This is a genomic window from Escherichia sp. E10V5 (assembly GCF_004212315.1).
Classification (GTDB): Bacteria; Pseudomonadota; Gammaproteobacteria; order Enterobacterales; family Enterobacteriaceae; genus Escherichia.
Genome location: NZ_RHJM01000003.1, coordinates 461,372 through 519,042, shown reverse-complemented (window position 1 = coordinate 519,042; position 57,671 = coordinate 461,372). Strand labels below are relative to the sequence as shown.

Below are 57,671 nucleotides of genomic sequence, written 5' to 3'. Positions count from 1 at the left end.
ATAACCGTGCAGTTTCTGACGCTGTGCGTGCAGATAGGTATGCTCTTCAGAACCTTCCGGGAAGGTGATGTACGGCAGTTTTTCGATATCTGCATCAGACACCGGCACATTGAAACGGTCGCGGATGTGACGCACGCCGTCCATGTTCATTTTCTTAACCTGGTGCGCGATGTTTTTACCTTCAGCCGCGTCGCCCATGCCGTAACCTTTAATGGTATGAGCAAGGATTACTGTCGCTTTGCCTTTGGTTTCCTGCGCTTTCTTGAATGCAGCGTAGATTTTCTTCGGATCGTGACCACCACGGTTCAGCGCCCAGATCTGCTCGTCAGTCCAGTCTGCAACCAGGGCTGCGGTTTCAGGATATTTACCGAAGAAGTGTTCACGAACGTACGCGCCATCTTTCGATTTGAAGGTCTGGTAGTCGCCGTCAACGGTTTCGTTCATCAGCTGGATCAGTTTACCGCTGGTATCTTTACGCAGCAGTTCATCCCAACGGCTACCCCACATCACTTTGATCACGTTCCAGCCAGCACCTTCGAAGATGCCTTCCAGTTCGTTGATGATTTTGCCGTTACCGGTGACCGGGCCGTCAAGACGCTGCAGGTTACAGTTGATAACGAAGACCAGGTTATCCAGTTTTTCACGGGTAGCGATGGTGATCGCACCTTTGGATTCCGGTTCGTCCATTTCACCGTCGCCGAGGAACGCGTAAACGGTCTGTTTAGAGGTATCTTTCAGGCCACGGTGTTCCAGATATTTCAGGAATTTAGCCTGGTAAATAGCACCAATCGGACCCAGACCCATAGATACGGTCGGGAACTGCCAGAATTCCGGCATCAGTTTCGGGTGCGGATAGGAAGAGAGGCCATTGCCGTGAACTTCCTGACGGAAGTTATCCAGCTGCTCTTGAGTCAGACGACCTTCCAGGAAAGCACGTGCGTAAACGCCCGGGGAGATGTGGCCCTGGAAGTAAACCAGGTCGCCGCCATCCTGCTCGTTACGTGCACGGAAGAAGTGGTTAAAGCACACATCATAAATGGTTGCGGAAGACTGGAAGGACGCCATGTGGCCGCCCAGTTCGAGGTCTTTTTTCGACGCACGCAGAACCGTCATGATGGCGTTCCAGCGGATAGCTGAACGAATACGGCGTTCCAGTTCCAGATTACCCGGATACTCCGGTTGTTCTTCAACGGGGATGGTGTTGATGTAGTTGCTGATACCGGTGCCTGCGGCTACGTTGACTCCGCCTTTGCGGGCTTCAGCAAGCAGTTGGTCGATCAGATACTGAGCACGCTCAACACCTTCTTCACGGATGACCGATTCGATCGCCTGGAGCCAGTCGCGAGTTTCGATCGGATCCACGTCATTTGGGAAACGTTCTGACATGGGTTATTCCTTATCTATCTAATAACGTTGAGTTTTCTGGAACCTGTCCCATTGAACTCTCGCCGGAAAGCCCAATAAGACAGGTTCTACGTTTAGTTGCCGCGCTTTTATATGCGCTTGATTTACAACATCTTCTGGATAATTTTTACCAGAAAAATCACTAATTCTTTCGTTGCTCCAAACGACGCAGAGAACGCTCACGGCGACTCTCTTCACGGCTTCTGTCGAGCAAAATTTCTTCGATAAAGGCCAGATGGCGATGCGATGCTTCGCGCGCTTCTTCCGGCTTACCGGCCATAATCGCTTCGAATATGCGGGTGCGGTGACTACTCACCAGCGGCAGCATCTCGCGACGCGCATAGAGCAATTCGAAGTTCTGACGGACATTCTGGGCCAACATCGGCTCCATACACCTTAGCAGATGAAGCAAAACCACATTGTGGGCCGCTTCGGTGACGGCAATCTGATACTGGAGTACGGCGTTTGATTCCGCGTCCAGATCGCCAGACTGCTGCGCCAGTTCTATGGCGTGGTGGAGTTCACGGATGCGTTCCTTGTCTTCATCGGTACTACGCAGCGCGGCGTAATAAGCGGCGATACCTTCCAGGGCGTGTCGTGTTTCGAGCAAGTCATACTGTGATTCAGGATGGTCGGAGAGCAGCTCCACCAGCGGATCGCTGAAGCTTTGCCAGAGGCTGCTCTGAACAAACGTGCCGCCACCCTGGCGACGAAGCAACAAGCCCTTCGCTTCGAGACGTTGAATCGCCTCACGCAATGAGGGACGGGATACATCGAACTGTTTTGCCAGTTCGCGTTCCGGTGGGAGTTTTTCACCCGGGCGGAGAGTGCCTTCGAGGATCAAAAACTCCAGTTGCTGCTCAATCACATCGGAGAGTTTTGGTTGGCGGATTTTGCTGTAGGCCATGAGTTCCTGTCTTAAGCCACTTGCCGAAGTCAATTGGTCTTACCAATTTCATGTCTGTGACGCTAAAGTAACAAAGTATTCACCTTATGTCCATACAGGTTTTGATTGAAATCATGAAACTGCGCACATTTTAACAATTTGACATATATAACGTTTCAAAGTTGTAACTATGCACAAATGTAGACTTTACGTAGGAAAGTGATTTTTTAACGATTATTAAACTATAAAAATCCGAATTGAACCGATTCACTTACCAATTTTTCGATTTTTAATTCAATTAAAATGAATTTATATTCATTTTATATATTGAGCGGATTTGAGGCTGATCTTTACAAACGGTTCCTTTTTAAGCAACTCATCTTCAACCATGCATAAAGCGGGTGCATTCGCTGCCGCATACCATTATTCTTGATCTGACGGAAGTCTTTTTGTAACAATTCAAACGCCCTTAATGTAAACAAATTAATACAACAAACGGAATTGCAAACTTACACACGCATCATTGCGTAGATCAAAAAAACAATCACCGCACGAGGTTTCATGATGGAAGGTCAACAGCACGGCGAGCAGCTAAAGCGCGGCCTTAAAAACCGCCATATTCAGCTTATCGCGCTGGGTGGCGCAATAGGAACCGGGCTATTCCTGGGAAGCGCCTCCGTAATACAGTCCGCAGGGCCAGGGATTATCCTGGGTTATGCCATTGCAGGTTTTATCGCCTTTCTGATCATGCGTCAGCTAGGTGAAATGGTGGTCGAAGAACCTGTCGCAGGCTCCTTCAGCCACTTTGCTTATAAATACTGGGGCAGCTTTGCCGGATTCGCTTCTGGCTGGAACTATTGGGTACTGTACGTTTTAGTTGCCATGGCAGAACTTACGGCTGTCGGCAAATACATTCAGTTCTGGTATCCGGAAATCCCCACCTGGGCTTCTGCCGCCGTGTTCTTTGTGGTGATCAACGCCATCAACCTGACCAACGTAAAAGTGTTTGGCGAGATGGAGTTCTGGTTTGCCATTATCAAAGTTATCGCGGTGGTAGCGATGATCATCTTCGGCGGCTGGCTGCTGTTCAGCGGCAACGGCGGCCCGCAGGCGACCGTTAGCAACCTGTGGGCTCAAGGTGGCTTCCTGCCGCACGGCTTCACCGGGCTGGTGATGATGATGGCGATTATCATGTTCTCGTTCGGTGGTCTGGAACTGGTGGGGATCACCGCTGCAGAAGCTGATAACCCGGAGCAAAGCATCCCGAAAGCAACTAATCAGGTTATCTACCGCATCCTGATTTTCTACATTGGTTCGTTAGCCGTTCTGCTCTCACTGATGCCGTGGACACGCGTTACCGCTGACACCAGCCCGTTTGTGCTGATCTTCCACGAGTTAGGCGATACCTTTGTGGCAAATGCGCTGAACATCGTGGTACTGACGGCTGCGCTCTCCGTGTACAACAGCTGCGTATATTGCAACAGCCGTATGCTGTTCGGTCTGGCACAACAGGGTAACGCACCGAAAATGCTCGCTTCCGTCGATAAACGCGGCGTACCAGTAAATACCATTCTGGTATCTGCGCTGGTTACGGCATTGTGCGTACTGATTAACTACCTTGCCCCAGAGTCCGCTTTCGGACTGTTAATGGCGCTGGTGGTTTCTGCACTGGTTATTAACTGGGCGATGATTAGCCTGGCACATATGAAGTTCCGTCGCGCTAAGCAAGAACAAGGTGTGGTAACTCGTTTCCCTGCCCTGCTCTATCCGCTGGGTAACTGGATCTGCCTGCTGTTTATGGCGGCGGTACTGGTGATAATGCTGATGACGCCGGGGATGGCGATTTCGGTTTACCTGATCCCGGTATGGCTGGTTGTGTTAGGTATCGGTTATCTGTTCAAAGAGAAAACCGCAAAAGCCGTAAAAGCACATTAATCTCTCTACGCCCTCACCCGTTCTGGGTGAGGGCAGCAATATTTACACCAATGTCCCGTAAATCGTCAGTAGCGCAATCACCACCACAACCACGAACGAGGTTTTCTTCGCCATTGAAACCGCTGCTTTCGGTGTCTCAACCTTATCGACATGCGGTTCACGCGCCAGAGAGAACTGTGCCAGACGCGTTAACACCTGGTATTGCGATGTATGGAAATCGGTCAGTGAAGCAAACCAGGCTGGTAACGCTTTCTCACCGTGACCAATCAAGGCATAAACTACGCCCGCAAGGCGAACTGGCACCCAATCCACTACATGAAGCACGGCATCAACCCCCGACTGTAAGCGATGATGCGGCGTCTGGTAGCGCGCCAGCCAGTATTGCCATGCACGCAAGAATGCATAGCCCATCAGGGTAACGGGTCCCCAGATACCGCCTACAATTAGCCAGAACAGTGGCGCAAGGTAAAAACGAAAGTTAATCCACAACAGGGCATTTTGCAGTTCACGCAAAAACTCACGCTCATCGCAGCCTGCGGGGACGCCATGAATCATGGTTAACTCGCCAGCCATCGTGGAACGGGCATGGCTGTCGTTACGAGAAGCTGCGGTCAGATAAGCATGATAATGGAGACGAACTTTTCCTGCGCCAATACACAACAAACCAATCAACAGCCACACCACCAGCGTCGGGACGTTGAACAATAACCCATGCAACGCGCGCAACAGTAAAAAGGTCGCCCCCATCGCGATAATGGTCATCCCTAATGTGCGCCCCAGCGAAAAATGTTTCACCCGACGGAAAAACGCCTCGAGGCGGTGATCAAGCTGCCAGTGCTCGCCCAACTTAAACAGGCGCTCGAAAATTAACACCAGTAAGGTTGTAAACAGCGTCATGTTGTCTCCTTGCTGACCAGGGCGCGAAACCGTGCCCAATCAAAGGCAGGGCCGGGATCGGTTTTACGCTCCGGCGCAATATCACAATGGCCCGTCATGTTATTAACGATATCGGGATAGCGATCAATCAGTGCCCGCGTGACCGCCGCCAGTTGCTGATACTGCGCATCGGTATAAGCCAGCGTATCAGTGCCTTCCAGCTCAATCCCAATAGAGAAATCATTACAGCGTTCGCGCCCCTGATACACGGAAACACCCGCATGCCAGGCGCGTTTATCGAAAGGAACATACTGGACAATTTCACCATCACGGCGAATCAAACAGTGAGCGGAGACGCGTAAATGGGCAATCTCTGCAAAGAAGGGATGAGCCTGCGGATCAATAGTTCCGGTGAATAATGCATCAATCCACGGACCGCCAAACTCGCCTGGCGGCAGGCTAATATTGTGCACCACCAGCAAGGTGGGAGTTTCGTCATCCGGGCGACAATCGTAATGTGGTGAGGGAACGCGGCGCGCGCCGACCAGCCACCCCTGTTCTAACAACATGCAGGATCTCCTTATATGTGGTGCTAATACCCGGTTCAGAGTAGCATGTTTCTACCTTATGATTCGTTAGCTATCTGGAGTTTTAACATGCCGCCTCGCCGCTATAACCCTGACACCCGACGTGACGAGCTGCTGGAACGCATTAATCTCGATATCCCCGGCGCGGTGGCTCAGGCGCTGCGAGAAGATTTAGGCGGAACAGTCGATGCCAACAACGACATTACGGCAAAACTTTTACCGGAAAATTCACGCTCTCATGCCACGGTGATCACCCGCGAAGAAGGCGTATTTTGTGGTAAACGCTGGGTTGAAGAAGTGTTTATTCAACTGGCAGGCGACGATGTCACCATTACCTGGCATGTGGATGACGGTGATGTCATTAACGCCAATCAACTCCTTTTCGAACTCGAAGGCCCATCTCGCGTGCTGTTAACCGGCGAACGTACTGCGCTTAATTTTGTACAAACTCTTTCTGGCGTAGCCAGTAAGGTTCGCCACTATGTTGAGTTACTGGAAGGCACCGATACGCAGTTGCTGGATACGCGAAAAACCTTACCCGGCCTGCGTTCTGCCCTGAAATACGCGGTACTTTGCGGCGGCGGGGCTAACCATCGTCTGGGGCTTTCTGACGCCTTCCTGATCAAAGAAAACCATATTATTGCCTCCGGCTCAGTGCGCCAGGCGGTCGAAAAAGCGTCCTGGCTGCACCCGGATGCGCCAGTAGAAGTTGAAGTCGAGAATCTGGAAGAACTTGATGAAGCACTGAAAGCAGGTGCCGATATCATCATGCTGGATAACTTCGACACAGAACAGATGCGCAAAGCCGTTAAACGCACCAACGGCAAGGCGCTGCTGGAAGTGTCTGGCAACGTCACCGACAAAACGCTACGCGAGTTTGCTGAAACGGGCGTGGACTTTATCTCCGTCGGAGCGCTAACTAAACACGTACAGGCACTCGATCTTTCAATGCGTTTTCGCTAATTGCTGACAGATTTATCCGCTCCATCGCGGGCGGATAATCTCCCCTTCCCCAACTTTCTTCGTAACGCCTCGCAAATTTTCTGTCTTTCGCTGCAACGTAATAAAAAACCTCGGAAGCCGCCTTCCCGTTTCGTTTTTTGCCCCTCGCCTGTGCTGATGGCGTTTGCCAAAGTAGCGCCAACCAAATCAAGGAGCGAGACAGATGGACAAGCAACGCGGTTTTACACTTATCGAACTGATGGTGGTTATTGGCATCATTGCCATTTTAAGCGCCATTGGTATTCCCGCTTATCAAAACTACCTGCGCAAAGCCGCACTTACCGACATGCTACAAACCTTTGTGCCTTACCGTACCGCCGTAGAATTGTGCGCGCTGGAACATGGCGGACTGGACACCTGCGACGGCGGCAGCAATGGCATCCCCTCGCCTACCACCACCCGCTATGTTTCAGCCATGAGTGTGGCAAAGGGCGTGGTGTCGCTGACCGGGCAAGAGAGTCTCAATGGGCTAAGCATCGTTATGACACCCGGTTGGGATAACGCTAACGGTGTCACCGGCTGGACGCGCAACTGCAATATTCAAAGTGACAGCGCATTGCAGCAAGCCTGCGAAGATGTCTTCCGCTTTGATGACGCCAACTAAGGAGCGGCGATGAATATTTCACAGCTCACCGCCCTGTGTTTGCGTTACCAGGGGGTCTTACTGGATGCCAGCGAAGAAGTGGTTCATGTTGCGGTGGTCGATGCCCCCTCACATGAGTTGCTGGACGCATTGCATTTCGCTACCACCAAACGTATTGAGATCACCTGCTGGACGCGCCAACAGATGGAAGGTCACGCCAGTCGCAAACAACAGACATTGCCCGTAGCCGTTCAGGAGAAACATCAGCCTAAAGCAGAATTGCTGGCTCATACGTTGCAATCTGCACTGGAACAACGCGCGTCAGATATTCATATCGAACCAGCGGACAATAGCTATCGTATCCGCTTACGTATCGACGGCGTGCTGCATCCTTTACCTGATGTTTCACTGGATGCCGGAGTCGCTTTAACCGCCAGGTTAAAAGTGCTTGGAAGCCTGGATATTGCGGAACATCGCCTGCCGCAGGACGGGCAATTCACTGTCGAACTGGCCGGGAACGCCGTCTCATTTCGTATTGCTACCTTGCCATGTCGCGGCGGTGAAAAGGTGGTATTACGGTTGTTACAGCAGGTGGACCAGGCGCTGGATGTCAACACGCTGGGAATGCAACCATCACAACTGACGGACTTTACCCACGCGTTGCAGCAACCACAGGGACTGGTGCTGGTAACTGGCCCTACCGGCAGCGGCAAAACAGTCACGCTGTATAGCGCACTGCAAACGCTGAATACCGACGATATTAATATTTGCAGCGTGGAAGATCCGGTTGAGATCCCCATCGCCGGGCTAAACCAGACACAAATCCATCCGCGTGCCGGACTCACCTTTCAGGGCGTTTTGCGTGCGTTATTGCGCCAGGATCCTGACGTCATCATGATCGGAGAGATCCGCGATGGCGAAACGGCAGAAATTGCCATTAAAGCCGCGCAAACGGGTCATCTGGTATTGTCCACGCTACACACCAACTCCACCTGCGAAACGCTGGTGCGTTTACAGCAAATGGGCGTTGCTCGCTGGATGCTCTCGTCGGCCCTCACTCTGGTAATAGCCCAGCGCCTGGTACGTAAACTTTGTCCGCATTGCCGCCAGCAGCAAGGGGAACCGATCCGCCTTCCGGACAATGTATGGTCATCTCCGCTGTCCCGCTGGCAGGCACTGGGTTGTGAACATTGCTACCACGGTTTTTATGGTCGTACCGCCTTGTTTGAAGTCCTGCCCATTACACCAGCCATACGCCAGCTTATTTCCTCTAATACTGAAGTTGAATCGCTGGAAACGCACGCCAGGCGGACAGGTATGCGCACACTTTTTGAAAACGGCTGCCTGGCCGTGGAACAAGGCTTAACCACCTTTGAAGAGTTAATCCGCGTGCTGGGGATGCCACATGGCGAATAAGCAACTCTGGCGATGGCATGGCATAACCGGCGACGGCAATGCGCAAGATGGGATGCAATGGTCAGAGAGCCGTGCTTTGCTGCTTTTGGCTCTACAGCAGCAAAGGGTTACCCCACTAAGCCTGAAGCGAATCGCCATCAATTCTGCGCATTGGCGAGGAGATAAAAGCGCGGAAGTCATTCATCAACTGGCGACGCTACTTAAAGCCGGGTTAACGCTTTCTGAAGGGCTGGCACTGCTGGCTGAACAGCATCCAAGTAAGCAATGGCAGGCATTGTTGCAATCGCTGGCGCACGATCTCGAACAGGGCATTGCCTTTTCCAGTGCCTTATTACCCTGGTCAGAGGTATTTCCGCCGCTCTATCAGGCGATGATCCGCACGGGGGAAGTGACCGGTAAGCTGGATGAATGCTGTTTTGAACTGGCGCGTCAACAAAAAGCCCAGCGCCAGTTGGCCGACAAAGTGAAATCAGCGTTGCGTTATCCCATCATCATTTTAGCGATGGCAATCATGGTGGTTGTGGCAATGCTGCATTTTGTTCTGCCGGAGTTTGCCGCTATCTATAAAACCTTTAACACCCCACTACCGGTACTAACGCAGGGGATCATGACGCTGGCAGACTTTAGTGGCAAATGGGGCTGGCTGCTGATAGTGCTCGGCTTTCTGCTGGCGATAGCCAACAAACTGCTGATGCGTCGCCCTACCTGGCTTATTGCGCGGCAGAAATGGTTATTACGCATCCCAATAATGGGAGCCCTGATGCGGGGACAAAAACTCACGCAGATCTTTACGATTCTGGCGCTGACACAAAGTGCAGGGATTACTTTTTTGCAGGGAGTGGAGAGCGTCAGGGAGACGATGCGCTGCCAGTACTGGGCGCAACTTCTGACACAAATTCAGCATGATATCAGTAACGGTCACCCCATCTGGCTGGCGCTAAAAAATACGGGGGAGTTTAGCCCGCTCTGTTTGCAGTTAGTGAGGACAGGAGAGACATCCGGGTCGCTGGATCTCATGCTGGAGAATCTTGCCCATCATCATCGGGATAACACGCTGGCGCTGGCAGATAACCTTGCCGCCTTACTGGAACCGGCGTTGCTGGTCATTACTGGAGGAATTATCGGTACGTTGGTGGTGGCAATGTATCTGCCAATTTTCCATCTGGGCGATGCGATGAGTGGGGTGGGATAATGCTGGCGTGTTGCTCCACGCCAGCATTGGGAGATTACAGATTATTGAAGATGCGGTTTTCTTGTTCCAGTACACGGATAAACGTGGTGCGTTTAGTCAGCTCTTTCAGGCGTGAAGCCCCAACGTAAGTGCAGGCTGAACGCAGACCGCCTAAAATATCACGCGCGGTATTTTCAACCGGACCGCGCAGAGGAAGCTTAACGGTTTTACCTTCTGCAGCGCGATATTCCGCAACGCCGCCAACGTGACGTTTCATCGCAGACTCGGAGCTCATACCGTAGAACAGCATAAATTTCTCACCGTTCTCTTCAACAATACGGCCGCCGCTCTCTTCGTGACCAGCCAGCATTCCGCCAAGCATTACGAAATCGGCACCGCCACCAAAAGCTTTAGCCACATCGCCCGGTGTGGTACAGCCGCCATCGCTGACGATCATCCCGCCCAGACCGTGCGCGGCATCGGCGCATTCGATCACCGCAGAAAGCTGCGGATAACCGACGCCCGTTTTCACGCGAGTTGTACAAACAGAGCCAGGACCAATGCCAACTTTAACGATATCGGCACCGGAGAGGATAAGCTCCTCACACATTTCGCCAGTTACCACATTGCCTGCACAAATAGTTTTGGTCGGCCACGCTTCACGCGCCTTCGCCACAAACTGCACGAAGTGCTCAGAATATCCATTCGCAACATCAATACAAACGAAGTTTAATGCCGGGTTCAGGTCAAGAATTTGTTTAGTTTTTTCGAAATCGGCATCCGACGTGCCGGTAGAAACCATCACATGTTTCAGCACATCAGCAGAAGAATTGTTGATAAACGCTTGCCACTCTTCAACAGAGTAATGTTTATGTACAGCGGTCAAAATATCGAAAGAAGCCAGTGCCGTAGCCATACTAAAAGTGCCTACGGTGTCCATATTTGCGGCGATAATCGGCACGCCGGACCAGCTTTGACCTGAATGTTTGAAGGTGAATTGACGTTCCAGTTCAACATCGGAACGGCTTTTAAGGGTAGAGCGTTTAGGGCGGATGAGGACGTCTTTAAAACCTAACTTCAGATCTTCTTCGATACGCATGTGCAGATTCCTGGGGTTAATGGCTGTAAGGGTAAGAGCGCAACTCCAGTGACGTTATCATACGCACTAATCGATATGGCGCAAGACTGCGAAATTGTCTTTTTTTACGCTACAATCCCATAAATTTACCTGGTAAATAGTGGGCGAACGTTTCATCAATTTCGCTTTCGCGCGCTCTTTATTAACATTTTGATAATCATGATGAATTCCCAGGAATATATATTATGAGGTATACAGTTGCCTTAACAGGCGGCATTGGCAGTGGCAAGAGTACCGTTGCAAATGCATTTGCTGACCTCGGAATTAATGTCATTGATGCCGATATTATTGCACGTCAGGTGGTTGAACCGGGTACACCTGCACTGCGTGCCATTGCTGAACACTTTGGCGCGGATATGATTGCTGCTGATGGAACATTGCAACGTCGCGCCTTGCGCGAGCGGATCTTTGCCTATCCGGAAGAGAAAAACTGGCTTAATGCCCTGCTGCATCCTCTGATTCAGCAGGAGACGCAACGCCAGATCCAGCAAGCAACGTCACCTTATGTGTTATGGGTTGTGCCATTGCTGGTAGAAAACTCACTGTATAAAAAAGCGAATCGAGTGCTGGTGGTGGATGTCAGCCCAGAAACGCAGCTTAAGCGCACCATGCAGCGCGATGATGTTACTCGCGAGCATGTCGAACAAATTCTTGCTGCCCAGGCAACGCGCGAAGCCCGTCTTGCGGTGGCAGATGACGTCATTGATAATAACGGCACACCAGATGCTATTGCATCAGATGTTGCCCGCCTGCACGCACACTATTTGCAGCTCGCGTCGCAGTTTGTCTCACAGGAAAAAACTTAATGCAGACCCAGGTCCTTTTTGAACATCCACTAAATGAAAAAATGCGTACATGGCTGCGCATTGAGTTTTTAATTCAACAACTCACCGTAAATTTGCCTATTGCTGACTACGCTGGTGCTCTGCATTTCTTCCGTAATGTTAGTGAATTGCTGGATGTGTTCGAGCGTGGAGAAGTTCGTACCGAACTACTGAAAGAGCTGGAACGTCAACAGCGTAAACTCCAGACCTGGATTGGTGTGCCTGGCGTGGACCAGACCCGTATTGAAGCATTAATTCAGCAGTTGAAGGCCGCAGGTAGCGTACTGATTTCCGCGCCGCGTATCGGGCAATTTCTGCGTGAAGACAGGATGATTGCCCTGGTGCGCCAGCGTCTGAGCATTCCCGGCGGTTGTTGCAGCTTTGATTTACCTACGTTGCATATCTGGTTGCATTTACCCCAGTCGCAGCGCGACAGTCAGGTCGAAACCTGGATTGCCAGCCTGAGCCCGCTGACACAGGCACTTACAATGGTGTTGGATTTGATTCGTCAGTCGGCACCGTTCCGCAAACTGACCAGTCTGAACGGTTTTTATCAGGATAACGGCGAAGACGCCGATTTGTTACGCCTGAATCTGGCACTCGATTCACAGCTTTACCCGCAAATATCCGGTCATAAGAGCCGTTTTGCCATTCGCTTTATGCCGCTGGACAGTGAAAATGGACAAGTACCGGAACGTCTGGATTTCGAACTGGCTTGTTGCTAAGGAGTAAAAATGTCAGAAACTATTACGGTGAATTGCCCCACCTGCGGGAAAACGGTGGTGTGGGGTGAAGTCAGCCCATTTCGGCCATTTTGTTCCAAACGCTGCCAGTTGATCGACCTCGGAGAATGGGCTGCTGAAGAAAAACGAATCCCCAGCAGTGGCGATCTTTCTGAGAGCGATGACTGGAGCGAAGAGCCAAAGCAGTGACATTTGTCCGATGCCGCACGTAGGCCTGATAAGACGCGCCAGCGTCGCATCAGGCATCTTGTGCAAATGTCGGATGCGGCGCAAACGCCTTATCCGACCTACAAAACCTGATTTATCAACGAGTTAATAAACCTCATAGGCCTGATAAGACGCGCCAGCGTCGCATCAGGCATCGTGTGTAAATGTCGGATGCGGCGCAAACGCCTTATCCGACCTACAAAATCTGATTTATCAACGAGTTAATAAACCACGTAGGCCTGATAAGACGCGCCAGCGTCGCATCAGGCATCGTGTGTAAATGTCGGATGCGGCGCAAACGCCTTATCCGACCTACAAAATCTGATTTATCAACGAGTTAATAAACCATGTAGGCCTGATAAGACGCGCCAGCGTCGCATCAGGCATCTTGTGTAAATGTCGGATGCGGCGTAAACGCCTTATCCGACCTCCAGACACTTAAGCTTCGCAATTACCGGTTCATTGGCTGGCGGAAAATCTTCTGCATCGAGGCTGGCCAGCGCCATCCACTCACCGGGCTGTCCCTCTTTCCCCCACGGTTCTCCTTCCCAGCTTTCGACCAACCAGAACCACAGTGTGATATGCCTGTCAGAGAACTGATATTCCAGCTTTTCAAACAGCGAAAAACGTTGCGGGGTAACCCCGACTTCTTCCTGAAGCTCCCGTACCATCGCTTGTTCTGCCGTTTCTCCCGTTTCTATTTTACCGCCCGGAAACTCCAGCTTATTTGCCATGTGCGCATCTGCGGCGCGACGGGTTATAAAGATTTCGTTGTTTTCGTTGCGAATAATACCTACCGCGATTTGCAGTTTTTTCATTGTCTTAAGCCTATAAAAAAGGCGCAGAATCCTGCGCCTTTTATTTCAACACTTAGCTTTTATTGCAGGCGACCATGGCACTGCTTGTATTTTTTACCAGAACCGCATGGGCAAGGATCGTTACGTCCAACTTTACGATCGCCGGTTTGCGCTGCCAGCGCAGCCGCAGCTGCAGAGTCGTCATCCTGATGGCTAAGCTGCTGCATTTGCGCTAAACGCTCAGCTTCCATACGACGCTGCTGCTCCAGCTCTTCAACTTCTTCCGGCATGCGTACTTGTACTTTGCTTAACGTGCTGATGACTTCATATTTCAACGATTCCAGCATCGCCGCAAACATGGAGAACGATTCACGTTTGTATTCCTGCTTCGGATCTTTCTGTGCATAGCCACGCAGGTGGATACCCTGACGCAGATAGTCCATCGCCGCCAGGTGCTCTTTCCACAGGGAGTCCAGCGTTTGCAGCATCACCCCTTTCTCGAAGTGACGCATCATCTCAGCGCCAACCACTTCTTCTTTACGGTGATACACTTCGATGGACTGCTCCAGGATACGCTCACGCAGCGTCTCTTCATGCAGTTCTGGCTCTTTGTCCAGCCACTCGGCAATCGGCAAATCAAGGTCGAAGTCGTTTTTCAGACGTTCTTGCAAACCTGGAATGTCCCACATTTCTTCCAGTGACTGTGGCGGAATGTAGGCATTGATGGTTGCTTTGAACACATCTTCACGAATGCTGTTGATGGTTTCGCTCACATCGCTGACATCCAGCAGTTCGTTACGCTGGGAGTAAATGGCACGACGCTGATCGTTAGCTACGTCATCGTATTCCAGCAGCTGTTTACGAATGTCAAAGTTACGGCTTTCAACTTTACGCTGGGCGTTGGCAATCGCTTTGGTCACCCACGGATGCTCAATGGCTTCGCCGGGTTTCATACCCAGTTTACGCATCATGCCTGATACGCGGTCAGAGGCAAAAATACGCATCAGCGCATCTTCCATCGACAGGTAGAAACGGGAAGAACCGGCATCACCCTGACGACCAGAACGGCCACGCAGCTGGTTATCGATACGACGAGATTCGTGACGCTCGGTACCGATGATATGCAGGCCACCTGCTTCCAGTACCGCGTCGTGACGCACCTGCCAGTCGGCTTTAATTTTTTCAATTTGCTCAGCGGTCGGGTTTTCCAGCGCGGCAACTTCTGCCTGCCAGCTACCACCAAGCACGATGTCAGTACCACGACCCGCCATGTTGGTCGCGATGGTCACCGCAGCCGGATAGCCCGCCTGAGCAACGATTGCCGCTTCGTTGGCGTGGAATTTAGCGTTCAGAACGTTGTGTTTGATACCGGCTTTGGTCAGCTCGTTTGATACCAGTTCCGATTTCTCGATTGAAATAGTACCCACCAGCACTGGCTGGCCTTTCGCAGTACGTTCTTTGATATCTTCAATGATCGCCTGAATTTTTTCCGCTTCGGTCATGTAGACCAGATCCGGCAGATCTTTACGAATCATCGGGCGGTTGGTCGGAACGACTACAGTATCCAGTTTGTAGATGGAACTGAATTCGAAGGCTTCGGTATCAGCCGTACCGGTCATCCCCGCCAGTTTTTCATATAGACGGAAGTAGTTCTGGAAGGTGATCGAAGCCAGTGTCTGGTTTTCGTTCTGAATCTGTACACCCTCTTTTGCTTCCACAGCCTGGTGCAGACCATCAGACCAGCGACGACCCTGCATGGTACGACCGGTATGTTCGTCAACGATGATAACTTCACCATCTTTAACGATGTAATCGACATCGCGAGTAAACAGCGCGTGAGCACGCAGCGCCGCCGTTACGTGGTGCATCAGCATAATATTGGCCGGAGAGTACAGCGACTCACCTTCATCCATAATGCCTTCTTTCACCAGCAGCTCTTCAATAAGCACCAGACCACGTTCGGTCAGGTTCACCTGGCGAGATTTTTCATCCACCGAGAAGTGGCCTTCGCCCTGGAAGGTTTCGGAGTCTTCTTTTTCCTGACGGATCAGGTACGGAATAATTTTGTTTACACGCTTATACATTTCCGAACTGTCTTCCGCCGGGCCGGAAATGATCAGCGGTGTACGCGCTTCATCGATCAGGATGGAGTCCACTTCGTCCACCAGCGCATAGTGCAGTTTACGCTGTACACGTTCTTCAGGGCTGAACGCCATGTTGTCGCGCAGGTAGTCAAAGCCGTATTCGTTGTTAGTACCGTAAGTAATGTCAGCCGCGTAAGCTTCACGCTTTGCCGGTGCTGGCATGCCCGGCAGGTTGATGCCGACGGTCAAGCCGAGGAATTCAAACAGCGGACGGTTGTTTTCGGCGTCACGTTGCGCCAGGTAATCGTTGACGGTAACAACGTGCACGCCTTTACCGGTTAATGCGTTCAGGTAAGCAGGCAGCGTTGCGGTCAGGGTTTTACCTTCACCTGTACGCATTTCCGCGATGCAACGTTCATTAAGAACCATACCGCCGAGCAGCTGTACGTCGAAGTGGCGCATGCCAAAAACACGCTTACTGGCTTCACGCACGACAGCGAAGGCTTCCGGAATCAAGTTTTCCAGCACTTCGCCTTTTTCCAGACGCGCGCGGAACTCTGCCGTTTTTCCTTTCAGTTCTTCGTCGGAGAGTTTTTCAATCTCCGGTTCCATGGCATTGATAATGTTGACGACTTTGCGCATCCGGCGCAGGGTACGATCGTTACGACTACCGAAAACTTTAGTTAATAATTTGATTAGCATAATAAAATCTCAAACACCCCGCATTGCGGAGTAAATAAAATGAAGTAAAGGTTTCTCGTTGTTAGCTGAGGCGTTGAGGGCCAGCACGGATGCCCTGCGCCTGGCTTATCCAGACGGGCGTGCTGAAGTTTGCTTGAGGGGTAAAATGCGCATAATCAATGCGATAACCATTTTCAGACCGCGTGCCTTCCTGGGTCAGCAGCGCGCTGAGCGTATCCAGTAAAGCAAGATGTTGCGCCTGAAGCGGTAAAGATTCCTCGGCAACGGGCAGCGTTTGCGGCGCCATTGCAAAGGAGAGATGGCGGATTACCGTGCGAATAGCATGTTGATGCCAGTAATCAACGGAATAGTTCGAGTTCGGGCGGCGTGTGTTTGCTTCCAGCAAGGCCAACTGACTAAAGTTAACTTTGGCGGAAGGCTCGTGATTGCGCGTTGTCGCTTTTGCGGGCGCGTTTGGCTCGGCGGCGTTGCTGAGCGCAGGCAAACCTAAACTCGCCGCGACCATCCCTAATAAGAGATGCGGCCAGAAGTAGCGTCTACCTAACTGTCGCCAGCGCGTCAGTATTCCACTCACGTTATTGCCATCCCGATCGTATTCAACGTTTTTAGCGCACAAATCTTATCATTAAAGCCAGAAGTCCACAGCAGTATTCAAGATAAGTAACACGTAAAAGTGCTTAAGAAAACAGCGTTCGCACCGATTTCTTACGACGCTGTAAAAACTCAAAAAAAAACGACTGGGTCACCTGGCCGGAGAGAGTGCCAGATTTGCCAGTCGAATTTTATACGACAGTATAGATGTCGTTATGCCAGTACGGCTGAAGGCGCTTTGAAGGCCAACGGCAGTTCTGCGTCGTCCTGGAAGGTCACATATTCCCAGGCTTCCTGTTTCGCCAGTACAGCCTGCAACAGTTTGTTATTCAGTGCATGACCGGATTTATAAGCGGTAAATGCACCGATAATGTTGTGACCACACATGAACAAATCACCGATCGCGTCGAGCATTTTGTGACGCACAAACTCGTCTTCAAAACGCAGGCCGTCTTCGTTCAGTACGCGATAATCGTCAACAACGATGGCACAATCGAAGCTGCCGCCCAGGCACAGGCCACGGGACTGCAGATATTCGATATCACGCATGAAACCAAACGTACGCGCACGGCTGATCTGGCGCATAAACGCATCAGCAGAGAAGTTCATCGCATAGCGTTGATTGCTGGAATCGATTGCCGGATGGTTGAAATCGATGGTGAAGTCCAGCGAAAAACCATTGTACGGCTTAAATTCAGCCCACTTATCGCCATCTTCGACGCGAACAGTCTCTTTGATACGAACAAATTTCTTGGCGCAGTTCAGCTCGTCGATACCAGCATCAAGCAGCAGGTAAACAAACGGAGCGGCACTGCCGTCCATGATTGGGATTTCCGGCGCGTTAACTTCGATAACAATGTTATCGATGCCTAAGCCCGCGAGCGCTGCATTCAGGTGCTCAACGGTTGAAATCCGTACATCATGCTCGTTGACCAGACACGTACAGAGCATGGTATCACGCACAGATTTGGCATCGGCCGGGAAATCTACCGGTGGATTCAAGTCGGTGCGACGATAGATGACCCCGGTGTTGGCCGGCGCAGGGCGTAAGGTCAGGGTGACTTTCTTGCCGGTATGTAAACCGACACCCGTCGCCTGAACGATACGTTTAAGTGTCCTTTGTTTGATCATCGTATTATCTCGCCAAATTATCTATCCAACCGAAGTGTACTATACATTCGGCAGGCCAGTTTAGCACAAAGAGCCTCGCAACCCAAATTCCAGCTAATTCTTAGTCAGCTTGCTTACGCAGGAATGCCGGGATATCCAGATAATCCGGCTCTTTCACGGTTTGTGGCGTATTGTCGTTCACCACTTTAGCCACGGGCTTCTGCTCTTGCGTCAGCGGCGCCATACCATGCTGTTGGTAGCGATCCATCACTGGCTGTTGAACTTGCTTATTGGTCACGAGAGTGATTTCAGGACGTTTGTCCATACCGATACCTGTAGCAACCACGGTTACGCGCAGTTCATCGTTCATATCCGGGTCAAGAGAAGTACCGATAACCACGGTCGCGTTGTCCGAAGCAAATGCACGGATGGTGTTACCTACGGTTTCGAATTCATCCAGACGCAGGTCGAAGCCCGCAGTGATGTTAACCAGCACGCCGCGCGCGCCAGACAGGTCGATATCTTCCAGCAGCGGAGAAGAGATAGCCATTTCAGCCGCTTCTTCCGCACGGTCTTCACCGCTCGCCACGCCAGAACCCATCATTGCGTAGCCCATTTCAGACATCACAGTACGTACGTCTGCAAAGTCCACGTTCATCAGACCCGGACGAGTAATCAGTTCGGCGATACCCTGAACAGCGCCTTTCAGCACATCGTTAGCTGCGCCAAACGCGTCCAGCAGGGAGATACCGCGGCCAAGAACTTTCAGCAGTTTGTCGTTCGGGATTGTGATCAGTGAGTCTACATGTTTGGATAATTCAGTGATCCCCTGCTCCGCAAATGCCATACGCTTCTTGCCTTCAAAGTTGAAAGGCTTGGTCACGACAGCAACGGTCAGAATACCTAAATCTTTAGCCACTTCAGCAACAACCGGCGCAGCACCTGTACCGGTACCACCGCCCATGCCCGCTGCAATAAAGACCATGTCTGCACCTTCCAGCGCCGCACGCAGTGCATCACGATCCTCATCAGCCGCATTACGGCCAACTTCTGGATTAGCGCCAGCTCCCAGTCCTTTGGTGATACCACTACCGATCTGAATCGTCTGCCCAACCGCTGTTTTACGCAGCGCCTGTGCATCGGTATTTACCGCGAAAAATTCAACACCTTCAATGCGCTCACGCACCATGTGTTCAACAGCATTACCGCCGCCGCCGCCGACGCCGATGACTTTAATCACCGCGTCGTTGGTAAGTTCCATTGGTTCAAACATAGTTTCTCTCCGATATGTGCCTGTCGCCTGAGGCCGTAATCACCGCCGGCCTCATAAAAATTAAAATTCTTTTCGCAGCCAACTATTGAGTCGCTTGATCCACGAGCCAACAGATGCTGTAACACGTTTTTCAACTTCTGCTTCACCGTTAAGATGTGACTCTTTCCCGTAATGAAGCAATCCCACTGCCGTTGAATAATACGGCTCCTGAGCGTAATCCGTTAAACCGGTGATATTCAGCGGCGCGCCGATACGCACCTGCGTATGAAACACGCGTTGAGCGCAGGCGGCAAGACCTTCGATCTGCGCCGCGCCACCGGTTAATACAATGCCCGCAGCCAGGTGATGCTTTACGCCTTGTTGGCGAAGCTTTTCCTGCAGCTGCAATATCTCTTCGTTGACCAGGTTGAGCAGCTCGGTATATCGCGGCTCAATCACCTCCGCCAGCGTCTGACGTTGCAGACTACGCGGCGGACGACCACCTACACTCGGCACTTCCACGCTCTCGTCTTTACCGACGATGGAACCCAGCGCGCAGCCATGACGAACTTTAATCGCTTCGGCGTCGCTTGGCGGTGTGCCAAAGGCATAAGCGATATCACTGGTCACGACATTGCCAGCATAAGGAATTACCTTGGTGTGACGCAATGCCCCGCCAGTATAAACGGCGATATCCATTGTACCACCACCGATATCGACGACGCAGACGCCCAGTTCTCGTTCGTCTTCCGTCAATACCGAATAACTTGATGCCAGTCCGGCAAATATCAGTTGGTCAACTTTCAGGCCACAACGTTCAACGGCTTTCACAATGTTTTTTGCCATATCGTTGTGACATGTGATCAGGTGCACTTTTGCCTGCATACGCACGCCAGAAAGTCCTACCGGATTTTTGATCCCTTCCTGATAGTCAATCGCATACTCTTGCGGGATCACATGCAGCACACGATGTTCATCACGCACGCGCACCGATTTCGCGGTATGGACGACATTTTCTACATCTTCTTGTGTCACTTCTTCTTCAGAAATAGGCACCATACCAATTTCATTCTGGCAGCTGATGTGCTTACCAGAAAGCGCCAGATATACCGAAGAGATCTGACAATCTGCCATCAATTCTGCCTGGTCAATGGCGCGCTGTACGCACTTGACCACGGATTCGAGGTCGTTCACCCCGCCTTTATCCATACCACGTGACGGGCAGCTGCCCACACCTATGATATTGACCATACCGTCGGGCAGAACTTCCCCTACTAAAGCGGCAACCTTCGCGGTACCAATCTCCAGTCCTACTACCAGTTTTCTGTCCGTCGCCTTGATCATTGTTGTTCTGCCTGTGCCTGATTTTGTTGCTGAGTAGATTCCTCTGGCGGCAAGGGCGCCCAGCCGACTGCCGCACCAGAGTCATAACGCAAATCAACGTAGCTAATCCGTTTGCCATCGGTTTGCGCCTGCTGCTGTAAAACCGGATAAAGTTCTACAAAGCGAGCCAAACGTTTCATCGTATCGCCCCGGCCAAGATTGAGCTTAATATCGTTATTCAGCGTCAACTGCCAGGAGCGCCGCGCGGTCATCGCCGCTTCCTTCAGAGTAAATCTGTCCTTTGCCAGCATCTGCCCCATTTCGCGATAGCCCTGCAACACTTCATTTGCGCTGCCTTCCGGACCATACAACATTGGGAGCACCTGCTTGCTGGTGCGATCTGGCGGAACGCTGAAGGTGTTTCCTTCAGCGTCAACCATATGCTGATCATTCCAACGCGCAATCGGCACATATTCAACCAGATGAATCTTCAATTCATCAGGCCACTGCTTTCTGACGCTCACCTGCTTAATCCACGGCAGGCGTTGTTCAATTTGCGTCTGGATGATATTTACATCCTGGGTCATAAAGGTACCTGGCTCACCCAATGCCAGGATCGACTGCCGGATATCGTCATTACGCGTGTAATGGCGTTCACCGGTCAACACCAGCTTTGAGAGCGGCAGGCGTTGCGCATCTTCCATCCAGCCCAACACGACCCAGCCGCTCACCAACACTGTCGTTAAAACGGTCAGCAGGAAAAGGATCCCCGCCAGACGCGTTCCATTATTGCGGTGAGAAGAAATCTCTTCTTCACTGTTTCGCGTGTTCAGAGCAGCCTGCGACATATTAGTCCGCCAGTTCCAGAATTCGTACTACCAACTGCGAGAAGCTCATACCCGCCTGACGTGCCGCCATCGGCACCAGACTGTGACTGGTCATACCCGGTGAGGTATTAGCTTCCAGCAGATAAAACTGTCCATCGCTGTCCAGCATGACGTCTATACGTCCCCATCCTTTACATCCTAAAGTCGTCCATGCTTTCAGCACTAATGCCTGCAAATTTGCCTCTTGAGCCACTTCTAAACCTGCCGGGCAGAAATACTGTGTCTCATCAGAGAGATACTTCGCCTCATAATCATAGAAGGTTCCAGCGGGTTGAATACGTATTGACGGTAAAATTTCTTCACCGAGTATCGCAACCGTGAACTCCGGCCCACTTAGCCATTTTTCAATCAATACTTCTTCATCGTGCTGAAATGCCAATCTTAATGCATCTTGCAGAGCATTTTCTGCTACTACTTTTGACATTCCCACACTGGAACCTTCGCGGCTCGGCTTGACGATAAGCGGCAAACCTAAGGCAGAAATTTCTGCTAACTGCTTATCACTAATGCCTTTTTCAAACTCTGCGCGGGTTAATGCTACCCACGGCGCTACCGGTAAACCAGCCCCCTGCCAAAGCAGTTTGCTGCGTAGTTTATCCATTGAAAGCGCAGATGCCATCACTCCACTGCCGGTATAAGGCAAGCCCATCAGCTCAAGCATACCCTGCAGCGTGCCATCTTCACCACCGCGACCGTGCAGAGCGATAAACACTTTCTGAAAGCCCATCGACTTCAGTTGCGTTACGTCGATTTCTTTCGGGTCGACAGGATACGCGTCAATACCGCCTTCACGCAGCCCAGCTAACACTGCCGCGCCAGAATTCAGAGAAACTTCCCGCTCTGCGGAGGTCCCGCCCAACAGGACCGCGATTTTATCAGTCATGTCGCTCTTCCTCTGTAGTTTGCGGCTTCAGTTTGATTTCAGCTAAAGATCGGGCAATTTTTCCGATATTTCCTGCCCCCTGAACGAGGATCAGGTCGTTACCAGTTAATACTGGTGCTAACATCTCGGCCACCTGCGCCGGGTCCGGCACCAGAATCGGATCAATTTTCCCACGGCCACGGATTGTACGACACAACGAACGACTGTCCGCTCCCGGAATAGGCGCTTCGCCTGCCGGATACACTTCCAGCATCAGCAGGGTATCCACCTGAGTCAGCACATTGGCAAAATCATCATACAGGTCGCGCGTGCGGGTGAAACGGTGCGGCTGAAACAGCATCACCAGGTTTTTATCCGGCCAACCTGCTCGCGCCGCTTTAATAGTGGCGTCCACCTCGGTCGGGTGGTGACCATAGTCATCAACCAGCATTGCCGTACCGCTTTTACCATTCACAGGTTCCAATGGAAATTCACCAAGGAAATCAAAGCGGCGTCCGGTTCCCTGGAAACTCTCCAGCGCACGCAAAATAGCCTCGTCTTCAATCCCCTCTTCCGTGGCGACCGCAACGGCAGCGGCAGCATTCAGGGCATTGTGACGACCTGGCGCATTCAGTGTAACGCGCATTGGCTCTTTGTCCTGACGCAGCAGCGTAAAGTGCCCCTGAGGGCCAATCTGCTGATAATCTTCCACACGCACGTCAGCATCTTCGCTGAAGCCATAAGTGGTGGTTTGACGGCCTACACGCGGTAACAATTCGCGAATTACCGGATCGTCAACACACATCACCGCACGACCGTAAAACGGCAGGTTGTGCAGAAAATTAATAAAAGTCTGTTTTAAATTCTCAAAGTCGCCCTGGTAGGTATCCATATGGTCGGCTTCGATATTAGTGACAATCGCTACCATCGGTTGCAGATGCAGGAACGACGCATCGCTTTCATCAGCTTCAGCAATCAGGTAACGACCGTGGCCTAAACGTGCATGAACACCCGCCGCTTTTACCAGCCCACCGTTCACGAAGGTCGGGTCGAGGCCCGCTTCTGCGTAGATGCTGGAAACCATCGCGGTGGTTGTGGTTTTGCCATGCGTCCCGGCAATGGCGATGCCATGACGAAAACGCATTAACTCAGCCAGCATTTCAGCACGACGAATAACCGGAATACGTGCCTCATGAGCGGCAACAATTTCCGGGTTATCGGCGGAAATCGCGCTGGAAACTACGACCACACTGGCATCACGCACGTTTTCCGGGCGATGGTTGAAGTAAATCGTCGCTCCCAGGTTCGTTAGCTGTTGCGTGACTGGGTTTGGCGCTAAATCGGAACCACTGATCTGATACCCTTCATTGGCCAGAACTTCGGCAATACCGCCCATACCGGCACCACCGATGCCGACAAAGTGTATGTGCCGAACGCGACGCATTTCAGGCACGATGGAACGCAGTTTTGCCAATTGTTGTGTATTCATTCTTTACGCCATTAACTTCTCAAATTCACACGATGCAAAAGGCATCGCTACGATTACGCCCGGGCAGCCCGGCTCACTTCATTTGCCACTCGCTCGGTGGCATCCGGAATGGATGCAGCTCGGGCGCGTTCTGCCATGGTTAATAAGGTTTCTCGCGGCCACCCGGCCAGGGTGTTGGCGATGGCATCCACAGTAAGCTGCGGCTGCTCGATAATTTTGGCTGCGCCCGCTTTTTCCAGCGGCAGCGCATTCCAGTACTGTTGGCGGTCTTTATGTTGAAACGGCACAAACAACGCAGGTAGCCCTGCCGCAGCGATTTCACTCACCGTCAACGCGCCAGAACGGCAAACGACGACATCCGCCCACGCATAGGCCGCCGCCATATCATCAATAAATTCCGTCACTTTATGCTGCGGTTGCCCCGCTTCGGCATAAGCCTGTTCAACGGTTTGTTGCGAACCTTTGCCGCTCTGATGCCAGATAGTGACTGAATCACCCAGCTTTGCTGCAACCTGCGGCATTGTCTGGTTAAGGATGCGCGCTCCCTGGGAACCACCCACAACCAGAACACGAACCGGACCTTCACGACCAGCCATACGCTGCTGTGGCAACGGCAGCGCCAGCACATCAGTACGCACCGGGTTACCAACAACTTCGGCATCAGGGAAAGCCCCCGGAAACGCCTGCATCACTTTGGTAGCAATTTTCGCCAGCCATTTATTGGTCAAGCCAGCAATGCCGTTTTGTTCGTGAAGTACGACCGGAATGCCTAACGACCATGCTGCCAGACCACCAGGCCCGGAAACATAGCCGCCCATACCGAGCACCACATCGGGCTTGTAAGCTTTCATAATCGCCCGCGCCTGACGCCAGGCGTTAAAGATCCGCAGCGGAGCCGCGAGCAACGCTTTAATACCCTTGCCGCGCAGACCAGAAATACGAATAAAGTCGATCTCGATACCGTGCTTCGGCACTAAGTCCGCTTCCATACGATCGGCAGTACCCAGCCAGCGAACTTGCCACCCCTGGGCCATTAAATGGTGCGCAACAGCCAGTCCCGGGAACACGTGCCCGCCAGTACCGCCTGCCATCACCATTAATCGCTTCCCTTTACCACTCATCGAGAACCTCGTACAAACGCCTGCGCTTTCTCCAGACGTGTTTCATAATCAATACGTAACAGCATCATGATGGCTGTCGACATAATCAGTAAGCTCGAACCACCGTAACTGATAAGCGGCAATGTCAGACCTTTAGTTGGCAACATCCCCGCTGCCGCGCCTACGTTAACCAGCGCCTGGAAGCTAAACCAGATACCAATTGAACAGGCGAGAAAACCGGAAAAACGGTGGTCAATTTCTAACGCTTTACGGCCAATCGACATCGCGCGAAAAGCGACGAAGAATACCATTAAAAGCGCCAGCACCACACCGATATACCCCAGTTCTTCGCCGATAATGGCGAAAATGAAGTCAGTGTGAGCTTCTGGCAGATACTCCAGTTTTTGTACCGAATTGCCTAAACCTTGCCCCCACAATTCGCCACGACCAAAGGCCATCAGGGATTGCGTTAACTGATAGCCGCTACCGAAGGGATCTTCCCACGGGTTCCAGAACGCAGTAACACGGCGGATACGGTACGGTTCGGCGAGGATCAGCAGCACGACCGCTGAAATCCCCATGCCGATAATGGCAATGAACTGCCACAATTTTGCCCCCGCCAGGAACAGCATCGCCAGTGTGGTGACGAACAATACGACTACTGTACCAAGGTCTGGCTGTGCCAGCAGTAACACTGCCAGCACCAGAATTACGCCCATCGGTTTCAGGAAGCCGCGCAGGTTGTTACGTACTTCGTCGCCTTTGCGCACCAGATAGTTGGCGATGTAACAAAACAGCGACAGCTTGGTCAACTCCGCAGGCTGAATACGCAGCAGGCCGAGATCGATCCAACGTGATGCCCCTTTAACTGAGCTACCTACCACCAGCACGATCATCAGCAGGATGATTGATCCAAGCAGCATCGTGGCGCTGTAACGTTGCCAGAACTCCATCGGCAGACGCAGCGTAATGATCGCCAGAATGAATGCCAGGATCAGATAGACGCCATCACGCTTCGCGAAGAAAAACGGATCGTTGGTTAAGCGCTGCCCAATGGGCATTGACGCCGAAGTCACCATGATAAAGCCGATCGCCGCGAGGCCGAAGGTCAGCCACAGCAAGGTGCGATCGTACATGATCAGGCTGTCGGTATCTTTTTCCCGCGAGCCCATCACCCAGCCTTTAAGCGCCGTGGAGATCCAGACCAGGATACTGAGTCCTGGCAGGCGCGGCATTTTCAGGCGAGGGAGAGATAAACGCATTAACCTAACTCCTTCGCCAGACGGGCGAACTCATTGCCCCGTTGTTCAAAGTTCTTGAACTGATCGAGGCTGGCACAGGCTGGTGACAACAGCACCATATCCCCTGGCTGCACGCGTGGCGCCAGCAAGAGCATCGCCTGCTCCATGGTTTCGGTTTGCTCTGCCACTTCCGGGCGCAGCGCCGCTAACTGGGCGCCATCACGACCAAAACAGTACAAACGCACGTTGTCGCCATTCAGATAGCGCGCCAGTGGACTGAAATCCGCCGATTTGCCATCACCGCCCAGCAATAAATGCAGCGTACCGTCTACCTGCAAGCCGTTCAGCGCCGCCTCTGTACTCCCGACGTTGGTGGCTTTCGAATCGTTAATCCAGCGTACGCCGTTATGCTCCAGCACCACTTCAAAACGATGCGGCAGACCAGTGAACGTGGTTAACGCTTTCAGGCTGCTGGCGCGCGGTAACCCTGCGGCATCAGCCAGCGCCAGCGCTGCCAGCGCATTGGTATAGTTGTGTTGCCCGGAAAGTTTCATCTCTTTCACGTTCAACACTTTCTCGCCTTTCACCCGCAGCCAGGTTTCGCCCTGCTGATGATTCAGGTGATAGTCACCCATGTTGACGCCAAAGCTGACGCAGCGTTCATCCGCACCGCGAACCGGCATCGTTAAGGCATCATCGGCATTGACGACACAAACTTTCGCATTTTCGTAAATGCGCAGTTTTGCCGCACGATATTGCTGCAATCCAAACGGATAGCGATCCATATGATCTTCAGTCACGTTCAGAATGGTCGCCGCCACCGCCTGTAAGCTGGAGGTGGTTTCCAGCTGGAAGCTCGATAGTTCCAGCACGTACAGTTCGCACTCGGCATCCAGCAACATCAACGCAGGCAGGCCAATGTTCCCCCCCACGCCGACGTTAACACCTGCCGCTTTCGCCATTTCGCCCACTAAAGTGGTGACAGTGCTTTTGCCGTTAGAACCGGTGATCGCCACAATCGGTGCCTGCGCTTCGCGGCAGAACAGTTCGATATCGCCAACAATTTCAATTCCGGCATCGGCAGCGGCGCTTAAAGATGGATGCGCCAGCGCAATACCGGGGCTGGCGACGATCAGATCGGCTGTCATCAGCCACTCGTCATTAAGACCGCCAGTGTGACGTTCCACCGCTTCGGGTAATTTATCCAGGCCAGGCGGTGTCATACGTGTATCCATAACGCGCGGCGTCACGCCACGAGCAAGGAAAAAGTCCACGCAGGAAAGCCCGGTGAGGCCCAGGCCGATAATAACGACATTTTTACCCTGGTAATCAGCCATGATTAACGTACCTTCAGCGTTGCCAGACCAATCAGGACCAGCATCAGCGAAATAATCCAGAAGCGCACAATGACGCGCGGTTCCGGCCAACCTTTCAGTTCATAGTGGTGATGAATCGGCGCCATGCGGAAAATACGTTGCCCGCGCAGTTTAAAGGAGCCGACCTGCAAAATAACCGACAGGGTTTCAACCACAAACACACCGCCCATAATCACCAGCAGGAATTCCTGACGCAGCAGCACAGCGATAATGCCCAGCGCGCCGCCTAATGCCAGCGAACCGACATCGCCCATAAAGACCTGCGCCGGATAGGTGTTAAACCACAAGAAGCCCAGCCCTGCCCCGACTATCGCGGTGCAGACAATAACCAGTTCCCCGGCGTGCCGCAGATACGGTATATGCAAGTAGCTGGCAAAGTTCATATTGCCGGTTGCCCACGCCACCAGCGCAAAACCACCGGCGACAAATACGGTCGGCATAATCGCCAGCCCGTCGAGGCCATCGGTCAGGTTTACCGCATTACCGGTACCAACAATGACGAAGTAAGCCAGCAGGATGTAGAACAGCCCCAGCTGCGGCATCACATCTTTAAAGAACGGCACCACCAGCTGCGTTGCTGGCGTGTCTTTCCCGGCAAGATACAGCGCAAAGGCGACGCCCAGCGCGATCACCGACATCCAGAAATACTTCCAGCGCGCAATCAGGCCCTTGGTGTCTTTACGCACCACTTTGCGATAGTCGTCGACAAAACCAATGATGCCGTAACCCACCAGCACCACAAGTACGCACCAGACATATGGGTTAGCGGGATAAGCCCACAGCAGTACGGAGATCACAATCGCTGTCAGGATCATAATCCCGCCCATGGTCGGCGTACCGCGCTTACTAAAGTGCGATTCCGGGCCATCGTTACGAACGACCTGACCAAAGGAGAGTTTTTGCAAATGGGCAATCATACGCGGGCCCATCCACAATGAGATAAACAGCGCGGTCAGCAGGCTGACGATGGCGCGAAACGTCAGATAGGAAAAGACGTTAAAGCCGGAATAATATTTGACCAAATGTTCGGCCAGCCAAACTAGCATGTCCCATTCTCCTGTAAAGCGCGTACCACCTCTTCCATGGCGGCACTACGTGAACCCTTAACTAAAATCGTAATCACCTGTTGCTCTGCAATCAGTGATTTAAGACGCGCAATTAACGCGGATTTATCAGCAAAATGTTCGCCAACGCCGCTGGCGGTGCTGATAACATGGCTTTGTTTACCCACGCTTAACACGCGGTCAATACCAGCCGCCTTCGCCGCTTCGCCCACCTGTACATGGCAGGCTTCGCTTTCAGCGCCCAGTTCCGCCATATCGCCCACCACCAGCACGCGGTAGCCAGGCATTTCAGCCAGTACCTGGACTGCTGCGGTCATTGAACCGACATTGGCGTTGTAGGAGTCGTCGAGCAACAACTGGTTTTCCGCCAGTTGAATCGGGAACAGACGCCCGGGAACGGCTTTCAGATTCGCCAGCCCCGCTTTGATAGCATCACGCGTTGCGCCCACGGACATGGAGAGCGCGGCGGCTGCCAGCGCATTCGCAATATTGTGACGCCCCGGCAACGGCAGCAGAACATCGACGCTACCCGTTGGGGTTTGTAGCGTAAATTCCGTACCGTGCGAAGTCACATGGATATTGGTGGCGGTGAAATCGCTGTTGGCGGCATTCGGTGAGAAACGCCACACTTTGCGTGAGCCAATTACGCTCTGCCAGTTCAGCCAGTCGTTGTTGTCGGCATTCATAATGGCGATACCGTTTTCCGGCAGGCCGGTAAAGATTTCGCCTTTCGCTTTCGCGACACCAGCAAGCGAGCCGAAACCTTCCAGATGCGCCGCTGCCAGGTTGTTGACCAGCGCCGCTTCTGGGCGAGTCAGACTCACAGTCCAGGCAATTTCGCCCTGATGGTTCGCGCCAAGTTCAATAACTGCGTAATCGTATTCCGGCGTTAAGCGCAGCAGCGTCATTGGCACGCCGATGTCGTTGTTGAGATTGCCCGCGGTATAAAGCGTATTGCCGCACTGGCTTAAAATCGCCGCAGTCATCTCTTTAACGGAGGTTTTACCGGAGGAACCGGTCAGAGCAACCACGCGCGCCGGAACTTGCTGGCGAACCCATGCAGCCAGTTCACCAAATGCCAGACGCGTGTCTTTAACGATTAACTGCGGCAGGTCGATATCCAGTGGACGGCTGACCAGGAGCGCGCCTGCGCCCCCAGCTTTCGCCTGGTTGGCAAAATCGTGGGCATCGAAACGTTCGCCTTTCAGGGCAACAAACAGACAGCCTGGCGTCAGTTTCCGCGTGTCAGTCGTTACGGCATCCAGGGTGATATCCGCCCCTTTTAGTTCACCGTTGAGAATATCGGTAAGTTGGCTAAGGGTTACGCTAATCATGCGATCACCCCCAGCAAACGCTCCACCGTGACGCGATCGGAGTAGTCCAGGCGCTGATTGCCAACAATCTGGTAATCTTCATGGCCTTTGCCCGCGACCAGCACCACATCGTTCTCTTTAGCCTGCATAACGGCGCAAGTCACCGCTTCGGCACGGCCTTCCATCACTTTGGCATGTCCGGCATCTAACATTCCCGCCAGAATATCATTGATGATGGCGCGCGGTTCTTCGGTACGCGGGTTATCGTCAGTTACTACCGCCACGTCGGCAAACTCTTCAGCAATCGCCCCCATCAGTGGACGCTTGCCTTTATCACGATCGCCGCCACAGCCGAAGACGCACCACAGCTTGCCTGCACAGTGAAGTCGTGCAGCCTGCAAGGCTTTTTCCAGTGCATCCGGGGTGTGAGCATAATCCACAACCACCGTCGGTTTGCCCGGTGCAGTAAACACTTCCATACGTCCGCAAACCGGCTGCAGACGCGCGGCGGTTTTAAGCAGGTCAGCCAGCGGATACCCCAGTGCCAGCAGCGTCGCCAGCGCGAGCAGCAAGTTGCTGACGTTAAAAGCGCCCATCAGGCGACTTTCAATTTCCCCATCGCCCCAGCTTGAGCTAAAGCGAATGGTTGCGCCGCTGTCGTGATAGTTCACGTCGATCGCTTTCAACCAGCGGCCATGACAGTTCAGATTGATATGGTCTTCCATCGACACCGCAACTGCATCCGGCAGTTTTGCCAGCCAGCGACGGCCTACTTCGTCATCGGCGTTGACTATCGCCTGACCGCAATGATGTTCAGAATAAAGCAGCCATTTTGCGGCTTCGTAATGTTCCATATCACCGTGATAATCAAGGTGATCGCGGCTTAAGTTGGTAAAGACCGACGCCGCAAATTTCAATGCCGCCACACGGTGCTGTACTAGCCCGTGGGAGGAAACTTCCATTGCGCAAAAAGTCGCGCCCTGATCCACCAGCCCCGCCAGCTCATGCTGAACGTCGACTGCCGAACCGGTCGTGTTTTCCGTCGGAATAACTTTACCCAGCAGGCCTTTACCTACGGTCCCCATCACCGCGCTGGTTTCACCAAGCAACTGACTCCACTGCGCCAGAAGCTGGGTAGTGGTGGTTTTGCCGTTGGTACCCGTTACGCCCACGAGACGTAAATTGTCAGAGGGTTCATGGTAAAAGCGGCCCGCCAGCGCTGATAAACGCTCATTGAGCTGGCAGAGATAGATGACCGGTACGCCGTGCATTTCACGGATTTCACCATCGGTCGCCTCATCTTTTGCCTCTGCAATAATGGCAGCCACACCTTGCGCTATCGCCTGCGGGATATATCGACGCCCGTCCGCCTGATGACCTACTACAGCTACAAAAAGATCGCCCGACGCAGCCACACGGCTGTCGAGTGTCATCTCTCGCAGTGCTCGCGAAGGTGCGTTTGGCACCCACGGAGCAAGAAGGTCGCGCAAATTACGATCTGCCACCTGTCCCCTCGCCTTGATTAATCACAAATTCGTTTTTATCACCCGTTGTCAGCGCATCCGGTTCGATGTTCATGGTGCGCAATACGCCGCCCATGATGGCACCAAAGACCGGCGCGGAAACGGCGCCGCCGTAGTATTTACCCGCCTGCGGATCGTTGATAACAACAACCAGCGCGAAGCGCGGCTGACTCGCAGGCGCAACGCCTGCGGTATAAGCAATATATTTATTGATGTAGCGACCATCCGGCCCGACCTTTTTCGCGGTACCGGTTTTAATGGCGATACGATAGCCTTTAATCGCCGCCTTCACGCCACCGCCGCCCGGTAGCGCCACGCTTTCCATCATATGCACCACAGTGCGGACAATGGATTCCGGGAAGACACGTTCACCAGGAACCGGGGGATCAACCTTGGTAATCGACAGCGGGCGATAGATGCCATAGCTGCCAATGGTTGCGTAGACTCGCGCTAACTGTAACGGTGTTACCATTAGCCCGTAGCCGAAAGAGAAGGTGGCCCTCTCTATGTCAGACCACCGTTGTTTTTGAGGATATAAGCCACTGCGTTCTCCGACCAACCCCAAATTGGTCGCTTTTCCCAACCCAAAACGTGAGTAAGTATCTACTAACGCTGAGGACGGCATCGCTAACGCCAGCTTGGAAACACCGACGTTACTCGACTTCTGTAATACCCCGGTCAGGGTTAATTCGCTATAGCGCGCCACGTCTTTAATTTCGTGGCCGTTAATTCGATAAGGCACGGTATTAAGCACCGAGTTTTCCCGCACCACGCCACGTTGCAACGCGGTCATCACCACCATCGGTTTGACCGTAGAGCCCGGTTCAAACACGTCGGTAATGGTACGGTTACGCATCGCCTCTTTTGGCGTGCCACTCAGATTGTTGGGGTTGTAAGACGGACTGTTGGCCATCGCCAGCACTTCGCCGGTGTTGACATCCACCAGCACGGCGCTGCCGGATTCAGCCTTGTTAAAGGCCACGGCGTTGTTCAGTTCGCGATAAACCAGCGCCTGCAGGCGTTCATCAATACTCAGCGCCAGGTTGTGCGCCGCCTGACTGTCGGTGGAAGAGATATCTTCAATTACGCGACCATAGCGGTCTTTACGCACAATGCGCTCACCCGGCTGCCCGGTAAGCCATTTATCGAAACTCTTCTCGACGCCCTCAATCCCCTGACTATCGACGTTAGTAAAGCCGATGAGGTGAGCGGTCACTTCGCCAGACGGGTAGTAACGGCGAGATTCTTCGCGCAGATGAATCCCCGGCAGCTTCAGTTTTTTGATGTATTCAGCCATGTCAGGGTTAACCTGACGCGCCAGATAGATAAAGCGCCCTTTCGGGTTGGCATTAATGCGGGCGGAAAGTTGATCCAGCGGAATATTGAGCGCGTTAGCCAGCGCCTTCCAGCGGTCACCGACGCTGATGCCACCAGCTTCATGCACTTCTTTCGGGTCGGCCCAGATCGCTTTTACTGGCACACTCACTGCTAACGGGCGACCAGAACGGTCGGTAATCATGCCGCGGGAGGTGGAGACTTGCTGAACGCGAAGAGAGCGCATGTCGCCCTCTTTCACCAGCATATCCGGGGAGATTACCTGCAACCAGGCAACGCGCCCCAGCAGGAAAGCCAGTGCCAATAAAATACAGCCGCATAACAACGCAAAACGCCAACTGATAAAGTTGGCATGTTCTTCCTGACGTTTTGGTTTCTGCGTTTTCGCCGCTGCTTTCATGCGTCGCGTTTATCCTTATTTTTGCACTACGATATTTTCTTGTGATGGATCAACATGCTGCATTTGCAGCTTCTCCGTGGCGATCCGTTCCACCCGGCTATGGTCGCCGAGCGCATTCTCTTCAAGAATGAGGTTGCGCCATTCAATGTCTAAAGCGTCTCGCTCCAGCACCAGTTGTTCGCGCTGAGCGGTGAGCAAACGGGTATGGTGCGCCGTGGTCACCACAGTCACCGCCGTCAAAATAATGCAAATGAACAGGCAGAGCGGCAGCTTCCCAAACCGCAAAAGATCGTCACCGATAACGCCAGGCAAGGCATGGCGCTCGTGGCTTCCCATCGATCCTTTAACTTTGCTGAGGGCTTCTGTCACTCTGCTGATCATGCGTTCGTCCTCTCTGCAATACGCAGAACTGAACTACGGGCACGAGGGTTCTCAGCCACCTCTTCTTCGCCCGGCATCAACTTACCTAGTGCCCGCAACTGACGGCCACCCAGTTTTTTGAGCTGCTCTTCAGTCATCGGTAACCCTGCCGGAACTTGTGGACCGCGACTGTTTTCACGCATAAAGCGTTTCACAATACGATCTTCCAGCGAATGAAAACTGATGATCGAAAGCCGCCCGCCTGGGGCCAGCACGTTAAGCGAGCTTTTTAGCGCCTGCTCTATCTCCTCCAGTTCACTGTTCACCCAAATGCGCACCGCCTGGAAGGTACGGGTCGCGGGATGTTTGAATTTGTCTTTCACCGGCGTTGCGGCAGCAACGACTTCTGCCAGTTCTTTAGTGCGGGTCATCGGCTGTTCGCGGTTACGCTCGACAATGGCGCGTGCAATACGTTTAGCAAAACGCTCTTCGCCATAGGTTTTTAATACCCAGGCAATATCGGATTCTTCTGCGGTTTGTAGCCATTCGGCGGCAGACTGACCGCGTGTCGGGTCCATACGCATGTCCAACGGGCCATCGCGCATAAAGGAAAAACCGCGTTCAGCATCATCGAGTTGCGGTGAAGAGACGCCAAGATCGAGCAGAATGCCGTCGATCTTGCCGATAAGATCGCGCTCGGCGACATATTCGCCCAGCGCAGAGAAAGGTCCATGAATGATGGAGAAGCGCGGATCATTAATAGTCTTCGCGACGGCAATAGCCTGCGGGTCGCGATCGATTGCCAACAAGCGTCCCGTTTCGCCAAGTTGCGAAAGAATCAGACGTGAGTGACCACCGCGACCAAAAGTTCCATCAATGTAGATACCGTCAGGACGGATATTGAGGCCATTTACGGCTTCGTCCAGCAGTACCGTGGTATGTTTATAGTTTTCCATCATTTTATAGAGACAAGTCCTGCAGTCGCTCCGACAAGTTTTCGGTAACAGACTGTTCAGCGTCGATATCTTCCCTGACCTGTTGATGCCAGGTCGTTTCATCCCACAGTTCGAACTTATTGAACTGCCCGACCAGCATCACTTCTTTCGTCAGCCCGGCATGCTGCCGCAACACAGGCGCGATTAATAATCGACCTGCGCTATCCAGCTGACACTCACTGGCATGCCCTAACAGAAGGCGTTGAACACGACGTTCAACAGGGTTCATGCTCGAAAGACGCGATAATTTGTGCTCGATAATTTCCCATTCAGGAAGGGGGTAAAGCAGCAGGCACGGGTGATGAATGTCAATGGTACACACCATTTGACCGGCAGCGCTCCCGAGCAGTTCTTCCCGATAACGGGTAGGCACCGATAAGCGCCCTTTACTGTCGAGATTGACTAACGTTGCTCCCCGGAACATGCCAGTCTCCCCCCGATTACCACTTTATCCCACAAATTCCCACTAAAAGGAGTTTACGGAGCGGAGGAAAAGCTTGTCAAGCCAGGAACATTCCTTACCGAAGCAAAAAACCCAATGTTTACGGCTAATATCTGCATTGTTTAAAAATCGCCCAACAAACGAAGCAAATTAACGTCATGAATAGTTGTAAGAAAAAATCCCATTCATCATTACCGTTTTAAAAACGACTCAATTTTCCTTAATGGAAATATAAAGTGTCAGTTTGCGACGCGAGCGGCATTTTAGGACATATCTCCCCCGGATAACAGTCCCTGTTGCACGTGCGCCATGCCTGATGCCAGCGACTTTGAACAAAAGTTTAGAAAAGTGTTTGTTTAATCGGCAATTGCCGATTTGCTTGTAACAAAATAATGCAATTGCAATCTACCGTTACGAGTTAATTATCATTCAACGCAGCGAATGGAGTTAATTGGCAGGATATTCAGGAGGGCTTATGGATAATTGTCCAGAATAGTCTTATTTACATTATGGATATCGATGTCCAATTACGTACTCAATGCGCCAGAGGTAAAATCCACTGGCGCATCTTTTCGTAATGTTTATCTACGGCTTAGTACACCACGACGATAGAGATTACGTTTAATGCGTGTTAAGCCTGGTTTTGGTTTGCGCGGTTCGTCCAGACTGGCGAGCACAATCTCCAGTACGCGTTCCGCAACATCGCGATGACGCTGGGCTACCGCCAGTACCGGACACTGTAAGAAGTCGAGCAATTCGTTGTCACCAAAGGTCGCAATTGCCAAATCAGAAGGCAGTTTGCCATCGCGGCGCAGCGTGACATCCATAACGCCTTGCAACAACGCAAATGAGGTGGTGAACAGCGCCTGCGGCATCGGATGCGTTTCCAGCCATTTTTCGAACAACTGGGCAGCGGTTTCCCGCTCATAACTGTTGGCATAAAGGAAATGCACTTCGCGTGGATCATCTTTCCAGGCGGTACGGAAACCCTGCTCGCGCAGGAAGCTGACAGAAAGCTCCGGCAACGCGCCAAGATAAAGCACCGTCTCAGCAGGAAACTTACGTAACTCTTCGGCCAGCATTTCTGCATCATCCTGGTCGGCACCCACAACGCTGGTGAAGTGTTCACGATCGAGGGCGCGGTCCAGCGCGACAATCGGGAACGGGTCGTTAGCCCAGCGTTGATAAAAAGGATGCTCCGGCGGCAGCGACGTCGAAACAATGATGGCATCGACCTGGCGCTGCAAAAGATGCTCAATACAGCGCATTTCGTTGTCTGGCTGATCTTCGGAACAAGCAATCAGTAGTTGATAACCCCGTTGCCGCGCCTGACGTTCAAGATAATTAGCGATACGGGTGTAACTTGTGTTCTCCAGATCGGGGATCACAAGACCAATCGAACGTGTGCGTCCAGCACGAAGCCCAGCAGCCACGGCATTTGGGTGGTAATTGTGCTCACGCACCACTGCCATGACTTTTTCAACGGTTTTGTCGCTCACACGGTATTGCTTCGCTTTGCCGTTAATAACATAGCTTGCAGTGGTCCGCGACACTCCCGCCAGCCGAGCGATTTCATCCAGTTTCACAATTGCCCCTTGAGTAAAATGTAAAAACCATACCCATTGTACTGGCATGGGTTAAATTCATTAACATCTAAGCGCAGAAAATTAACTGCGGCAACTGCTTTTATTCCAGGTTCCCACTGAATTCGCAAAAAAAGCCCAACGTGACATGTTGGGCTGTAAATTGCGCATTGAGATCATTCTCAACGCATTATTTTATCGCCGCGCGAAAGTCCTACTACGCCGGAACGAGCGACCTCCACAATTTTCGCCACATCGCGAATCGATGCTAAAAATGCATCAAGCTTATCGCTGGTTCCCGCCAATTGAACGGTATAAAGCGATGGCGTGACATCAATGATTTGCCCACGGAATATTTCCGTATTTCGCTTCACTTCGTCACGTCCGTAGCCACTGGCCTGAATTTTCACCAGCATGATTTCCCGCTCAACATGCGCCCCCTGCCCCAGTTCGCTAACACGCAGCACATCGACCAGCTTGTGTAATTGCTTTTCAATCTGCTCCAACACTTTTTCATCGCCCACGGTCTGGATAGTCATACGCGATAATGTCGGATCGTCGGTTGGCGCAACGGTCAGGCTTTCAATGTTATAGCCCCGTTGGGAAAAGAGGCCGATCACGCGGGATAACGCGCCTGATTCATTTTCGAGTAATACGGATAATATCCGGCGCATAATCAGGTTCTCTCCGTTTTGCTTAACCACATTTCATCCATTCCGCCGCCACGAATCTGCATCGGGTAGACGTGCTCGCTGCCATCAACAGTGACATCAACAAACACCAGGCGATTATTGCGGACCTGTTCCAGTGCCTCGCTAAGTTTGTTTTCCAGCTCTTGCGGATGAGAGATCTGGATCCCAACATGGCCATAGGCTTCCGCCAGACGAACGAAATCCGGTAGCGACTGCATATAAGATTGTGAATGGCGGCCGGAATAGATCATGTCCTGCCACTGCTTCACCATCCCCAGATAGCGGTTATTGAGATTCACCACCAGCACCGGCAGTTCATATTGCAAAGCGGTAGACAGTTCCTGAATGTTCATCTGAATGCTGCCGTCGCCAGTGACACAGACCACGGTTTCTTCTGGCAATGCCATTTTGACACCCAGCGCCGCAGGCAAACCAAAGCCCATAGTGCCGAGGCCACCGGAATTGATCCAGCGGCGCGGTTTATCGAAAGGATAATAAAGCGCGGCGAACATCTGGTGCTGCCCGACGTCGGACGTGACATATGCATCACCTTTCGTTAGCCGCCAGAGTGTCTCGATCACCGCTTGCGGTTTAATCTTTTCGCTCTGAGTGTCGTATTTAAGGCACTGGCGAGCGCGCCACTGTTCAATCTGTTGCCACCAGTCACGAATTTCATCCAACGGTTGGTGAGCCGTTTCTTGTGCCAGCAACACCAGCATTTGATCCAGCACCAACCGCGCGTCACCAACGATCGGAATGTCGGCGGTAACGGTTTTTGAGATCGACGTAGGATCGATATCAATATGTAAAACCGTTGCATTCGGGCAGTACTTGGCCAGATTGTTAGTGGTGCGATCGTCAAAGCGCACGCCGACCGCAAAAATAACATCGGCATTATGCATGGTCATATTGGCTTCGTAGGTGCCGTGCATTCCCAGCATCCCCAGCGCCTGACGATGCGTTGCCGGAAACGCCCCCAGCCCCATTAATGAAGAGACGACGGGAAGATTAAGCTGCTCAATAATCTGTTTGAGTTGTTGATGGCAACTCGCAGTCACGGCGCCGCCGCCAACGTAAACTACCGGTTTTTTCGCTGCCGCCAGTGTCTGCAATGCGCGTTTAATCTGCCCCTTATGACCCAGTGTGGTCGGGTTATAAGAGCGCATACTGACCGACTCCGGCCAGACGTAGGGTAATTTGTTCGCCGGATTAAGAATATCTTTCGGTAAATCAACCACCACTGGCCCAGGACGACCACTTGCCGCCAGCCAGAATGCTTTTTTCAGCACCTGAGGAATATCTTCCGTTTGCTTAACCAGGAAACTGTGTTTTACCACCGGGCGGGAAATTCCCACCATGTCGCACTCCTGAAAGGCATCGTAGCCTATCAGCGAGGTCGCTACCTGACCAGAAAGGACAACCAAGGGAATGGAGTCCATATAAGCAGTAGCGATACCGGTAATCGCGTTAGTCGCCCCAGGACCCGACGTCACCAGCACGACCCCCACTTCCCCGGTTGCACGTGCCAGGCCATCGGCCATATGCACAGCCGCTTGCTCATGACGAACTAATACGTGATCGATACCCCCCACGGTATGCAATGCATCGTAAATATCAAGGACCGCGCCTCCGGGATAACCGAATACTTGTTTAACGCCCTGATCGATAAGCGATCGGACGACCATTTCGGCTCCAGACAACATCTCCATGGCCTGCCTCACTGTTTGGCGGAAAAAATGTGTAAAACACATTAACCGTCCGATCTTGCTTAAGCAATTGGCAGACAGAGTCACAAACGTGAAGAAATAAGAATAAACAGGAGGAAAGGAGAAAAGAAACGATAAAATACTCCAGAATGAAGGCGTAAATTGATAATAAATTGGCTAGATTCGGCTACTTACAGCAATTTCTCTATTTTTTTAATTTTTCATGAAATCTGGCGCACATGCATTTAGAACAAAATTCTACATTTAATAAAAAAAGCAGAATAAACCAGAAAGGAATGCCTGATTTATTCTGCTTTTGTTTAGCGTTTACATATAGAGACTAATTGCTCTTCCATCCACTGATGGCCTTTATCGCGCCCGGCAGCCTCATGCCAGGAGAGATAACAGGTTCTGCTATTCTGTTTTAACGGCAGCGGTAATATCTGTAATTCTAAAGATTCGGCGAACTCTTCAGCCAGCCAACGAGGCGCAATAGCGACCAGGTGAGTTTGCGACACCACGCTAAGGACGCTCATCATTGCCATGCCCTGATAAGCAATACTGGCTTGCTTATCTACTGTGTCGTACCACGGTTGACTAAATGAGGCGAAACGATCGAGCGAAACCGCCGCATGTTGTTCGTTATAAACATCATGTTTCAGTAATGGACCTTTAATATGCGGATGGTTCTTACTGGCTACCAGCACCATTTCATCTTTAAATAACGGCACACTAGTAAATTCAGGGCGGTGGAAATCTTCATAACTTATAACGAACTCCGTTTCCTGATAGCGCAACTGATGTTCAGTGTTCTGATTTAATGAAGACTTGAACATAACATGTATATTTGGCGCAATCTGCTCAATGTGATTATAAATCTGCGAGGTCAGAATGCTGTCTAACGGGCTGCAAACACAGAGATGGAATACCCGCTCGCTACTGGCAGGCTCAAAACCTGAACCCGGTAATTCGTTTTGCACTAATTGCAGCGCCTGGCGCACAGAGCCAAAAAGCTGAAATGCGCGGGCAGTCGGTTGGATACCACGACCATAACGAACAAACAACTCGTCATTAAACATCACTTTCAGGCGTGCAACAGCGTTACTGACCGCAGGTTGCGACATTCCCAGAACATGAGCGGCACGAGTAATATTCTGCTCCTGCATCACGGCATCGAAAACAGTTAATAAATTTAGATCGACCATGCGCAGCTGTGGCTTACTAAAATCTGCTGGTTCTGGATGATCTGTTTTTACCTCTGGCATACTTAACTCCACTGTCACACTTAACTCCCTTTTCCTTACCGGAATGCAGAAAAAAAATAATCCTGAAAAATATGATTTACCATACATATAAAATAAGAAAAAGGAAAATGAGTAAAATTAGGAAAACATAAAGATAAGAGTTCTGTTTAAAACAAAACCCACCGCCGCGCAGAGAGTCATCCACCACAGCATGATTATCTATAATGTTTTTGTCACACAAACAATATAATCATAATCACCATGAATGCTCAATCATCCATGATATGTATAAAATCGCCATTTTAATTAAAAATTTATATATTAATCACCCATATCTTTCTTATTAACTTATCAATAATATAAGCCTCATCAATAATTAAACATTCATCAAATAAATAATTGCAGAAAAATCATCAGGATGGGTTAGGTAATTGATACTATCTATATGCATATCACTTATTGATTAAATGCAATAAATTATGCTGAAGTATGTCAATTAATGAAAAGTGTGATCTGGCTGACAGAAATTAATATTGTTGGTTTATGTATACACAGCACAATTAGCTAATTTGATACATGCAAAATTACCGCTGAAAAGCCGCTTTTCTTACTACAGGGTTGACATCCGTTTTTGTATCCAGTAACTCTAAAAGCATATCGCATTCATCTGGAGCTGATTTAATGACTCACATCGTTCGCTTTATCGGTCTACTACTACTAAACGCATCTTCTTTGCGCGGTAGACGAGTGAGCGGCATCCAGCATTAAGCCAGCACGCAGTCAAAAACAACCCGCGCCATTGCGCGGGTTTTTTTATGCCCGAAGCGAGGCGCTCTAAAAGAGACAAGGACCTAAACCATGAGCCAGCAAGTTATTATTTTCGATACCACATTACGCGACGGTGAACAGGCGTTACAGGCAAGTCTGAGTGCGAAAGAAAAACTGCAAATTGCGCTGGCCCTTGAGCGTATGGGTGTTGACGTAATGGAAGTTGGTTTCCCCGTCTCTTCGCCGGGCGATTTTGAATCGGTGCAAACCATCGCTCGCCAGGTCAAAAATAGCCGCGTATGTGCGTTAGCTCGCTGCGTGGAAAAAGATATCGATGTGGCGGCTGAATCTCTGAAAGTCGCCGAAGCCTTCCGTATTCATACCTTTATTGCTACCTCCCCAATGCACATCGCCACCAAGCTGCGCAGCACGCTGGATGAAGTGATCGAACGCGCTATCTATATGGTGAAGCGCGCCCGTAATTACACCGATGACGTTGAATTTTCTTGCGAAGATGCCGGGCGTACCCCGATTGCCGATCTGGCGCGAGTGGTCGAAGCGGCGATTAACGCCGGTGCCACCACCATCAACATTCCGGACACCGTGGGCTACACCATGCCGTTTGAGTTCGCCGGAATCATCAGCGGCCTGTATGAACGCGTGCCTAACATCGACAAAGCCATTATTTCCGTACACACCCACGACGATTTAGGCCTGGCAGTAGGTAACTCACTGGCGGCGGTACATGCCGGAGCGCGGCAGGTAGAAGGCGCAATGAACGGGATCGGCGAACGCGCCGGAAACTGTTCGCTGGAAGAAGTGATCATGGCGATCAAAGTTCGTAAGGATATCCTCAACGTCCACACCGCCATTAATCACCAGGAGATATGGCGCACCAGCCAGTTAGTTAGCCAGATTTGTAATATGCCGATCCCGGCAAACAAAGCCATTGTTGGTAGCGGCGCATTCGCACACTCCTCCGGTATCCACCAGGATGGCGTGCTGAAAAACCGCGAAAACTACGAAATCATGACACCAGAATCTATTGGTCTGAACCAAATCCAGCTGAATCTGACCTCTCGTTCAGGCCGTGCGGCAGTGAAACACCGCATGGATGAGATGGGATATAAAGAAAGTGAATATAATTTAGACAATCTGTACGACGCCTTCCTGAAGCTGGCAGATAAAAAAGGTCAGGTGTTTGATTATGACCTGGAAGCGCTGGCCTTTATCGGCAAGCAGCAAGAAGAGCCGGAGCATTTCCGTCTGGATTACTTCAGCGTGCAGTCTGGTTCTAACGATATCGCCACTGCCGCCGTCAAACTGGTCTGTGGCGAAGAAGTCAAAGCGGAAGCCGCCAACGGTAACGGTCCGGTCGATGCCGTCTATCAGGCGATTAACCGCATCACTGACTATAACGTCGAACTGGTGAAATACAGCCTGACCGCTAAAGGTCACGGTAAAGATGCTCTGGGTCAGGTGGATATTGTCGCCAACTACAACGGTCGCCGCTTCCACGGCGTCGGCCTGGCCACCGATATTGTCGAGTCCTCCGCCAAAGCCATGGTGCACGTACTGAACAATATCTGGCGCGCCGCAGAAGTCGAAAAAGAGTTGCAACGCAAAGCTCAACACAACGAAAACAACAAGGAAACCGTGTGATGTCGAAGAATTACCATATTGCCGTATTGCCGGGGGACGGTATTGGTCCGGAAGTGATGACCCAGGCGCTGAAAGTGCTGGATGCCGTGCGCAACCGCTTTGCGATGCGCATCACCACCAGCCATTACGATGTAGGCGGCGCAGCCATTGATAACCACGGACAACCGCTGCCGCCTGCGACGGTTGAAGGTTGTGAGCAAGCCGATGCCGTGCTGTTTGGCTCGGTAGGCGGCCCGAAGTGGGAACATTTACCACCAAACCAGCAACCAGAACGCGGCGCGCTGTTGCCTTTGCGTAAACATTTCAAATTATTCAGCAACCTGCGTCCGGCAAAACTGTATCAGGGGCTGGAAGCGTTCTGCCCCCTGCGCGCTGACATTGCCGCTAACGGCTTCGACATCCTGTGCGTGCGCGAACTGACCGGCGGCATCTATTTCGGTCAGCCAAAAGGCCGTGAAGGCAGCGGACAATATGAAAAAGCGTTTGATACCGAGGTGTATCACCGTTTTGAGATCGAACGTATCGCCCGTATCGCGTTTGAATCTGCCCGCAAGCGTCGTCGCAAAGTCACCTCAATCGACAAAGCCAATGTGCTGCAATCCTCTATTTTATGGCGGGAAATTGTTAATGAGATCGCCATTGAATATCCGGATGTCGAACTGGCGCATATGTACATCGACAACGCCACCATGCAGCTGATTAAAGATCCATCACAGTTTGACGTTCTGCTGTGCTCCAACCTGTTTGGCGACATTCTGTCTGATGAGTGTGCGATGATCACTGGCTCGATGGGGATGTTGCCTTCCGCTAGCCTGAACGAGCAAGGTTTTGGTCTGTATGAACCTGCAGGCGGCTCGGCACCAGATATCGCAGGCAAAAACATCGCCAACCCGATTGCGCAAATTCTGTCGCTGGCGCTGCTGCTGCGCTACAGCCTGGATGCCGATGATGCGGCTTGCGCCATTGAACGCGCCATTAACCGCGCATTAGAAGAAGGCATTCGCACCGGGGATTTAGCCCGTGGCGCTGCCGCCGTTAGTACCGATGAAATGGGCGATATCATTGCCCGCTATGTGGCAGAAGGGGTGTAATCATGGCTAAGACGTTATACGAAAAATTGTTCGACGCTCACGTAGTGTACGAAGCCGAAAACGAAACCCCGCTGTTATATATCGACCGCCACCTGGTGCATGAAGTGACCTCACCGCAGGCGTTCGATGGCCTGCGCGCCCACGGTCGCCCGGTGCGTCAGCCGGGGAAAACCTTCGCCACCATGGATCACAACGTCTCCACCCAGACCAAAGACATTAATGCCTGCGGTGAAATGGCGCGGATCCAGATGCAGGAGCTGATCAAAAACTGCAAAGAATTTGGCGTCGAGCTGTATGACCTGAATCACCCGTATCAGGGGATCGTCCACGTGATGGGGCCGGAACAGGGCGTCACCTTACCAGGGATGACCATTGTCTGCGGCGACTCGCATACCGCCACCCACGGCGCTTTTGGCGCACTGGCGTTTGGTATCGGTACTTCTGAAGTTGAACACGTGCTGGCAACGCAAACCCTGAAACAGGGCCGCGCGAAGACCATGAAAATTGAAGTCCAGGGCAAAGCCGCGCCGGGCATTACCGCGAAAGATATCGTGCTGGCAATTATCGGTAAAACCGGCAGCGCTGGCGGCACCGGGCATGTGGTGGAGTTTTGCGGCGAAGCAATCCGTGATTTAAGCATGGAAGGTCGTATGACCCTGTGCAATATGGCAATCGAAATGGGCGCGAAAGCCGGTCTGGTTGCACCTGACGAAACCACCTTTAACTATGTCAAAGGCCGCCTGCATGCGCCGAAAGGCAAAGATTTTGACGATGCCGTCGCCTACTGGAAGACCCTGCAAACCGACGAAGGTGCAACTTTCGATACAGTTGTGAATCTGCAAGCAGAAGAGATCGCCCCGCAGGTCACCTGGGGAACTAACCCCGGTCAGGTGATCTCCGTGAATGACAATATTCCCGATCCGGCTTCGTTTACCGATCCGGTTGAGCGCGCGTCGGCAGAAAAAGCGTTGGCCTATATGGGGCTGAAACCGGGTATTCCATTGACCGAAGTCGCTATCGATAAAGTGTTTATCGGTTCTTGTACCAACTCACGTATTGAAGATTTACGCGCGGCGGCGGAAATCGCCAAAGGGCGAAAAGTCGCGCCAGGTGTACAGGCACTGGTGGTTCCCGGCTCTGGCCCGGTAAAAGCTCAGGCGGAAGCGGAAGGTCTGGACAAAATCTTTATTGAAGCCGGTTTTGAATGGCGCTTGCCTGGTTGCTCAATGTGTCTGGCGATGAATAACGACCGTCTGAATCCGGGCGAACGTTGTGCCTCCACCAGCAACCGTAACTTTGAAGGCCGCCAGGGGCGCGGCGGGCGCACGCATCTGGTCAGCCCGGCAATGGCTGCCGCCGCTGCTGTGACCGGACATTTCGCCGACATTCGCAACATTAAATAAGGAGCAGACCATGGCAGAGAAATTTATCAAACATACAGGCCTGGTGGTTCCGCTGGATGCCGCCAATGTCGATACCGATGCGATTATCCCGAAACAGTTTTTGCAGAAAGTGACGCGTACAGGTTTTGGCGCGCATCTGTTTAACGACTGGCGTTTTCTGGATGAAAAAGGCCAACAGCCAAACCCGGACTTCGTGCTGAACTTCCCGCAGTATCAGGGCGCTTCCATTTTGCTGGCGCGGGAAAACTTCGGCTGCGGCTCCTCGCGTGAGCACGCGCCGTGGGCATTGACCGATTACGGTTTTAAAGTGGTGATTGCGCCGAGTTTCGCTGACATCTTCTACGGCAACAGCTTCAACAACCAGCTGCTGCCGGTGAAATTAAATGATGACGAAGTGGATGAGCTGTTTGCGCTGGTGAAAGCCAATCCGGGGATTCATTTCGACGTGGACCTGGAAGCGCAAGAGGTGAAAGCGGGTGAGAAAACCTATCGGTTTAGCATCGATGCCTTCCGCCGCCACTGCATGATGAATGGGCTGGACAGCATCGGTCTGACGCTGCAGCACGACGACGCTATTGCCACTTATGAAGAGAAGCAACCAGCATTTATGCGTTAGTTTGTACGCCGTCCGGCACTCAATCGCCAAAAAGAAAAAAGCCAGCAGATAATCACTGCTGGCGTGGCGATTAACACCAATACTCAGTCACACATGATGTCCGCAAATCAGTATTCAGAATCACTCCCCTCCCACTGCATCAGCTCTTCAAGCATGGTTAATCGTTGTGGAACGCTTAACCAACGCAGCCAGCACAACGTCGCTGTCGCGGTAAAGTAGTGCTGATAAAACTGACGCATGGGACACCTCCTTGCTTCATCGTTAAGAATTATTGACTTAATATAGGGAAAATAAAATTGCTGACTTTTAGGCAGGAGTTCCCCTTTTATGCCATCAGCTCGTCTGCAACAACAATTCATCCGCCTGTGGCAATGCTGCGAGGGTAAATCGCAGGACACGACGCTCAACGAACTGGCGGAGTTATTGAGCTGCTCCCGTCGTCATATGCGCACCCTGCTCAACACCATGCAGGATCGCGGCTGGTTAACATGGGAAGCTGAAGTTGGGCGCGGTAAACGTTCACGTTTGACCTTCCTGTATACCGGGCTGGCGCTTCAGCAACAGCGGGCAGAAGATTTGCTTGAACAGGATCATATCGACCAACTGGTGCAGCTGGTTGGCGACAAAACGGCTGTGCGGCAAATGCTGATTTCCCATCTGGGGCGTAGCTTCCGCCAGGGGCGGCACATCCTGCGCGTGCTCTACTATCGTCCGTTGCGTAATCTGTTGCCTGGCAGCGCATTACGCCGTTCCGAAACGCATATCGCCCGGCAAATCTTCAGTGCGTTAACCCGCATAAATGAGGAAAATGGGGAACTGGAGGCGGACATAGCCCACCACTGGCAGCAAATTTCCCCACTCCACTGGCGCTTCTTTTTGCGCCCCGGGATCCATTTTCATCATGGTCGTGAACTGGAAATAGACGATGTGATCGCCTCGTTGAAGCGGATCAATACGTTGCCGCTCTATTCCCACATCGCTGAAATTGTGTCGCCGACGCCCTGGACGCTGGATATTCATCTCACTCAGCCAGATCGCTGGTTGCCGTTACTGCTGGCGCAAGTTCCGGCGATGATCCTGCCGCGTGAATGGGAAACCCTCAGCAATTTTGCCAGCCACCCTATCGGTACCGGTCCGTATGCGGTAATGCGTAACAGCACTAACCAACTGAAAATTCAGGCATTCGATGATTTCTTCGGTTATCGGGCATTAATCGACGAAGTTAACGTCTGGGTCTTGCCGGAAATTGCCGATGACCCCGCAGGAGGCCTGATGCTGAAAGGGCCGCAGGGCGAGGAAAAAGAGATTGAAAGTCGCCTTGAAGAAGGTTGCTACTATCTACTGTTCGACAGTCGCACCCATCGCGGGGCGAATCAGCAAGTCAGAGACTGGATAAGCTATGTGCTTTCGCCGACCAATCTGGTTTATTTCGCCGAGGAACAGTACCAGCAACTGTGGTTTCCGGCCTATGGGCTGCTCCCCCGCTGGCACCATGCCCGCCCAACACATTGCGAAAAACCTGCCGGGCTGGAACATCTCACCCTGACCTTTTATCAGGATCATATTGAACATCGGGTGATTGCCAGGATCATGCAGCAGATTCTGGCAAGTCACCAGGTCACGCTGGAAATCAAAGAGATCAGCTACGATCAGTGGCACGAAGGTGAGATCGAAAGCGATATCTGGCTTAACAGCGCCAACTTTACGCTGCCGCTGGATTTTTCGCTGTTTGCGCATTTGTACGAAGTACCGCTGCTACAACACTGTATTCCTCTCGACTGGCAAGCCGACGCCACGCGCTGGCGCAACGGCGAGATGAACCTGGCGAACTGGTGCCAGCGGTTAGTAGCCAGCAAAGCGATGGTGCCGCTGATCCACCACTGGCTGATTATTCAGGGGCAACGCAGTATGCGCGGCCTGCGCATGAACACCCTCGGCTGGTTCGATTTTAAATCAGCGTGGTTTGCGCCACCGGATCCATGATTGCTGGTTGATAACAAAATCACTACACTAACGCCGTTCTCAACGGGGTGCCACGCGGACGCGTGCGCTGAGAAAATACCCGTCGAACCTGATCCGGATAACGCCGGCGAAGGGATTTGAGGCTCCTTCTCAAGTCCTTTGCCACTCTTTTTTGAGGTGCAAAGTGTTAAAAAAATGTCTTCCCCTGCTGTTGCTGTGCACAGCGCCTGTTTTCGCTAAACCCGTTCTGACTGTTTATACCTACGATTCCTTCGCCGCCGACTGGGGGCCTGGTCCGGTGGTCAAAAAAGCCTTTGAAGCCGACTGTAATTGCGAACTGAAACTGGTGGCGCTGGAAGATGGCGTTTCGCTTCTCAACCGTCTACGGATGGAAGGCAAAAACAGCAAAGCCGATGTGGTGCTGGGGCTGGATAACAATCTGTTAGACGCCGCCAGTAAAACCGGACTGTTTGCCAAAAGCGGTGTGGCAGCGGATGCAGTAAACATTCCCGGCGGCTGGAATAATGACACTTTCGTACCGTTTGATTACGGCTACTTCGCCTTCGTCTATGACAAAAACAAACTGAAAAATCCGCCGCAAAGCCTGAAGGAGCTGGTTGAGAGCGATCAAAACTGGCGAGTGATTTATCAGGATCCGCGTACCAGTACGCCGGGGCTGGGTCTGCTGTTGTGGATGCAAAAAGTCTATGGCGATGACGCCCCACAAGCCTGGCAGAAGCTGGCGAAGAAAACTGTCACGGTCACCAAAGGCTGGAGCGAAGCCTACGGCCTGTTTTTAAAAGGCGAAAGCGATCTGGTACTGAGCTACACCACCTCTCCGGCTTATCACATTCTCGAAGAGAAGAAAGATAACTACGCCGCTGCGAACTTCAGCGAAGGTCACTATCTGCAGGTGGAAGTTGCCGCTCGCACCGCTGCCAGCAAGCAGCCGGAGCTGGCGCAAAAATTCCTCCAGTTTATGGTTTCTCCGGCTTTCCAGAATGCGATTCCAACTGGCAACTGGATGTATCCGGTAGCAAACGTCACGCTGCCTGCCGGGTTTGAACAATTGACCAAACCAGCAACCACGCTGGAGTTCACGCCAGCCGAAGTGGCGGCACAACGTCAGACCTGGATTAGCGAATGGCAACGCGCCGTCAGCCGTTAATTCCCGGCTGGTTAATTCCAGGTGTAAGCGCTGCTACGCTTGTGGTGGCGGTTGCACTGGCGGCGTTTCTCGCCCTGTGGTGGAACGCGCCGCAGGGTGACTGGGCAACAATCTGGCAGGACAGCTACCTGTGGCATGTGGTGCGTTTCTCCTTCTGGCAGGCGTTTCTTTCGGCGCTGCTCTCTGTCGTTCCTGCGATTTTCCTCGCCCGCGCCCTCTACCGCAGGCGCTTTCTGGGGCGGCAGGCGCTGTTGCGTCTGTGCGCAATGACCTTGATCCTCCCGGTGTTGGTCGCCGTTTTCGGCATTCTTAGCGTCTATGGTCGCCAGGGCTGGCTGGCATCGCTCTGGCAATCGCTTGGTCTGGAGTGGACCTTTTCGCCCTACGGCCTGCAAGGCATTTTGCTGGCGCACGTATTTTTTAATCTGCCGATGGCGAGCCGCTTATTACTCCAGGCGCTGGAAAACATTCCCGGCGAGCAGCGCCAGCTTGCTGCCCAGCTTGGGATGCGCGGCTGGCACTTCTTTCGTTTCGTCGAATGGCCGTGGTTACGGCGACAAATTCCGCCGGTTGCTGCACTTATCTTTATGCTCTGTTTCGCCAGCTTCGCCACCGTGCTATCGCTGGGGGGCGGTCCGCAGGCGACCACTATCGAGCTGGCAATCTATCAGGCACTGAGTTACGACTACGATCCCGCCCGCGCGGCGATGCTGGCGCTGATCCAGATGGTGTGTTGCCTCGGACTGGTGCTATTGAGTCAGCGATTGAGTAAGGCCATTGCGCCTGGTACCACGTTGGTTCAGGGCTGGCGCGACCCGGACGATCGTCTGCATAGCCGCATTTGCGATACGGTATTGATCGTGCTGGCGCTGCTGCTGTTGCTGCCACCGTTACTGGCGGTGATTGTCGATGGGGTAAATCGCCAGTTGCCGGAAGTGCTGGCACAACCGGTGCTGTGGCAGGCGCTGTGGACCTCGTTGCGTATTGCGCTGGCGGCAGGTGTATTGTGCGTAGTGCTGACCATGATGCTGCTATGGAGCAGTCGCGAACTGCGGGCGCGGCAAAAAATGCTGGCGGGCCAGGCGCTGGAGATGAGCGGCATGTTGATCCTCGCCATGCCGGGGATTGTGCTGGCAACGGGCTTCTTTTTGCTGCTCAACAACACTATTGGCCTGCCACAATCTGCTGACGGCATTGTGATTTTCACCAATGCGTTAATGGCGATCCCTTACGCGCTGAAGGTGCTGGAAAACCCAATGCGCGATATCACCGCCCGCTACAGCATGTTGTGTCAGTCGCTGGGTATTGAAGGCTGGTCACGCTTAAAAGTGGTGGAGCTGCGCGCTCTGAAACGTCCGCTGGCGCAGGCGCTGGCCTTTGCCTGCGTGTTGTCGATTGGTGATTTTGGCGTGGTGGCGTTGTTCGGTAACGATGATTTCCGCACCCTGCCGTTTTATCTCTACCAGCAAATTGGCTCCTATCGCAGCCAGGACGGCGCGGTCACCGCGTTAATTCTGCTGCTGCTCTGTTTTCTGCTGTTTACCGTGATTGAAAAACTACCGGGGCGAAATGTTAAAACTGACTGATATCACCTGGCTTTACCACCATTTGCCGATGCGTTTTAGCTTAACGGTGGAGCGCGGCGAGCAGGTGGCGATCCTCGGGCCAAGCGGCGCGGGTAAAAGTACCCTACTGAATTTGATCGCCGGTTTTCTGACGCCAGCCAGCGGTTCGCTGACTATCGACGGCGTTGATCACACCACGACGCCGCCGTCACGCCGTCCGGTATCGATGCTGTTTCAGGAGAACAACCTGTTCAGTCACCTGACGGTCGCGCAGAACATCGGGCTGGGGCTTAATCCAGGACTGAAGCTGAACGCGGCACAGCAGGAGAAAATGCATGCTATCGCACGCCAGATGGGGATTGATAATTTAATAACGCGGTTACCGGGCGAGCTTTCCGGCGGTCAGCGGCAGCGCGTGGCTCTGGCGCGTTGCCTGGTGCGCGAACAGCCGATTTTATTGCTCGATGAACCGTTCTCGGCGCTCGACCCGGCGCTGCGTCAGGAGATGCTGACGCTGGTCAGTACAAGCTGCCAGCAGCAAAAAATGACGTTATTGATGGTGTCGCACAGTGTGGAAGATGCGGCGCGGATAGCCACGCGCTCGGTGGTGGTCGCCGACGGGCGCATCGCCTGGCAGGGTATGACCGATGAGTTGTTGAGTGGTAAGGCGAGTGCTTCGGCGCTGTTGGGAATTACAGGTTAATATGCACTGTCGGATGCGGCGTGAACGCCTTATCCGACGTTTTGTCCGCATCAGGCGCCCCGCACAAGACTATCCTCTAAACCCCAACCACTTTACGCAATATATCGATATACACCGGCATCAACGGATGGCGAATTAACACCACCAGCGCCACAACACCAACACCAGAAATTAGCGGCGCCAGCCACAGCAGATGACCACGCGACAAATAATGACTTAAACGATCGGTTACCTTGCCGCTGCGCCATAATCGCCAGCACAACCAACCGCCAACCCACAAAAACACCGCCGTCGCCAGCAGCAACCATTTAAACTCGCCACTCTGCATTCCGGCAGGAATATCGATCGCCGCGCCCGCCAGAATCCCCGGCAGGAAGTAAAACGGAGGCCATAACAGGCAGCCGATAATATTTGGCGTGATAAATTTCGCCACAGGCAGATCCAGCATCCCCGCCACCATTGGCACTAGCGGGCGCGTCGGCCCGACAAAGCGTCCGACCAGAATGGTAAACATGCTGTGTTGATGCAGCGCATGCTCGGTTTTATCGAGTAACGCTTTGTTTTTCTTCAGAAATGACCAGCGATGCAGCGGCTTTTTAAACCGCCAGCCCAGCCAGAAGGAGATCCAGTCGCCCATCAGGCAGCCAACAATCCCCGCCAGCCAGGCGTGCCAGAAACTTAACTCGCCGCTACCTATCAGCGCCCCCAGCCCCGCCATCAGCACCGTACCGGGCAGAATCAAACCGACCAGCGCCAGTGACTCCAGAAAGGCCACCAACACCACCGCCATCAATGAATACACAGTGGATTGGGTAATAAAGTGTTCCAGCAATGCTTGCATAATGTGCCTGTCAAATGGACGAAGCAGGGATTCTGCAAACCCAATGCTACTCCGTCAAGCCGTCAATCGTCTGATTCGTTACCAATTATGACAACCTGAGAGCTACATCATTCACTTTTTCTTCACAACCGGCACGAAACTCGCTCGGGCTGGCGCCTGTACATTTTTTAAATACCCGTGAGAAATAGAGTTGATCATCAAAGCCAACATTGCGCCCGACGGTGGCGATAGGCATACGAGTCGTGCTCAATAGCAGCTTCGCCTGACTGATGCGTTGATCTTCGCGCCAGCTTAAGACACTAATCCCTAATTGCTGGCGGAACAGATGCGACAGACGCGACGGAGACAAGCAGACATGCTGTGCGACACTGGCGATATCAAAATTGCTGTCCGCAAGGTGATCGCTGATGTACTGACAAGCCTCGCGTACCCGATTATCCATTGGCGGATGTAGCGACTCATTAATGACTTCCATGCGCCGCAGTAACAATTGCTCAAGAAGATTTATCGCCAACAACTCCGAATAGCGCCCTTCTACTTGTCCGGCATTGATAATTTGCCCGAACAAATCGCTGAAATGCGGCTGATGCGCTTCGTTCGGGCGAAAGAAACCGGTATTGGCAAATATCGACGGCCAGTTAAGCCATTCGTGCCAGTAAGCGCGGGGGCGAAAGTAAACCCACTGGTGATACCATTCGCGGGCCTCCGGATGACGACCGTAGTGATGAATTTCTCCCGGCGGGAATAGCAAAATATCGCCTGGTCGGCAGACAAATTCTCGCCCCTGGTTTTTCACTATGCCCTGTCCGCGAATGGTGAGATTGAGAATATAGCCTTTCATTCCCAGCGGTCGGTCGATAAAAAAATCGAGATAACCGTTGGCCTCAATCGGCGTTAAACCCGCCACCAGATGGGCGTTGAACGAGTAACCCGGCAGCAAGGGATCATTTTGCGCTTCAGCCATACTTTTCATACTCCCGCCATTCAGAGAAGAAACCAATTGTCCATATTGCATCAGACATTGCCGTCACTGCGTCTTTTACTGGCTCTTCTCGCTAATCCAACCGGCAACCCCGCTTGTGAAAAGCATTTTGTAACAAAGGGGGGCAATAGCCATAACAAAAACGCGTAACAAAAGTGTCTATAATCACGGCAGAAAAGTCCACATTGATTATTTGCACGGCGTCACACTTTGCTATGCAATAGCATTTTTATCCATAAGATTAGCGGATCCTGCCTGACGCTTTTTTTCGCAACTCTCTACTGTTTCTCCATACCCGTTTTTTTGGATGGAGTGAAACGATGGCGATTGCAATTGGCCTCGATTTTGGCAGTGATTCTGTGCGAGCTTTGGCGGTGGAATGCGCCACCGGTGAAGAGATCGCCACCAGCGTAGAGTGGTATCCCCGTTGGCAGGAAGGGCAATTTTGTGACGCCCCGAATAACCAGTTCCGTCATCACCCGCGTGACTACATTGAGTCAATGGAAGCGGCGCTGAAAACCGTGCTGGCAGAACTTAGCGCCGAACAGCGCGCAGCGGTGGTCGGGATTGGCGTGGACACCACCGGCTCCACACCTGCACCAATCGACGCCGACGGCAACGTGCTGGCGCTACGCCCGGAGTTTGCCAAAAACCCGAACGCGATGTTCGTTTTGTGGAAAGACCACACGGCGGTTGAAGAAGCGGAAGAGATCACCCGTTTGTGTCATACACCGGGCAAAACTGACTACTCTCGCTATATTGGCGGTATTTATTCCAGCGAATGGTTCTGGGCAAAAATCCTGCATGTGACTCGCCAGGATAGCGCCGTGGCGCAATCTGCCGCATCGTGGATTGAACTGTGCGACTGGGTACCCGCCCTGCTCTCCGGCACCACACGCCCGCAGGATATTCGCCGCGGACGTTGCAGCGCCGGGCATAAATCTCTGTGGCATGAAAGCTGGGGCGGTTTACCTCCAGCCAGTTTCTTTGACGAACTGGACCCGATCCTCAATCGCCATTTGCCTTCCCCGCTGTTCACTGACACCTGGACTGCCGATATTCCGGTGGGCACCTTATGCCCGGAATGGGCGCAGCGTCTCGGCCTGCCTGAAAGCGTGGTGATTTCCGGCGGCGCGTTTGACTGCCATATGGGCGCAGTCGGCGCAGGCGCACAGCCTAACGCACTGGTAAAAGTTATCGGTACTTCCACCTGCGACATTCTGATTGCCGACAAACAGAGCGTTGGCGAGCGGGCAGTTAAAGGCATTTGCGGTCAGGTTGATGGCAGCGTGGTTCCTGGATTTATCGGTCTGGAAGCAGGTCAGTCGGCGTTTGGTGATATCTACGCCTGGTTTGGTCGCGTACTCGGCTGGCCGCTGGAACAGCTTGCCGCCCAGCATCCGGAACTGAAAGAGCAAATCAAAGCCAGCCAGAAACAACTGCTTCCGGCGCTGACCGAAGCATGGGCTCAAAACCCGTCTCTGGATCACCTGCCAGTGGTACTCGACTGGTTTAATGGTCGTCGCACGCCAAACGCTAACCAACGCCTGAAAGGGGTGATTACCGACCTGAACCTCGCTACCGACGCTCCGCTACTGTTCGGCGGTTTAATTGCCGCTACCGCTTTTGGCGCGCGCGCAATTCAGGAGTGCTTCACTAACCAGGGAATCGCCGTAAACAACGTGATGGCGCTGGGCGGCATTGCACGGAAAAACCAGGTGATTATGCAAGCCTGCTGCGACGTGCTGAATCGCCCGCTGCAAATTGTTGCCTCTGATCAGTGTTGCGCGCTCGGTGCGGCGATTTTTGCTGCCGTCGCCGCAAAAGTGCATGCCGACATCCCATCAGCCCAGCAAAAAATGGCCAGTGCGGTAGAGAAAACCCTGCAACCACGTACCGAACAGGCACAACGCTTTGAACAGCTTTATCGCCGCTATCAGCAATGGGCGATAAGCGCCGAACAACATTATCTTCCAACTTCCGCCCCGGCACAGGCTGCCCAGGCCGTTCCGACTCTATAAGGACACGACAATGACGATTTTTGATAATTATGAAGTGTGGTTTGTAATTGGCAGCCAGCATTTGTATGGCCCGGAAACCCTGCGTCAGGTCACCCAACATGCCGAGCACGTCGTTAATGCGCTGAATACGGAAGCGAAACTGCCCTGCAAACTGGTGCTGAAACCGCTGGGTACCACGCCGGACGAAATCACCGCAATTTGCCGCGATGCCAATTACGACGATCGTTGCGCGGGTCTGGTGGTATGGCTGCACACCTTCTCCCCGGCCAAAATGTGGATCAACGGCCTGACCATGCTCAACAAACCGTTGCTGCAATTCCACACCCAGTTTAACGCGGCGCTACCGTGGGACAGCATCGACATGGACTTTATGAACCTGAACCAGACTGCACATGGCGGTCGCGAGTTCGGTTTCATCGGCGCGCGTATGCGTCAGCAACATGCCGTCGTTACCGGTCACTGGCAGGATAAACAAGCACATGAGCGTATCGGCTCCTGGATGCGTCAGGCGGTATCTAAACAGGATACCCGTCATCTGAAAGTCTGCCGTTTTGGCGATAACATGCGTGAAGTGGCGGTCACTGACGGCGATAAAGTTGCCGCACAGATCAAGTTCGGTTTCTCCGTCAATACCTGGGCGGTTGGCGATCTGGTGCAGGTGGTGAACTCCATCAGCGATGGCGATGTTAACGCGCTGGTCGATGAGTACGAAAGCTGCTACACCATGACGCCTGCCACACAAATCCACGGCGAAAAACGACAGAACGTGCTGGAAGCGGCGCGTATTGAGTTGGGGATGAAGCGTTTCCTGGAACAAGGTGGCTTCCACGCGTTCACCACCACTTTTGAAGATTTACACGGTCTGAAACAGCTTCCTGGCCTGGCCGTACAGCGTCTGATGCAGCAAGGCTACGGCTTTGCGGGCGAAGGCGACTGGAAAACTGCCGCCCTGCTTCGCATCATGAAGGTGATGTCAACCGGTCTGCAGGGCGGCACCTCCTTTATGGAGGACTACACCTATCACTTCGAGAAAGGTAATGACCTGGTGCTCGGCTCCCACATGCTGGAAGTCTGCCCGTCGATCGCCGTAGAAGAGAAACCGATCCTCGACGTTCAGCACCTCGGTATTGGTGGTAAAGATGATCCTGCCCGCCTGATCTTCAATACCCAAACCGGTCCGGCGATTGTCGCCAGCCTGATTGATCTCGGCGATCGTTATCGTCTGCTGGTTAACTGCATCGACACGGTGAAAACACCGCACTCCCTGCCAAAACTGCCGGTGGCGAATGCGCTGTGGAAAGCGCAACCGGATCTGCCAACCGCTTCCGAAGCGTGGATCCTTGCTGGTGGTGCGCACCACACCGTCTTCAGCCATGCGCTGAACCTTAACGATATGCGCCAGTTCGCCGAGATGCACGACATTGAAATCACGGTGATTGATAACGACACCCGCCTGCCAGCGTTTAAAGACGCGCTGCGCTGGAACGAAGTGTATTACGGATTTCGTCGCTAAGTAGCCGCATCAGGTATGTAACGCCTGATGCGACGCTGGCGCGTCTTATCAGGCCTACGCGCTGCGATTTTGTAGGTCGGATAAGCAAAGCGCATCCGGCACGAAGGAGTCAACATGTTAGAAGATCTCAAGCGTCAGGTTTTAGAAGCCAACCTGGCGCTCCCAAAACACAACCTGGTCACTCTGACCTGGGGCAACGTCAGCGCCGTTGATCGCGAGCGCGGCGTCTTTGTGATCAAACCTTCCGGCGTCGATTACAACATCATGACCGCCGACGATATGGTCGTGGTCAGCATCGAAACCGGTGAAGTGGTTGAAGGTACGAAAAAGCCCTCCTCCGACACGCCAACTCACCGACTGCTCTATCAGGCATTCCCGTCCATTGGCGGCATTGTGCACACGCACTCGCGCCACGCCACCATCTGGGCGCAGGCGGGCCAGTCAATTCCGGCAACCGGTACCACCCACGCCGACTATTTCTACGGTCCCATTCCCTGCACCCGCAAAATGACCGACGCAGAAATCAACGGCGAATATGAGTGGGAAACCGGTAACGTCATCGTCGAAACCTTTGAAAAACAGGGTATCGATGCGGCGCAAATGCCCGGCGTTCTGGTCCATTCTCACGGTCCGTTTGCGTGGGGTAAAAACGCCGAAGATGCGGTGCATAACGCTATCGTGCTGGAAGAGGTCGCTTATATGGGGATTTTCTGCCGCCAGCTGGCCCCGCAGCTCCCTGATATGCAGCAAACCTTGCTGGATAAACACTATCTGCGTAAGCATGGTGCAAAGGCGTATTACGGGCAGTAACGACTGTATAAAACCACAGCCAGTCAAACGAAACCAGGCTATACTCAAGCCTGGTTTTTTATTGGATTTTCAGCGTGGCGCAGGCAGGTTTTATCTTAACCCGACACTGGCGGGATACCCCTCAAGGGACCGAAGTTTCTTTCTGGCTGGCAACGGACAACGGGCCGTTGCACGTTACGCTTGCGCCGCAAGAGTCCGTGGCGTTTATTCCCGCCGATCAGGTTCCCCGCGCTCAGCATATTTTGCAGGGTGAGCAAGGCTTTCGCCTGACACCGCTGGCGTTAAAGGATTTTCACCGTCAGCCGGTGTATGGCCTTTACTGT

General features: G+C 52.6%; 53 protein-coding genes and 1 riboswitch (2 of these 54 running past the window's edge). Of the genes, 21 read left to right on the top strand and 32 right to left on the bottom strand.

Going from position 1 to position 57,671, the window contains the following annotated elements; genetic code table 11:
- Together aceE and pdhR are read right to left on the bottom strand one after the other, a co-directional pair.
- Window positions 1-1,386, bottom strand: the 5' portion of a protein-coding gene (gene aceE / locus D9738_RS04415; RefSeq protein ID WP_130259639.1) for a pyruvate dehydrogenase (acetyl-transferring), homodimeric type. 1,278 nt of this gene lie to the left of the window's left edge; 1,386 of the gene's 2,664 nt are visible here — the first part of the coding sequence; it begins with the start codon at window positions 1,384-1,386; its stop codon lies off the left edge, out of view.
- Window positions 1,387-1,546: 160 nt separating this feature from the next.
- Window positions 1,547-2,311, bottom strand: coding sequence for a pyruvate dehydrogenase complex transcriptional repressor PdhR (gene pdhR, locus D9738_RS04410; protein ID WP_062892733.1), 765 nt, complete (start codon window positions 2,309-2,311; stop codon window positions 1,547-1,549).
- A 540-nt stretch (window positions 2,312-2,851) separates the two neighbouring features.
- On the opposite strand from pdhR, the gene aroP reads away from it, so the two are divergent.
- A complete protein-coding gene (gene aroP, locus D9738_RS04405; RefSeq protein WP_165383261.1) occupies window positions 2,852-4,225 on the top strand; it encodes an aromatic amino acid transporter AroP in 1,374 nt (457 codons plus the stop codon).
- Window positions 4,226-4,267: 42 nt separating this feature from the next.
- Here the strand turns inward: aroP and ampE are convergent, their stop codons facing one another.
- Complete coding sequence (gene ampE / locus D9738_RS04400; protein WP_000171986.1) at window positions 4,268-5,122, bottom strand: beta-lactamase regulator AmpE; 855 nt, start codon at window positions 5,120-5,122, stop codon at window positions 4,268-4,270.
- A complete protein-coding gene (gene ampD / locus D9738_RS04395) occupies window positions 5,119-5,670 on the bottom strand; it encodes a 1,6-anhydro-N-acetylmuramyl-L-alanine amidase AmpD (RefSeq protein ID WP_130259638.1) in 552 nt (183 codons plus the stop codon). Before ampD ends, ampE begins: the two co-directional genes overlap by 4 nt.
- A gap of 87 nt (window positions 5,671-5,757) precedes the next feature.
- Here ampD and nadC point away from each other — a divergent pair, with 87 nt between their 5' ends.
- From nadC to hofC, 4 genes are all read left to right on the top strand, one after another.
- Window positions 5,758-6,651 (top strand): carboxylating nicotinate-nucleotide diphosphorylase, encoded by an 894-nt coding sequence (nadC, locus tag D9738_RS04390; RefSeq protein WP_130204942.1) that lies wholly within the window; start codon window positions 5,758-5,760, stop codon window positions 6,649-6,651.
- 202 nt (window positions 6,652-6,853) lie between these two features.
- Window positions 6,854-7,294 carry a prepilin peptidase-dependent pilin gene (gene ppdD / locus D9738_RS04385; protein ID WP_130204940.1) on the top strand — a complete coding sequence of 147 codons (441 nt, stop codon included), beginning with the start codon at window positions 6,854-6,856 and terminating at the stop codon, window positions 7,292-7,294.
- 9 nt (window positions 7,295-7,303) lie between these two features.
- Entirely contained in the window at window positions 7,304-8,689 is a 1,386-nt protein-coding gene (gspE, locus tag D9738_RS04380) for a type II secretion system protein GspE (protein WP_130259637.1), read from the top strand.
- Entirely contained in the window at window positions 8,679-9,881 is a 1,203-nt protein-coding gene (gene hofC, locus D9738_RS04375) for a protein transport protein HofC (RefSeq protein ID WP_130259636.1), read from the top strand. Before gspE ends, hofC begins: the two co-directional genes overlap by 11 nt.
- Before the next feature lie 34 nt (window positions 9,882-9,915).
- Here hofC and guaC read toward each other — a convergent pair whose 3' ends face one another.
- Window positions 9,916-10,959, bottom strand: a complete 1,044-nt coding sequence (gene guaC, locus D9738_RS04370) for a GMP reductase (protein WP_130204936.1) — start codon at window positions 10,957-10,959, stop codon at window positions 9,916-9,918.
- A gap of 224 nt (window positions 10,960-11,183) precedes the next feature.
- Here guaC and coaE point away from each other — a divergent pair, with 224 nt between their 5' ends.
- Genes coaE through yacG form a run of 3 tightly spaced genes read left to right on the top strand, consistent with a single transcriptional unit; the run spans window position 11,184 to window position 12,754 of the window.
- Window positions 11,184-11,804, top strand: coding sequence for a dephospho-CoA kinase (gene coaE, locus D9738_RS04365; RefSeq protein WP_130221628.1), 621 nt, complete (start codon window positions 11,184-11,186; stop codon window positions 11,802-11,804).
- Window positions 11,804-12,547, top strand: a complete 744-nt coding sequence (gene zapD / locus D9738_RS04360; protein ID WP_130217398.1) for a cell division protein ZapD — start codon at window positions 11,804-11,806, stop codon at window positions 12,545-12,547. Before coaE ends, zapD begins: the two co-directional genes overlap by 1 nt.
- A gap of 9 nt (window positions 12,548-12,556) precedes the next feature.
- Window positions 12,557-12,754, top strand: a complete 198-nt coding sequence (gene yacG / locus D9738_RS04355) for a DNA gyrase inhibitor YacG (protein WP_000005046.1) — start codon at window positions 12,557-12,559, stop codon at window positions 12,752-12,754.
- Window positions 12,755-13,191: 437 nt separating this feature from the next.
- Here yacG and mutT read toward each other — a convergent pair whose 3' ends face one another.
- From mutT to leuO, 24 genes are all read right to left on the bottom strand, one after another.
- Complete coding sequence (gene mutT / locus D9738_RS04350; protein ID WP_130204930.1) at window positions 13,192-13,590, bottom strand: 8-oxo-dGTP diphosphatase MutT; 399 nt, start codon at window positions 13,588-13,590, stop codon at window positions 13,192-13,194.
- 59 nt (window positions 13,591-13,649) lie between these two features.
- Entirely contained in the window at window positions 13,650-16,355 is a 2,706-nt protein-coding gene (gene secA, locus D9738_RS04345) for a preprotein translocase subunit SecA (RefSeq protein WP_130259635.1), read from the bottom strand.
- Between the two features lie 61 nt (window positions 16,356-16,416).
- Window positions 16,417-16,929 (bottom strand): secA translation cis-regulator SecM, encoded by a 513-nt coding sequence (secM, locus tag D9738_RS04340; protein ID WP_130204926.1) that lies wholly within the window; start codon window positions 16,927-16,929, stop codon window positions 16,417-16,419.
- A 230-nt stretch (window positions 16,930-17,159) separates the two neighbouring features.
- The gene (gene lpxC / locus D9738_RS04335; RefSeq protein ID WP_000595482.1) at window positions 17,160-18,077 is read right to left on the bottom strand and encodes a UDP-3-O-acyl-N-acetylglucosamine deacetylase; all 918 of its coding nucleotides are present in this window, start codon (window positions 18,075-18,077) and stop codon (window positions 17,160-17,162) included.
- Between the two features lie 100 nt (window positions 18,078-18,177).
- Window positions 18,178-19,329 carry a cell division protein FtsZ gene (ftsZ, locus tag D9738_RS04330; RefSeq protein ID WP_064525175.1) on the bottom strand — a complete coding sequence of 384 codons (1,152 nt, stop codon included), beginning with the start codon at window positions 19,327-19,329 and terminating at the stop codon, window positions 18,178-18,180.
- A 60-nt stretch (window positions 19,330-19,389) separates the two neighbouring features.
- Window positions 19,390-20,652: a cell division protein FtsA gene (gene ftsA / locus D9738_RS04325; RefSeq protein WP_000588474.1), complete on the bottom strand. Its 1,263-nt coding sequence runs from the start codon at window positions 20,650-20,652 to the stop codon at window positions 19,390-19,392.
- Window positions 20,649-21,479, bottom strand: a complete 831-nt coding sequence (gene ftsQ / locus D9738_RS04320; protein ID WP_000075731.1) for a cell division protein FtsQ — start codon at window positions 21,477-21,479, stop codon at window positions 20,649-20,651. Before ftsQ ends, ftsA begins: the two co-directional genes overlap by 4 nt.
- 1 nt (window position 21,480) lies before the next feature.
- On the bottom strand, window positions 21,481-22,401 hold the full coding sequence (gene ddlB, locus D9738_RS04315) for a D-alanine--D-alanine ligase (RefSeq protein ID WP_130204924.1): 921 nt from the start codon (window positions 22,399-22,401) through the stop codon (window positions 21,481-21,483).
- Window positions 22,394-23,869, bottom strand: coding sequence for a UDP-N-acetylmuramate--L-alanine ligase (gene murC / locus D9738_RS04310; RefSeq protein ID WP_130204922.1), 1,476 nt, complete (start codon window positions 23,867-23,869; stop codon window positions 22,394-22,396). Before murC ends, ddlB begins: the two co-directional genes overlap by 8 nt.
- A gap of 53 nt (window positions 23,870-23,922) precedes the next feature.
- Window positions 23,923-24,990, bottom strand: a complete 1,068-nt coding sequence (gene murG, locus D9738_RS04305) for an undecaprenyldiphospho-muramoylpentapeptide beta-N-acetylglucosaminyltransferase (RefSeq protein WP_130259634.1) — start codon at window positions 24,988-24,990, stop codon at window positions 23,923-23,925.
- Entirely contained in the window at window positions 24,987-26,231 is a 1,245-nt protein-coding gene (gene ftsW, locus D9738_RS04300) for a cell division protein FtsW (protein WP_130204918.1), read from the bottom strand. The genes murG and ftsW overlap by 4 nt, the downstream gene beginning before the upstream one ends.
- Window positions 26,231-27,547, bottom strand: a complete 1,317-nt coding sequence (murD, locus tag D9738_RS04295) for a UDP-N-acetylmuramoyl-L-alanine--D-glutamate ligase (protein WP_130259633.1) — start codon at window positions 27,545-27,547, stop codon at window positions 26,231-26,233. Before murD ends, ftsW begins: the two co-directional genes overlap by 1 nt.
- A gap of 2 nt (window positions 27,548-27,549) precedes the next feature.
- Window positions 27,550-28,632 carry a phospho-N-acetylmuramoyl-pentapeptide-transferase gene (mraY, locus tag D9738_RS04290; RefSeq protein ID WP_094337176.1) on the bottom strand — a complete coding sequence of 361 codons (1,083 nt, stop codon included), beginning with the start codon at window positions 28,630-28,632 and terminating at the stop codon, window positions 27,550-27,552.
- A complete protein-coding gene (murF, locus tag D9738_RS04285) occupies window positions 28,626-29,984 on the bottom strand; it encodes a UDP-N-acetylmuramoyl-tripeptide--D-alanyl-D-alanine ligase (RefSeq protein ID WP_130259632.1) in 1,359 nt (452 codons plus the stop codon). The genes mraY and murF overlap by 7 nt, the downstream gene beginning before the upstream one ends.
- Window positions 29,981-31,468 (bottom strand): UDP-N-acetylmuramoyl-L-alanyl-D-glutamate--2,6-diaminopimelate ligase, encoded by a 1,488-nt coding sequence (gene murE / locus D9738_RS04280; RefSeq protein ID WP_130259631.1) that lies wholly within the window; start codon window positions 31,466-31,468, stop codon window positions 29,981-29,983. The genes murF and murE overlap by 4 nt, the downstream gene beginning before the upstream one ends.
- The gene (gene ftsI / locus D9738_RS04275; RefSeq protein ID WP_000642222.1) at window positions 31,455-33,221 is read right to left on the bottom strand and encodes a peptidoglycan glycosyltransferase FtsI; all 1,767 of its coding nucleotides are present in this window, start codon (window positions 33,219-33,221) and stop codon (window positions 31,455-31,457) included. The genes murE and ftsI overlap by 14 nt, the downstream gene beginning before the upstream one ends.
- A gap of 15 nt (window positions 33,222-33,236) precedes the next feature.
- Window positions 33,237-33,602, bottom strand: coding sequence for a cell division protein FtsL (gene ftsL / locus D9738_RS04270; RefSeq protein WP_000625658.1), 366 nt, complete (start codon window positions 33,600-33,602; stop codon window positions 33,237-33,239).
- Complete coding sequence (gene rsmH, locus D9738_RS04265; protein WP_130259630.1) at window positions 33,599-34,540, bottom strand: 16S rRNA (cytosine(1402)-N(4))-methyltransferase RsmH; 942 nt, start codon at window positions 34,538-34,540, stop codon at window positions 33,599-33,601. The genes ftsL and rsmH overlap by 4 nt, the downstream gene beginning before the upstream one ends.
- 1 nt (window position 34,541) lies before the next feature.
- Window positions 34,542-35,000 carry a division/cell wall cluster transcriptional repressor MraZ gene (gene mraZ, locus D9738_RS04260; protein ID WP_064525207.1) on the bottom strand — a complete coding sequence of 153 codons (459 nt, stop codon included), beginning with the start codon at window positions 34,998-35,000 and terminating at the stop codon, window positions 34,542-34,544.
- Window positions 35,001-35,599: 599 nt separating this feature from the next.
- A complete protein-coding gene (gene cra / locus D9738_RS04255) occupies window positions 35,600-36,604 on the bottom strand; it encodes a catabolite repressor/activator (protein WP_064525210.1) in 1,005 nt (334 codons plus the stop codon).
- An 81-nt stretch (window positions 36,605-36,685) separates the two neighbouring features.
- The gene (locus D9738_RS04250) at window positions 36,686-36,772 is read right to left on the bottom strand and encodes a hypothetical protein (RefSeq protein ID WP_032160836.1); all 87 of its coding nucleotides are present in this window, start codon (window positions 36,770-36,772) and stop codon (window positions 36,686-36,688) included.
- A gap of 11 nt (window positions 36,773-36,783) precedes the next feature.
- Window positions 36,784-37,275 (bottom strand): acetolactate synthase small subunit, encoded by a 492-nt coding sequence (gene ilvN, locus D9738_RS04245; RefSeq protein ID WP_001252744.1) that lies wholly within the window; start codon window positions 37,273-37,275, stop codon window positions 36,784-36,786.
- 2 nt (window positions 37,276-37,277) lie between these two features.
- Window positions 37,278-39,002 carry an acetolactate synthase 3 large subunit gene (gene ilvI, locus D9738_RS04240; protein ID WP_130259629.1) on the bottom strand — a complete coding sequence of 575 codons (1,725 nt, stop codon included), beginning with the start codon at window positions 39,000-39,002 and terminating at the stop codon, window positions 37,278-37,280.
- Between the two features lie 317 nt (window positions 39,003-39,319).
- A complete protein-coding gene (gene leuO, locus D9738_RS04235; protein WP_130204908.1) occupies window positions 39,320-40,264 on the bottom strand; it encodes a transcriptional regulator LeuO in 945 nt (314 codons plus the stop codon).
- Window positions 40,265-40,924: 660 nt separating this feature from the next.
- Here leuO and leuL point away from each other — a divergent pair.
- The 5 genes from leuL (at window position 40,925) to leuD (ending at window position 45,783) form a co-directional block, all read left to right on the top strand.
- Window positions 40,925-41,011: a leu operon leader peptide gene (leuL, locus tag D9738_RS04230; RefSeq protein ID WP_001300467.1), complete on the top strand. Its 87-nt coding sequence runs from the start codon at window positions 40,925-40,927 to the stop codon at window positions 41,009-41,011.
- 90 nt (window positions 41,012-41,101) lie between these two features.
- Window positions 41,102-42,673: a 2-isopropylmalate synthase gene (gene leuA / locus D9738_RS04225; RefSeq protein ID WP_097291249.1), complete on the top strand. Its 1,572-nt coding sequence runs from the start codon at window positions 41,102-41,104 to the stop codon at window positions 42,671-42,673.
- A complete protein-coding gene (gene leuB / locus D9738_RS04220; RefSeq protein ID WP_130259628.1) occupies window positions 42,673-43,764 on the top strand; it encodes a 3-isopropylmalate dehydrogenase in 1,092 nt (363 codons plus the stop codon). The genes leuA and leuB overlap by 1 nt, the downstream gene beginning before the upstream one ends.
- A 2-nt stretch (window positions 43,765-43,766) precedes the next feature.
- Entirely contained in the window at window positions 43,767-45,167 is a 1,401-nt protein-coding gene (leuC, locus tag D9738_RS04215) for a 3-isopropylmalate dehydratase large subunit (protein WP_130259627.1), read from the top strand.
- Window positions 45,168-45,177: 10 nt separating this feature from the next.
- Window positions 45,178-45,783: a 3-isopropylmalate dehydratase small subunit gene (gene leuD / locus D9738_RS04210; RefSeq protein ID WP_130259626.1), complete on the top strand. Its 606-nt coding sequence runs from the start codon at window positions 45,178-45,180 to the stop codon at window positions 45,781-45,783.
- A gap of 107 nt (window positions 45,784-45,890) precedes the next feature.
- Here the strand turns inward: leuD and sgrT are convergent, their stop codons facing one another.
- Entirely contained in the window at window positions 45,891-46,022 is a 132-nt protein-coding gene (sgrT, locus tag D9738_RS04205) for a glucose uptake inhibitor SgrT (RefSeq protein ID WP_130204898.1), read from the bottom strand.
- An 88-nt stretch (window positions 46,023-46,110) separates the two neighbouring features.
- Here sgrT and sgrR point away from each other — a divergent pair, with 88 nt between their 5' ends.
- From sgrR to thiQ, 4 genes are all read left to right on the top strand, one after another.
- Entirely contained in the window at window positions 46,111-47,766 is a 1,656-nt protein-coding gene (gene sgrR / locus D9738_RS04200) for a DNA-binding transcriptional regulator SgrR (protein WP_130259625.1), read from the top strand.
- A gap of 33 nt (window positions 47,767-47,799) precedes the next feature.
- Window positions 47,800-47,899, top strand: a riboswitch (TPP riboswitch).
- Between the two features lie 30 nt (window positions 47,900-47,929).
- A complete protein-coding gene (thiB, locus tag D9738_RS04195) occupies window positions 47,930-48,913 on the top strand; it encodes a thiamine ABC transporter substrate binding subunit (protein WP_130259624.1) in 984 nt (327 codons plus the stop codon).
- The gene (gene thiP / locus D9738_RS04190) at window positions 48,889-50,499 is read left to right on the top strand and encodes a thiamine/thiamine pyrophosphate ABC transporter permease ThiP (RefSeq protein ID WP_130259623.1); all 1,611 of its coding nucleotides are present in this window, start codon (window positions 48,889-48,891) and stop codon (window positions 50,497-50,499) included. Before thiB ends, thiP begins: the two co-directional genes overlap by 25 nt.
- Complete coding sequence (gene thiQ, locus D9738_RS04185; protein WP_130204890.1) at window positions 50,483-51,181, top strand: thiamine ABC transporter ATP-binding protein ThiQ; 699 nt, start codon at window positions 50,483-50,485, stop codon at window positions 51,179-51,181. The genes thiP and thiQ overlap by 17 nt, the downstream gene beginning before the upstream one ends.
- Before the next feature lie 76 nt (window positions 51,182-51,257).
- On the opposite strand, the gene D9738_RS04180 is transcribed toward thiQ, so the two are convergent.
- On the bottom strand, window positions 51,258-52,022 hold the full coding sequence (locus D9738_RS04180; RefSeq protein ID WP_130217442.1) for a DedA family protein: 765 nt from the start codon (window positions 52,020-52,022) through the stop codon (window positions 51,258-51,260).
- Window positions 52,023-52,107: 85 nt separating this feature from the next.
- Window positions 52,108-52,986 (bottom strand): arabinose operon transcriptional regulator AraC, encoded by an 879-nt coding sequence (gene araC / locus D9738_RS04175; RefSeq protein WP_130205064.1) that lies wholly within the window; start codon window positions 52,984-52,986, stop codon window positions 52,108-52,110.
- A 338-nt stretch (window positions 52,987-53,324) separates the two neighbouring features.
- On the opposite strand from araC, the gene araB reads away from it, so the two are divergent.
- The 4 genes from araB to polB all read left to right on the top strand — a co-directional run.
- Window positions 53,325-55,025: a ribulokinase gene (gene araB / locus D9738_RS04170; protein ID WP_130259622.1), complete on the top strand. Its 1,701-nt coding sequence runs from the start codon at window positions 53,325-53,327 to the stop codon at window positions 55,023-55,025.
- A 10-nt stretch (window positions 55,026-55,035) separates the two neighbouring features.
- The gene (gene araA / locus D9738_RS04165; RefSeq protein WP_000151734.1) at window positions 55,036-56,538 is read left to right on the top strand and encodes an L-arabinose isomerase; all 1,503 of its coding nucleotides are present in this window, start codon (window positions 55,036-55,038) and stop codon (window positions 56,536-56,538) included.
- 114 nt (window positions 56,539-56,652) lie between these two features.
- The gene (gene araD / locus D9738_RS04160; protein ID WP_130204885.1) at window positions 56,653-57,348 is read left to right on the top strand and encodes an L-ribulose-5-phosphate 4-epimerase; all 696 of its coding nucleotides are present in this window, start codon (window positions 56,653-56,655) and stop codon (window positions 57,346-57,348) included.
- Between the two features lie 74 nt (window positions 57,349-57,422).
- Window positions 57,423-57,671, top strand: the 5' end (the start) of a protein-coding gene (polB, locus tag D9738_RS04155) for a DNA polymerase II (RefSeq protein ID WP_130259621.1). Its footprint extends 2,103 nt past the window's final position; the window shows 249 of its 2,352 coding nt (coding positions 1-249); its start codon is at window positions 57,423-57,425; its stop codon lies off the right edge, out of view.

Excerpts from the sequence above, each read along its gene's own strand:
- aroP (WP_165383261.1), top strand. The coding sequence starts at position 2,852 with ATGATGGAAGGTCAACAGCACGGCGAGCAGCTAAAGCGCGGCCTTAAA.
- ppdD (WP_130204940.1), top strand. The coding sequence starts at position 6,854 with ATGGACAAGCAACGCGGTTTTACACTTATCGAACTGATGGTGGTTATT.
- leuC (WP_130259627.1), top strand. The coding sequence starts at position 43,767 with ATGGCTAAGACGTTATACGAAAAATTGTTCGACGCTCACGTAGTGTAC.
- nadC (WP_130204942.1), top strand. The coding sequence starts at position 5,758 with ATGCCGCCTCGCCGCTATAACCCTGACACCCGACGTGACGAGCTGCTG.
- ftsZ (WP_064525175.1), bottom strand. The coding sequence starts at position 19,329 with ATGTTTGAACCAATGGAACTTACCAACGACGCGGTGATTAAAGTCATC.
- lpxC (WP_000595482.1), bottom strand. The coding sequence starts at position 18,077 with ATGATCAAACAAAGGACACTTAAACGTATCGTTCAGGCGACGGGTGTC.
- ftsW (WP_130204918.1), bottom strand. The coding sequence starts at position 26,231 with ATGCGTTTATCTCTCCCTCGCCTGAAAATGCCGCGCCTGCCAGGACTC.
- guaC (WP_130204936.1), bottom strand. The coding sequence starts at position 10,959 with ATGCGTATCGAAGAAGATCTGAAGTTAGGTTTTAAAGACGTCCTCATC.
- yacG (WP_000005046.1), top strand. The coding sequence starts at position 12,557 with ATGTCAGAAACTATTACGGTGAATTGCCCCACCTGCGGGAAAACGGTG.
- thiP (WP_130259623.1), top strand. The coding sequence starts at position 48,889 with ATGGCAACGCGCCGTCAGCCGTTAATTCCCGGCTGGTTAATTCCAGGT.
- murG (WP_130259634.1), bottom strand. The coding sequence starts at position 24,990 with ATGAGTGGTAAAGGGAAGCGATTAATGGTGATGGCAGGCGGTACTGGC.
- coaE (WP_130221628.1), top strand. The coding sequence starts at position 11,184 with ATGAGGTATACAGTTGCCTTAACAGGCGGCATTGGCAGTGGCAAGAGT.
- ftsL (WP_000625658.1), bottom strand. The coding sequence starts at position 33,602 with ATGATCAGCAGAGTGACAGAAGCCCTCAGCAAAGTTAAAGGATCGATG.
- ddlB (WP_130204924.1), bottom strand. The coding sequence starts at position 22,401 with ATGACTGATAAAATCGCGGTCCTGTTGGGCGGGACCTCCGCAGAGCGG.
- gspE (WP_130259637.1), top strand. The coding sequence starts at position 7,304 with ATGAATATTTCACAGCTCACCGCCCTGTGTTTGCGTTACCAGGGGGTC.
- leuD (WP_130259626.1), top strand. The coding sequence starts at position 45,178 with ATGGCAGAGAAATTTATCAAACATACAGGCCTGGTGGTTCCGCTGGAT.
- sgrR (WP_130259625.1), top strand. The coding sequence starts at position 46,111 with ATGCCATCAGCTCGTCTGCAACAACAATTCATCCGCCTGTGGCAATGC.
- ampD (WP_130259638.1), bottom strand. The coding sequence starts at position 5,670 with ATGTTGTTAGAACAGGGGTGGCTGGTCGGCGCGCGCCGCGTTCCCTCA.
- murC (WP_130204922.1), bottom strand. The coding sequence starts at position 23,869 with ATGAATACACAACAATTGGCAAAACTGCGTTCCATCGTGCCTGAAATG.
- mutT (WP_130204930.1), bottom strand. The coding sequence starts at position 13,590 with ATGAAAAAACTGCAAATCGCGGTAGGTATTATTCGCAACGAAAACAAC.
- D9738_RS04180 (WP_130217442.1), bottom strand. The coding sequence starts at position 52,022 with ATGCAAGCATTGCTGGAACACTTTATTACCCAATCCACTGTGTATTCA.
- mraY (WP_094337176.1), bottom strand. The coding sequence starts at position 28,632 with ATGCTAGTTTGGCTGGCCGAACATTTGGTCAAATATTATTCCGGCTTT.
- murF (WP_130259632.1), bottom strand. The coding sequence starts at position 29,984 with ATGATTAGCGTAACCCTTAGCCAACTTACCGATATTCTCAACGGTGAA.
- leuO (WP_130204908.1), bottom strand. The coding sequence starts at position 40,264 with ATGCCAGAGGTAAAAACAGATCATCCAGAACCAGCAGATTTTAGTAAG.
- ftsQ (WP_000075731.1), bottom strand. The coding sequence starts at position 21,479 with ATGTCGCAGGCTGCTCTGAACACGCGAAACAGTGAAGAAGAGATTTCT.
- mraZ (WP_064525207.1), bottom strand. The coding sequence starts at position 35,000 with ATGTTCCGGGGAGCAACGTTAGTCAATCTCGACAGTAAAGGGCGCTTA.
- leuL (WP_001300467.1), top strand. The coding sequence starts at position 40,925 with ATGACTCACATCGTTCGCTTTATCGGTCTACTACTACTAAACGCATCT.
- ftsA (WP_000588474.1), bottom strand. The coding sequence starts at position 20,652 with ATGATCAAGGCGACGGACAGAAAACTGGTAGTAGGACTGGAGATTGGT.
- ilvI (WP_130259629.1), bottom strand. The coding sequence starts at position 39,002 with ATGGAGATGTTGTCTGGAGCCGAAATGGTCGTCCGATCGCTTATCGAT.
- ftsI (WP_000642222.1), bottom strand. The coding sequence starts at position 33,221 with ATGAAAGCAGCGGCGAAAACGCAGAAACCAAAACGTCAGGAAGAACAT.
- rsmH (WP_130259630.1), bottom strand. The coding sequence starts at position 34,540 with ATGATGGAAAACTATAAACATACCACGGTACTGCTGGACGAAGCCGTA.
- araD (WP_130204885.1), top strand. The coding sequence starts at position 56,653 with ATGTTAGAAGATCTCAAGCGTCAGGTTTTAGAAGCCAACCTGGCGCTC.
- sgrT (WP_130204898.1), bottom strand. The coding sequence starts at position 46,022 with ATGCGTCAGTTTTATCAGCACTACTTTACCGCGACAGCGACGTTGTGC.
- leuA (WP_097291249.1), top strand. The coding sequence starts at position 41,102 with ATGAGCCAGCAAGTTATTATTTTCGATACCACATTACGCGACGGTGAA.
- pdhR (WP_062892733.1), bottom strand. The coding sequence starts at position 2,311 with ATGGCCTACAGCAAAATCCGCCAACCAAAACTCTCCGATGTGATTGAG.
- hofC (WP_130259636.1), top strand. The coding sequence starts at position 8,679 with ATGGCGAATAAGCAACTCTGGCGATGGCATGGCATAACCGGCGACGGC.
- araB (WP_130259622.1), top strand. The coding sequence starts at position 53,325 with ATGGCGATTGCAATTGGCCTCGATTTTGGCAGTGATTCTGTGCGAGCT.
- thiQ (WP_130204890.1), top strand. The coding sequence starts at position 50,483 with ATGTTAAAACTGACTGATATCACCTGGCTTTACCACCATTTGCCGATG.
- araC (WP_130205064.1), bottom strand. The coding sequence starts at position 52,986 with ATGGCTGAAGCGCAAAATGATCCCTTGCTGCCGGGTTACTCGTTCAAC.
- D9738_RS04250 (WP_032160836.1), bottom strand. The coding sequence starts at position 36,772 with ATGCGCAATTTACAGCCCAACATGTCACGTTGGGCTTTTTTTGCGAAT.
- leuB (WP_130259628.1), top strand. The coding sequence starts at position 42,673 with ATGTCGAAGAATTACCATATTGCCGTATTGCCGGGGGACGGTATTGGT.
- ilvN (WP_001252744.1), bottom strand. The coding sequence starts at position 37,275 with ATGCGCCGGATATTATCCGTATTACTCGAAAATGAATCAGGCGCGTTA.
- murD (WP_130259633.1), bottom strand. The coding sequence starts at position 27,547 with ATGGCTGATTACCAGGGTAAAAATGTCGTTATTATCGGCCTGGGCCTC.
- araA (WP_000151734.1), top strand. The coding sequence starts at position 55,036 with ATGACGATTTTTGATAATTATGAAGTGTGGTTTGTAATTGGCAGCCAG.
- ampE (WP_000171986.1), bottom strand. The coding sequence starts at position 5,122 with ATGACGCTGTTTACAACCTTACTGGTGTTAATTTTCGAGCGCCTGTTT.
- zapD (WP_130217398.1), top strand. The coding sequence starts at position 11,804 with ATGCAGACCCAGGTCCTTTTTGAACATCCACTAAATGAAAAAATGCGT.
- secA (WP_130259635.1), bottom strand. The coding sequence starts at position 16,355 with ATGCTAATCAAATTATTAACTAAAGTTTTCGGTAGTCGTAACGATCGT.